The organism is Streptomyces sp. JJ38 (assembly GCF_019303475.1).
Taxonomy (GTDB): Bacteria; Actinomycetota; Actinomycetes; order Streptomycetales; family Streptomycetaceae; genus Streptomyces.
The window spans coordinates 1-47,615 of sequence record NZ_JABLSI010000058.1 but is presented as its reverse complement, the minus strand read 5'-3'; the positions used below and the strand labels follow the sequence as shown (position 1 = coordinate 47,615).

Annotated in this window: 47 protein-coding genes, 1 tRNA gene, 1 pseudogene and 1 riboswitch; of the genes and pseudogenes, 16 read left to right on the top strand and 33 right to left on the bottom strand. The window is 72.3% G+C overall.

Annotation, left to right across the window (positions count from 1 at the left end):
- A partial coding sequence (locus HPT28_RS23785; RefSeq protein ID WP_219093422.1) for an AfsR/SARP family transcriptional regulator occupies positions 1–1,082 on the bottom strand: 1,082 nt, incomplete at its 3' end.
- Positions 1,083–1,222: 140 nt separating this feature from the next.
- Between HPT28_RS23785 and HPT28_RS23780 the strand changes: the two genes are divergently transcribed.
- The gene (locus tag HPT28_RS23780) at positions 1,223–1,636 is read left to right on the top strand and encodes a PaaI family thioesterase (RefSeq protein WP_219093420.1); all 414 of its coding nucleotides are present in this window, start codon (positions 1,223–1,225) and stop codon (positions 1,634–1,636) included.
- A 146-nt stretch (positions 1,637–1,782) separates the two neighbouring features.
- Here HPT28_RS23780 and lpdA read toward each other — a convergent pair whose 3' ends face one another.
- The 6 genes from lpdA to HPT28_RS27225 form a co-directional block, all read right to left on the bottom strand.
- Positions 1,783–3,186: a dihydrolipoyl dehydrogenase gene (lpdA, locus tag HPT28_RS23775; protein WP_219093418.1), complete on the bottom strand. Its 1,404-nt coding sequence runs from the start codon at positions 3,184–3,186 to the stop codon at positions 1,783–1,785.
- A 109-nt stretch (positions 3,187–3,295) separates the two neighbouring features.
- Positions 3,296–3,892 carry an HhH-GPD-type base excision DNA repair protein gene (locus HPT28_RS23770; RefSeq protein ID WP_219093416.1) on the bottom strand — a complete coding sequence of 199 codons (597 nt, stop codon included), beginning with the start codon at positions 3,890–3,892 and terminating at the stop codon, positions 3,296–3,298.
- Positions 3,893–3,966: 74 nt separating this feature from the next.
- Positions 3,967–5,163, bottom strand: a complete 1,197-nt coding sequence (locus tag HPT28_RS23765; RefSeq protein ID WP_308119476.1) for an FAD-dependent monooxygenase — start codon at positions 5,161–5,163, stop codon at positions 3,967–3,969.
- A 54-nt stretch (positions 5,164–5,217) separates the two neighbouring features.
- Complete coding sequence (locus HPT28_RS23760; protein ID WP_219093414.1) at positions 5,218–5,784, bottom strand: TetR/AcrR family transcriptional regulator; 567 nt, start codon at positions 5,782–5,784, stop codon at positions 5,218–5,220.
- A 301-nt stretch (positions 5,785–6,085) separates the two neighbouring features.
- A complete protein-coding gene (locus HPT28_RS23755) occupies positions 6,086–7,369 on the bottom strand; it encodes a CdaR family transcriptional regulator (protein WP_219093412.1) in 1,284 nt (427 codons plus the stop codon).
- A 182-nt stretch (positions 7,370–7,551) separates the two neighbouring features.
- Positions 7,552–8,187 carry a hypothetical protein gene (locus HPT28_RS27225; RefSeq protein ID WP_257579318.1) on the bottom strand — a complete coding sequence of 212 codons (636 nt, stop codon included), beginning with the start codon at positions 8,185–8,187 and terminating at the stop codon, positions 7,552–7,554.
- A 168-nt stretch (positions 8,188–8,355) separates the two neighbouring features.
- Here HPT28_RS27225 and HPT28_RS23745 point away from each other — a divergent pair, with 168 nt between their 5' ends.
- Positions 8,356–9,921 (top strand): helix-turn-helix domain-containing protein, encoded by a 1,566-nt coding sequence (locus HPT28_RS23745; protein WP_308119475.1) that lies wholly within the window; start codon positions 8,356–8,358, stop codon positions 9,919–9,921.
- Positions 9,922–10,037: 116 nt separating this feature from the next.
- Here the strand turns inward: HPT28_RS23745 and HPT28_RS23740 are convergent, their stop codons facing one another.
- Positions 10,038–10,457: a subtilase-type protease inhibitor gene (locus HPT28_RS23740; RefSeq protein WP_219093405.1), complete on the bottom strand. Its 420-nt coding sequence runs from the start codon at positions 10,455–10,457 to the stop codon at positions 10,038–10,040.
- A gap of 652 nt (positions 10,458–11,109) precedes the next feature.
- Between HPT28_RS23740 and HPT28_RS23735 the strand changes: the two genes are divergently transcribed.
- Positions 11,110–11,946: an amidohydrolase family protein gene (locus tag HPT28_RS23735; protein ID WP_257579326.1), complete on the top strand. Its 837-nt coding sequence runs from the start codon at positions 11,110–11,112 to the stop codon at positions 11,944–11,946.
- 73 nt (positions 11,947–12,019) lie between these two features.
- Here the strand turns inward: HPT28_RS23735 and HPT28_RS23730 are convergent, their stop codons facing one another.
- Entirely contained in the window at positions 12,020–13,804 is a 1,785-nt protein-coding gene (locus HPT28_RS23730) for an MDR family MFS transporter (protein WP_374227008.1), read from the bottom strand.
- 165 nt (positions 13,805–13,969) lie between these two features.
- Between HPT28_RS23730 and HPT28_RS23725 the strand changes: the two genes are divergently transcribed.
- A complete protein-coding gene (locus HPT28_RS23725) occupies positions 13,970–14,182 on the top strand; it encodes a hypothetical protein (RefSeq protein WP_219093403.1) in 213 nt (70 codons plus the stop codon).
- A gap of 234 nt (positions 14,183–14,416) precedes the next feature.
- Here the strand turns inward: HPT28_RS23725 and HPT28_RS23720 are convergent, their stop codons facing one another.
- The 7 genes from HPT28_RS23720 to HPT28_RS23690 form a co-directional block, all read right to left on the bottom strand.
- Entirely contained in the window at positions 14,417–15,325 is a 909-nt protein-coding gene (locus tag HPT28_RS23720) for an RNA polymerase sigma factor SigF (protein ID WP_219093400.1), read from the bottom strand.
- 200 nt (positions 15,326–15,525) lie between these two features.
- The gene (locus HPT28_RS23715) at positions 15,526–16,317 is read right to left on the bottom strand and encodes an RNA polymerase sigma factor SigF (RefSeq protein WP_308119474.1); all 792 of its coding nucleotides are present in this window, start codon (positions 16,315–16,317) and stop codon (positions 15,526–15,528) included.
- 160 nt (positions 16,318–16,477) lie between these two features.
- A complete protein-coding gene (locus tag HPT28_RS23710; RefSeq protein ID WP_219093395.1) occupies positions 16,478–16,639 on the bottom strand; it encodes a hypothetical protein in 162 nt (53 codons plus the stop codon).
- Positions 16,640–16,892: 253 nt separating this feature from the next.
- Positions 16,893–16,979 (bottom strand) — tRNA-Ser (locus HPT28_RS23705).
- A 10-nt stretch (positions 16,980–16,989) separates the two neighbouring features.
- Positions 16,990–17,505: a tRNA adenosine(34) deaminase TadA gene (gene tadA / locus HPT28_RS23700; RefSeq protein WP_219093392.1), complete on the bottom strand. Its 516-nt coding sequence runs from the start codon at positions 17,503–17,505 to the stop codon at positions 16,990–16,992.
- A 156-nt stretch (positions 17,506–17,661) separates the two neighbouring features.
- The gene (locus tag HPT28_RS23695) at positions 17,662–18,192 is read right to left on the bottom strand and encodes a hypothetical protein (protein WP_219093390.1); all 531 of its coding nucleotides are present in this window, start codon (positions 18,190–18,192) and stop codon (positions 17,662–17,664) included.
- A gap of 199 nt (positions 18,193–18,391) precedes the next feature.
- Complete coding sequence (locus HPT28_RS23690; protein ID WP_219093441.1) at positions 18,392–18,640, bottom strand: hypothetical protein; 249 nt, start codon at positions 18,638–18,640, stop codon at positions 18,392–18,394.
- 73 nt (positions 18,641–18,713) lie between these two features.
- Between HPT28_RS23690 and upp the strand changes: the two genes are divergently transcribed.
- Complete coding sequence (upp, locus tag HPT28_RS23685) at positions 18,714–19,349, top strand: uracil phosphoribosyltransferase (RefSeq protein WP_219093388.1); 636 nt, start codon at positions 18,714–18,716, stop codon at positions 19,347–19,349.
- Between the two features lie 137 nt (positions 19,350–19,486).
- On the opposite strand, the gene HPT28_RS23680 is transcribed toward upp, so the two are convergent.
- From HPT28_RS23680 to HPT28_RS23670, 3 genes are all read right to left on the bottom strand, one after another.
- On the bottom strand, positions 19,487–20,152 hold the full coding sequence (locus HPT28_RS23680) for a LytR C-terminal domain-containing protein (protein WP_219093386.1): 666 nt from the start codon (positions 20,150–20,152) through the stop codon (positions 19,487–19,489).
- Positions 20,153–20,250: 98 nt separating this feature from the next.
- The gene (locus HPT28_RS23675; RefSeq protein ID WP_219093383.1) at positions 20,251–20,553 is read right to left on the bottom strand and encodes a type II toxin-antitoxin system VapB family antitoxin; all 303 of its coding nucleotides are present in this window, start codon (positions 20,551–20,553) and stop codon (positions 20,251–20,253) included.
- 230 nt (positions 20,554–20,783) lie between these two features.
- On the bottom strand, positions 20,784–22,379 hold the full coding sequence (locus HPT28_RS23670) for a M28 family metallopeptidase (protein WP_374227009.1): 1,596 nt from the start codon (positions 22,377–22,379) through the stop codon (positions 20,784–20,786).
- Between the two features lie 418 nt (positions 22,380–22,797).
- Here HPT28_RS23670 and HPT28_RS23665 point away from each other — a divergent pair, with 418 nt between their 5' ends.
- Complete coding sequence (locus HPT28_RS23665; RefSeq protein ID WP_219093381.1) at positions 22,798–23,604, top strand: DedA family protein; 807 nt, start codon at positions 22,798–22,800, stop codon at positions 23,602–23,604.
- A 69-nt stretch (positions 23,605–23,673) separates the two neighbouring features.
- On the opposite strand, the gene HPT28_RS23660 is transcribed toward HPT28_RS23665, so the two are convergent.
- Both HPT28_RS23660 and HPT28_RS23655 read right to left on the bottom strand, forming a co-directional pair.
- Entirely contained in the window at positions 23,674–24,483 is an 810-nt protein-coding gene (locus HPT28_RS23660; RefSeq protein ID WP_219093378.1) for an ABC transporter permease, read from the bottom strand.
- On the bottom strand, positions 24,480–25,493 hold the full coding sequence (locus tag HPT28_RS23655) for an ATP-binding cassette domain-containing protein (protein ID WP_219093376.1): 1,014 nt from the start codon (positions 25,491–25,493) through the stop codon (positions 24,480–24,482). The genes HPT28_RS23660 and HPT28_RS23655 overlap by 4 nt, the downstream gene beginning before the upstream one ends.
- A gap of 126 nt (positions 25,494–25,619) precedes the next feature.
- Between HPT28_RS23655 and HPT28_RS23650 the strand changes: the two genes are divergently transcribed.
- From HPT28_RS23650 to HPT28_RS23640, 3 genes are all read left to right on the top strand, one after another.
- On the top strand, positions 25,620–26,882 hold the full coding sequence (locus HPT28_RS23650; RefSeq protein WP_219093373.1) for a PP2C family protein-serine/threonine phosphatase: 1,263 nt from the start codon (positions 25,620–25,622) through the stop codon (positions 26,880–26,882).
- 255 nt (positions 26,883–27,137) lie between these two features.
- A riboswitch (cyclic di-AMP (ydaO/yuaA leader) is annotated at positions 27,138–27,269 on the top strand.
- Positions 27,270–27,280: 11 nt separating this feature from the next.
- Positions 27,281–28,330 carry a M23 family metallopeptidase gene (locus tag HPT28_RS23645; RefSeq protein WP_374227007.1) on the top strand — a complete coding sequence of 350 codons (1,050 nt, stop codon included), beginning with the start codon at positions 27,281–27,283 and terminating at the stop codon, positions 28,328–28,330.
- A 176-nt stretch (positions 28,331–28,506) separates the two neighbouring features.
- Positions 28,507–28,887 carry a dihydrofolate reductase family protein gene (locus HPT28_RS23640; protein WP_219093369.1) on the top strand — a complete coding sequence of 127 codons (381 nt, stop codon included), beginning with the start codon at positions 28,507–28,509 and terminating at the stop codon, positions 28,885–28,887.
- A 57-nt stretch (positions 28,888–28,944) separates the two neighbouring features.
- On the opposite strand, the gene HPT28_RS23635 is transcribed toward HPT28_RS23640, so the two are convergent.
- The 4 genes and pseudogenes from HPT28_RS23635 to HPT28_RS23620 all read right to left on the bottom strand — a co-directional run.
- Positions 28,945–29,508 carry a DM13 domain-containing protein gene (locus tag HPT28_RS23635; RefSeq protein ID WP_219093368.1) on the bottom strand — a complete coding sequence of 188 codons (564 nt, stop codon included), beginning with the start codon at positions 29,506–29,508 and terminating at the stop codon, positions 28,945–28,947.
- Between the two features lie 64 nt (positions 29,509–29,572).
- Positions 29,573–30,259, bottom strand: coding sequence for a hypothetical protein (locus HPT28_RS27515; RefSeq protein WP_219093366.1), 687 nt, complete (start codon positions 30,257–30,259; stop codon positions 29,573–29,575).
- 106 nt (positions 30,260–30,365) lie between these two features.
- Positions 30,366–30,464, bottom strand: coding sequence for a DUF397 domain-containing protein (locus HPT28_RS27215; protein WP_308119471.1), 99 nt, complete (start codon positions 30,462–30,464; stop codon positions 30,366–30,368).
- A 17-nt stretch (positions 30,465–30,481) separates the two neighbouring features.
- Positions 30,482–30,648 (bottom strand): annotated as a pseudogene (locus tag HPT28_RS23620) (helix-turn-helix domain-containing protein); the annotation flags it as partial.
- Positions 30,649–31,569: 921 nt separating this feature from the next.
- On the opposite strand from HPT28_RS23620, the gene HPT28_RS23615 reads away from it, so the two are divergent.
- The gene (locus tag HPT28_RS23615) at positions 31,570–32,754 is read left to right on the top strand and encodes a DNA cytosine methyltransferase (RefSeq protein WP_219093362.1); all 1,185 of its coding nucleotides are present in this window, start codon (positions 31,570–31,572) and stop codon (positions 32,752–32,754) included.
- Here HPT28_RS23615 and HPT28_RS23610 read toward each other — a convergent pair.
- Positions 32,689–33,159 carry a very short patch repair endonuclease gene (locus tag HPT28_RS23610; protein WP_219093360.1) on the bottom strand — a complete coding sequence of 157 codons (471 nt, stop codon included), beginning with the start codon at positions 33,157–33,159 and terminating at the stop codon, positions 32,689–32,691. The two genes, HPT28_RS23615 and HPT28_RS23610, sit on opposite strands and share 66 nt — an antisense overlap.
- Positions 33,160–33,270: 111 nt before the next feature.
- The gene (locus HPT28_RS23605) at positions 33,271–34,257 is read right to left on the bottom strand and encodes a NaeI family type II restriction endonuclease (protein WP_219093358.1); all 987 of its coding nucleotides are present in this window, start codon (positions 34,255–34,257) and stop codon (positions 33,271–33,273) included.
- A gap of 184 nt (positions 34,258–34,441) precedes the next feature.
- On the opposite strand from HPT28_RS23605, the gene HPT28_RS23600 reads away from it, so the two are divergent.
- Both HPT28_RS23600 and HPT28_RS23595 read left to right on the top strand, forming a co-directional pair.
- On the top strand, positions 34,442–35,155 hold the full coding sequence (locus HPT28_RS23600) for an HNH endonuclease (RefSeq protein WP_219093356.1): 714 nt from the start codon (positions 34,442–34,444) through the stop codon (positions 35,153–35,155).
- A 77-nt stretch (positions 35,156–35,232) separates the two neighbouring features.
- Positions 35,233–36,042: a hypothetical protein gene (locus tag HPT28_RS23595; protein WP_219093354.1), complete on the top strand. Its 810-nt coding sequence runs from the start codon at positions 35,233–35,235 to the stop codon at positions 36,040–36,042.
- Between the two features lie 27 nt (positions 36,043–36,069).
- Here the strand turns inward: HPT28_RS23595 and HPT28_RS23590 are convergent, their stop codons facing one another.
- The gene (locus tag HPT28_RS23590) at positions 36,070–37,290 is read right to left on the bottom strand and encodes a PrsW family intramembrane metalloprotease (RefSeq protein WP_219093352.1); all 1,221 of its coding nucleotides are present in this window, start codon (positions 37,288–37,290) and stop codon (positions 36,070–36,072) included.
- A 154-nt stretch (positions 37,291–37,444) separates the two neighbouring features.
- Positions 37,445–37,912, bottom strand: a complete 468-nt coding sequence (locus HPT28_RS23585; protein ID WP_219093350.1) for a hypothetical protein — start codon at positions 37,910–37,912, stop codon at positions 37,445–37,447.
- A gap of 192 nt (positions 37,913–38,104) precedes the next feature.
- Between HPT28_RS23585 and HPT28_RS23580 the strand changes: the two genes are divergently transcribed.
- From HPT28_RS23580 to HPT28_RS27210, 3 genes are all read left to right on the top strand, one after another.
- Positions 38,105–38,560: a hypothetical protein gene (locus HPT28_RS23580; RefSeq protein WP_219093347.1), complete on the top strand. Its 456-nt coding sequence runs from the start codon at positions 38,105–38,107 to the stop codon at positions 38,558–38,560.
- 423 nt (positions 38,561–38,983) lie between these two features.
- Positions 38,984–39,436: a hypothetical protein gene (locus HPT28_RS23575; RefSeq protein ID WP_219093345.1), complete on the top strand. Its 453-nt coding sequence runs from the start codon at positions 38,984–38,986 to the stop codon at positions 39,434–39,436.
- Positions 39,437–39,556: 120 nt separating this feature from the next.
- Complete coding sequence (locus HPT28_RS27210) at positions 39,557–39,685, top strand: hypothetical protein (protein WP_257579315.1); 129 nt, start codon at positions 39,557–39,559, stop codon at positions 39,683–39,685.
- Between the two features lie 141 nt (positions 39,686–39,826).
- On the opposite strand, the gene trmB is transcribed toward HPT28_RS27210, so the two are convergent.
- The 3 genes from trmB to HPT28_RS23560 all read right to left on the bottom strand — a co-directional run bounded on the left by trmB (position 39,827) and on the right by HPT28_RS23560 (position 43,602).
- Positions 39,827–40,558: a tRNA (guanosine(46)-N7)-methyltransferase TrmB gene (gene trmB, locus HPT28_RS23570; RefSeq protein ID WP_219093427.1), complete on the bottom strand. Its 732-nt coding sequence runs from the start codon at positions 40,556–40,558 to the stop codon at positions 39,827–39,829.
- Positions 40,559–40,712: 154 nt separating this feature from the next.
- Positions 40,713–41,948 carry an L-2-hydroxyglutarate oxidase gene (gene lhgO / locus HPT28_RS23565; protein WP_308119478.1) on the bottom strand — a complete coding sequence of 412 codons (1,236 nt, stop codon included), beginning with the start codon at positions 41,946–41,948 and terminating at the stop codon, positions 40,713–40,715.
- 196 nt (positions 41,949–42,144) lie between these two features.
- Positions 42,145–43,602 (bottom strand): MFS transporter, encoded by a 1,458-nt coding sequence (locus HPT28_RS23560; protein WP_219093343.1) that lies wholly within the window; start codon positions 43,600–43,602, stop codon positions 42,145–42,147.
- 825 nt (positions 43,603–44,427) lie between these two features.
- Between HPT28_RS23560 and HPT28_RS23555 the strand changes: the two genes are divergently transcribed.
- Entirely contained in the window at positions 44,428–46,761 is a 2,334-nt protein-coding gene (locus HPT28_RS23555; RefSeq protein ID WP_219093341.1) for an asparagine synthase-related protein, read from the top strand.
- A gap of 78 nt (positions 46,762–46,839) precedes the next feature.
- Here the strand turns inward: HPT28_RS23555 and HPT28_RS23550 are convergent.
- The coding region (locus HPT28_RS23550) for an NPCBM/NEW2 domain-containing protein (RefSeq protein ID WP_219093339.1) at positions 46,840–47,615 on the bottom strand (776 nt) is incomplete at its 5' end.

The window sequence follows — 47,615 nt, the reverse complement described above, 5'->3', positions numbered from 1 at the left end:
CCGAGGGTGGGGGCTGTGTCGGGGGCGGGGGCCGTGTCGGGGGTGGGGGCCGTGTCGGGGGCCGCGTCCGTGCCGGGGCCGGGGGCCGCGTCCGTGCCGGGGGCCGTGTCCGTGCCGGGGTCCGGGGCCGTGTCGGGCGTGCCGCCGGTCCGGCGGGTGGTGCCGTGTCCGGCCGCCGAGTCGGGGCGGTCCGCCGCGGCCTGGGGCGGGGCGTCGTCGTCCCGGCCGCCGTGTTCCGGCTCCCCGTCGGGGTGGCCGGTGGCGGAACGGTTCGCCCGGGGTGGGCGGCGCCGTCCCGCCGTCGCTTCCGCCGCCAGCGGAGGGACCGGCGGCACGGCACCGCGCAGGATCTGCTCGTGCAGCTCGCGCAGCGGCGGGCCGGGTTCGACGCCGAGGTCCTCACCGAGCCGTCGGTAGGCGTGCCGGTAGCAGGCCAGGGCGTCGGCACGGCGACCCTGGGCGGCCAGGGCGAGCATCTGGCGCCGGTAGAGGTCCTCCCGGTATGGCTGCTGCTCCAGCCACGGCCCCACCTCGGCGAGGACCCGTTCGTGGCGTCCCAGGGCCAGGTGGACGTCGAGCAGCGCCTCGACGGCTCGCCGGCGCTCGTCCTCCAGGGTCTGCCGGACGGCGGCGGCGAAGGGGGCGGCGCAGCCGCTCAGGGCCTCGCCCCGCCAGCAGTCGAGGGCCTGGGAGAGCAGCGTGGCGGCCCGGTGCCCGGCGCCCTGCTCCATCGCCTCGCGCCCCCGTGCGGCGGCCGTCCGGAAGGCGCCGAGGTCGGTGCGGTGCCGGGCGGGCTCCAGCCGGTAGCCGCCGTCGGCCGTGACGAGGACGTCCCCGGCGCCGTCGCGGTCGAACGCGGCGCTGTGCAGCCGACGGCGTAATCCGCTGACCAGGTTGTAGACCTGGGCGCGGGCGCTGTCGGGCGGCTTCTCCCACAGGAGCGTCACGACGCGGTCGGCCGTGAGCAGGTAGCCCGAGTTGAGCACGAGCAGGGCCAGCAGTGACCGTTCACGGCCCGGCCGCAGCCCGATGCGCACACCGCCGCACCGGGCCTCGACCTGGCCCAGTATTCCGAACTGCACTCGGTACGTCCCTCCGTGCGTCAACGCCGCCACACCGTTGCAGTGTTCGATTCCGCATGCTTTCCCGGGAGGGCGGCGACCATGCGAACACGAGGTGTCGGCCTCTTGCAGCGGCCGGGGCGGGGCCGGAGACTTCCCCCGTGACGCTGACACTCGTTGAGGCGAACAAGGTTTTGGCCGACCATTTCGCGCCCTGGGTGACCGACCTCGGGCTGACCGTCGTGGACACGGGGGAGCGCCGCGCCGTGCTGCGGCTCCCGTGGTCCGAGCGGCTGGCGCGGGACGGCGGCGGGCTGTCGGGGCAGGCGCTCATGGCCGCCGCGGACACCGCCACGGTCGTCGCCGTCTCGGTGGCGCGCGGCGAGTACGGCCCGATGACGACGGTGCAGCAGTCGACGTCGTTCCAGCGGGCGGTGACGGGCGCGGACGTGCTGGTCGAGGCGGTGGTGACCAAGCTCGGCCGGCGGATGGCCTTCGCGGACGTGGCGATGACGGCCGAGGGCGCGGCGGAGGTCGCCGCCCGCGCGTCCACGGTGTACGCGCTGCTCGGCTGACCCCGCCGCGCCCGTCGGGCCCGGGTGCCGGGGAACCCGTGCGGCCCCGGCGCCCTTCAGGCCCGGTAGTCCGTGCGGCCCGGGAGCCGTCAGGCCCGGTAGCCCGTGCGGCCCGGGAGCCGTCTGCCATCAGGGCCCGGCGCGCGTCAGAAGTTGATCATGTGACCCGCGAGTCCGTGCACGGCCTCCTTCACGGCCTCGCCCAGCGTCGGGTGCGCGTGGACGTTGCGGGCCACCTCGTGGACGGTGAGGTCCCACTGCTGGGCCAGCGTCAGCTCGGGCAGCAGCTCGGTGACGTCCGGGCCGATGAGATGCGCGCCGAGCAGCTCGCCGTACCTGCCGTCGGAGATGACCTTGACGAAGCCCGCCGTCTCGCCGAGCCCGTGCGCCTTGCCGTTCGCGGTGAAGGGGAACTTGGCGACCTTGACGTCGAAGCCCCGCTCCCGGGCCTGCTCCTCCGTCCAGCCGAAGCTGGCGACCTGCGGCCGGCAGTAGGTGGCGCGGGGGATCATCACGTAGTCGAGTTCCATCGTCTCGGCGTCCGCGAGGGTCTCCGCCGCCACGACGCCCATGGCCTCGGCGGTGTGCGCGAGCATCAGCTTCGCCGTCACGTCGCCGATCGCGTAGATGTGCGGCTGCGAGGTGCGGCAGCGCCCGTCGACCTCGATCGCACCGCGCTCGGTCAGGGCGACCCCGGTGTTCTCCAGTCCGTAGCCGGTGACGTTGGGGGCGAAGCCGATGGCCTGGAGCACCCTGTCGGCCTCCAGCACCTGCTGCGAGCCGTCCTTCGCCGTGACGGTGACCCGCACCTGGGGCCCGGACTCGTCGATGGCGTCCACCCGGGTCGACGTCATCACCTCGATGCCGAGGCGGCGGTACTGCTTGGCCAGCTCGGCGGAGACGTCGGCGTCCTCCAGCGGCAGCATCCGGTCGAGGAACTCCACGACGGTGACCTTCACGCCGTAGTGGTGCAGCACGTACGCGAACTCCACGCCGATCGCCCCGGCCCCCGCGATGACCACGGACGACGGCAGCTCCTCGGTGAGGATCTGCTCCTCGTACGTCACCACGCGCTCGCTGCGGCGGGTGCCGGGCAGCAGCCGCGGCGTCGCGCCGGTGGCGATGACGCAGTGGTCGAACCGGAGCGTGCTGCTGTCACCGCCGGGCCGCTCGACCCGCAGCGTGTGCGCGTCCACGAAGACGCCGCGGCCGTCGAACTCGGCGATGCCGTTCTTCTTCATCAGGTAGTGGACACCCTTGGCACGGCCGTCCGCGACCTTGCGGCTGCGCTGGAAGGCCTGCCCGTAGTCCATCGTGATCGGGCCGGACGCCTGGATTCCGTAAGCCTTGGCCTCCTTGGTCACGATGTGGGCCAGCTCGGCGTTGCGCAGGAGCGCCTTGGTGGGGATGCAGCCCACGTTCAGGCAGACGCCGCCCCAGTACTTCTCCTCCACGACGGCTACGCGCTTGCCGAGCTGTGCCGCCCGGATCGCGGCGACGTAGCCGCCGGGCCCTGCGCCGAGCACGACGACGTCGAAGCGCTCTTCCATCGGAAGTCCTCTCTGCGGTGCGGATAGCCGGATACGCCGATCATGCACCCTCGGAGCCCGCCCCGGAGCGGCCACCCCGGGGCCGGTACCGGGAAGGGGAGGTTCTGGGCTACGGCGCGGACTTCTTCGCGGACTTCTTCGCCGCCTGCTTCATCTCCTGCTTGTAGGCGCGCACCCGTTGCAGGGACTCGGGGCCGGTGATGTCGGCCGCCGAGCGGTAGGCGCCCTCCTCGCCGTACGGCCCGGCCGCCTCCCGCCACCCCTCGGGGGTGACGCCGAGCTGCTTGCCGAGCAGGGCCAGGAAGATCTGGGCCTTCTGCCTGCCGAACCCGGGGAGGTCGTTGAGCCGCTTCAGCAGCTCCTTCCCGCTGTCGACGTCCCGCCAGATCCCGGTGACGTCGCCGTCGTAGTGCTCGACGAGGTACTGGCACAGCTTCTGCACCCGTCCCGCCATCGAGCCGGGGTAGCGGTGCACGGCGGGTTTGGCCGCGAGCAGGTCGGCGAAGGACTCCGGCTCGTGTGCGGCGATGCGGTGGGGGTCGAGGTCGTCCTCGCCGAGCCGCTGGGCGATCGTCCACGGTCCGCTGAACGCCCACTCCATGGGCACTTGCTGGTCGAGCAGCATGCCGACGAGGGCGGCGAGCGGGCTGCGGCTGAGCAGGGCGTCGGCGTCGGGCTGCTGGGCGAGGTGAAGGGACACGTCCATCCCCCGATCATCGCCCGACCCTCCGGCGCCGCGCACGTCAGACGCCTCGTGGCGGCCGCCAGGCCCGTCGGGGCCTAGCCGCGCGGCGGCTCCCCGGGCGTGGTGCCGAGGCGGATGGGCTTCCCGACGAGGCTGGTGGAGATCGCCCGGTCGACGCCGGGGAGGGCGGCGGCCCTGACCAGCAGCCGACGCAGCCTGAGCCGGGTCGGCGAGGCGGGGAGGAACCAGTGGGCCGTGCTCCGGGCGCGCCGCTGCTTCTCGGCGACGACGGGGCGCCACGCCTCCTCGTAGCGGGCCAGCGCGGACTCGACGCTCGCCGCCCGGCTCAGCTCCTCGGCGAGGAGGTAGCCCCCGGCGATGCCCAGGGACGCGCCCTGCCCGGCGAGGAGGGAGACGGCGTGGCAGGCGTCGCCGACGAGGACGACGCGGCCCTCGGACCAGCGTGCGGTCTCGATCTGCGCGACCTGGTCGTAGTAGATCTCGGCCGACGGCGGGCAGCGGTCGAGGGCGCGCGGGACGGCCCAGCCCAGCGTCCCGTAGATGTGGCGCAGAGCAGCGCGCGGGTCGTCGGGCAGGGCGGGGTCGGGGGAGCGGTGGACGGCGAAGACGGCGACGCGGCCGTCGCGCAGCCCGTAGAAGGCCATCTGCCGATCGCAGGTGTCGGTGACGGCGATCCGGTCGCCGATCTCGGCGCGCAGCTCCGGGTCGGTGAAGCGGAACGCGGCGGTGTGGAAGCCGAGATAGCGCAGGTGCGCGCGTTCGGGCCCGAAGACGAGGGCGCGGACGGTGGAGTGGATGCCGTCGGCGCCGACGAGGAGGTCCGCGTCGAGCGTGCTGCCGTCGGTGAGGGTGAGCCGCACGCCGTCGGCCTGCTGGGCGACGGCCGCCGGCCCGGTGCCGTATCGCAGCCTGACGCCCGGCGAGAGGTGCTCGCGCAGGGCACGCTCCAGGTCGGGGCGCATGATGCTGAGGAGCCGTCCGTCGACCGCGCGGGCGAAGCGCTCGTAGTCGAGCCCCGCCCGGCGGCGCCCCTTCGCGTCGAGATAGGCGGCCTCCTGGACGCGGTAGCCGAGCTCGTGGAGGCGGGGCAGGACACCCGTGGCCTCCGCGGCGTCGTAGCCGGGGCCGAAGAAGTCGATCATGTAGCCCTGGGCGCGCGGCGCGGAGGCCTTCTCCAGGACGACGACGTCCCAGCCGTGGGCCTCCAGGCGCCCGGCGAGGGCCAGCCCGGATATGCCCGCTCCGCAGATGACGGCTCTCACTCGGCTCACCGTTCCTTTCGCCGTGACCGGCGGGGTGCCGGAGGTGTGTCGTGCGTGGGTGGGTCAGGGGCGCAGAAGCCTGCGCAGGACGGGCCCGACGTGTGCGGACGTCAGCCCGGGGTTGAGGGGGCGGTGCAGCATGACGCCGTCGAGCGCGGCGGCGAGGACGGCCGCGGTGGCCTCGGGAGCCGGGGCGCCGTTCTCGGCCAGCCAGCGGGTGAAGCGCTCCCGGGCCTCGGCCAGCAGCCCGGCGAGCCGGTCGCACAGCTCGGGGTCCCGGGTGGCGGCGAGGTACGCCTCCCCGCAGAGCAGCGAGGTCGCGTCCCGGCCGCTGTAGTGGTCGAGGGCGACGAGCAGGGCGTCCAGCCCCTCGTCGACGTCGCGGGCCTGGTCGAGCAGCGCCCCCAGCTGTTCGACCAGGTCGCGCAGAGCGGACAGGGCCGCTTCCGACAGCAGCGTCTGGAGGGAGGAGAAGTGGTAGTGGACGAGCCCGGGCCCGACGCCGGCCCGCTCGGCGAGCGCACGGGTGCGGACGGCGGTCCATCCGCGCTCGGCGATCAGCTCAGCGGCGGCGGCCAGCAAGCGGGAGCGGACCTCGCGGCCCTGTTCCACCGACCCCGTCGTGCCCATGCGACGCCTCCCCTTCCCCTCGGTCTCGGACATGCCCTCGGCTTCGGCGGCCCATTGGATTGGGCAGATGCCTTGGGCAGTTGCCCAAAATACTAGGCGCCGAGCGACGTCACGGCAAGGGAGCGGTGGGGGAAGGGCACACGACGTCTCCGCGACGGCCCACTACGCGACGGTGAACCGCACCCGGCCGCGCGGACGGCGGGGCCGCGCGCATGCCGCGCCGGGGGACGGCGGAGCGTGCGCGCTGCGGGCCGTGGGGACGGCGGAGCGTGCGCGCGGCGGGCCGGGGGCGCGCGGACGTCTAGCCGTACCGGGTTGCCCGGTCCGCGTCGTAGGCCGCGAGGGCCGCCTGCACCCGGGCCAGGTCGGCCGGCCGGGCGGCGTCCAGACCGGTCAGCGCGGTGACCCGGCGCAGCCGGTAGTCGAGGGTGTTCGGGTGGATGCTCAGCCGCTCCGCGGTCCCGCGCCGGTCCATCCCGCCGGAGAGGTACGCCCGCAGCGTCGCCAGCAGCTCCGGCTTCCCGGCCAGCGGCGCCAGCAGCGCCGAGAGCTGGTCCAGCGCCGGGCCGGGCCGGGTGAGCTGGTACTCCAGCAGCACGTCCGACAGCCGGTACAACCCCGGCGGCCTGCCCGCCGCCTGCGCGACCTTCCGCACCTCCGCCGCCAGCCGCGCCCCCTCCCGGACGCCGTCGGGGGGCGTCACGGTGACGCCCGCCGTGATCGCCGCGCCCGAGACCCGGGTCATGTGGGCGAGCACCCCGGCCGCCCACTCCCGTACCCCGTCGGGCACGGCCCCGAGCCCCTCGTCCGCCGTCCCGCCGGGTGTCTCCTCCCGCACGGGCAGCAGGGCCGTGCCGCCGTCCACCGAGAGCGCCGACAGCACCACGTCCCGGACGTGGCGCTCCAACTCCACCCGCAGTCGCCTTAGCTTGCGCCGCCCGGCGATCAGCGGGTCCACGCCCGGGGTCCGCTCGTCCGCGTGCGCGCCGACGTCCAGGCTCAGCACGAGGAAGCGGCCCGGCAGCCGGATGCCGGCCCGGTCGGCCGCCTCCTGCGCGGGTGCCCCGGCGAGCAGCGCCTCCAGCAGCGCCTGCTGCGCCGCGTGCTCGACCCCGAAGGCCGCCTGACGCTCCTGGAAGTAGCCGCCGACCCCGGCGGCGGTCACCCGCTGCAGATACGCGACCACCATCCGGCTGAGCCGCAGCACGCTCTCGACGTCCTGCGGCCTGGCCCGGGGTGCCACGCTGTCCATGCACACCTGCGCGCCGAGGTGGTAGGCACTGATCACCGAGTCGAGGCGCAGTCCCTCCTCGGCCCGGCGGGCGGCGGACTCGCGGATCACCGCGAGCTCCTCGGGGCCGGGCAGCTCGCCGCTGCGCAGGACGCCCACGAAGCCGTGGATGGTCTGGTGGGCGATCCGGGTGATCTCGGTGCGCAGCTCCTCGGGTGGCAGCGACGCGTAGGCGGGCAGGCGGCCGACGAGCTCGTCCACGACCCGCGAGGCCAGGTCGTGCGCGTTCGCCGCGAGGTGCCGGTGTACGGGCACCCCGCCCAGGCATATGTCCGCGGTCTCGGGATCGGTCACGTCAGCACTGTGGCACGCGGTGCCGCTGCGGCGGGAGGGGCCAGGAGCTGAGTCCGGCTCCGTCCCGGCCTTCGGGACGCCGCGGAACGCCCCGCCCGTGGAGGCCCGTGGAGGCCCGTGGAGGCCGGTGGACTCCTCCCCTCCCGCGTGGGGTCCACCGGCCTCCACCGGCCGTCGGCGGTTCAGCGCAGTCCGTGCACGGCCGTGCGCAGCGTCTCGCGGAAGTCACGCACGGGGGCGTCGTCCAGCGTCCCCATCTGCCCCCACTGCACGACGGTCACGCGCGTTCCGCTGCGGGCGACGCCGAGCAGATGGACGCTCACGCTGGACCCGGGCAGCGACACCTGCACGGCGTGCACGCGCCCCAGCTCACGCTCGTACGACGTGCCCTCCGGGTACCGCTCGGCGAACCGCTCGGCGCAGTTCGCGACGGCGGCGCGCAGCTCGGTCGTGAGCTGCGCGGCCTCGCGGACGCTCGCCGCCTCGTGCACGATCTGCACTCCCTCGGTGTCCAGCTCGGTGGAGAAGTCGCGGTGCACCGAGCCGTTGTCGGGAACGAGATCGTCCACGCAGGCCTGCTCGCCCCCGGCGCCGTCGGTGACGGGCCCGGCCTTCCAGGGGGTGGAGGCGGGCGGCATGTCCGCGGCGTCGAGCAGCTCGAAGGGCCCCGACGAGACGGCCTGGCGCGACGGCGCCTCCGTCACGCGGACGCCGGTGGGGTCCGCCTGTGCCGAGCCCACCGCGGTGAAGGCCAGGACGGCCGCGCCGGCCACGGCGACGGCTCCGGCGATACGGGTGGAACGGGTCTTGCGGTTCATCCGGGTCTCCTCGGTTCTCGCTGGTCATCGGTGGGGCCCGGCATCAGTCTGGGGCCGTTCCCGTCCCGGCCCGCGCGTTCTCCGCCGCATCCGGGACGGTGGAACGCCGACAGGTACTCTCATCAGGGGAAACGAAAGCGTTCCGGAAGGGTCGACGGGGGTGTTTCGGTGGCCGGAGGGCAGGGGGAAGCGGCGGGGTTCGCGGCGTTGCTCCGTGAGCTGAAGGAACGGTCGGGGCACAGCTACGGCTTCCTCGCCAAGCGGTGCCATCTGGGGACGTCCACCCTGCACCGCTACTGCCACGGCGTCGCCGTGCCCGGGGACTACGCGCCCGTGGAGCGGCTGGCGCGGCTCTGCGGGGCGACGACCGACGAGCTGGCCGAGTTGCACCGACGCTGGCTCGTGGCGCATGCGGCGAAGACGGCGGCCACGGCCGCGGCGGCCGCCCTGCGAAACCCGCCGCCACCCGAGGAGCCGACGGCGGAGGGGCCCGCGGCACCGGGGCCGGACGAGCCCGAGCCCACCCCGGGCCCCGCCCCCGCCTCCGGAACCGCCCCCGCCCCCGGAACCGGGCCTGGCGCCGCACCGCCTGCGAAACCCGCTCCGGCGCAGGCCGAGACCGTGCCGTCCGACGGCCCGGTGCCCGAGGAGGGCAGGCCGAGCACCGGCGTACCGGCGGGCGCACCCGGCTGGCCGCCCGGGGGCGTGTCCGCGCCCGTGGCCGGCCCGACCGGCGCGGCTTCCGTCACCCGTGCCGCGCGGGTGCGCGGTGCTCTGCGGCGCCGTCCCGTACCCGTGGCCGTGGCGGTGGCGCTCGCCGTCCTGATGGCCGCGGTGCTGGTGGCCGTCGGACGTGGGGTGGAGCCGGGAGGGTCCGAACAGGCGGCACCCGGTGCCTCTGCGGACCCGGGTCCGGAGCCGGGTCCGAAGGGCGGCGGCCCGTCGGGAGCCATGGAGCCGGACGGACGGGGAGCCTCCGCCGAACCCTCCGACGGCGGGGCCACCGACTCGGGCGCACCCGAACCCTCCCCTTCCGGCGCCGGTGACCGGGGCGCTCGGCAGGACGGTGGCACGGCCCAGGGCCCGGGCTCTCCGGTACCGCTGACCATCACCACCCGCTCCCACGTGTGGCAGGCGCACTGTGATCACCGGTACCTCGTGGACCCGGGGGTCACCGGGCCCGAGGACGTGCCGGCGCCGCCGGTGGAGCAGGACGCCCCGGCCTGGGCCGGCAAGCTGGACGCGGTGCACGCGGGCCGCACCAACGTGGAGGTCACGGTCCAGGGAGTGGGCGACACGGCCGTCGTCCTGCAGGATCTCCACGTCCGGATGGTGGAGCGCCGCACCCCGCTGCCGTGGACGTCGTACGCGATGGAGCACGGCTGTGGTGGAGCCCTCACACCGGCCCGCTTCACCGTGAACCTCGACGCCGAGCGGCCGGTTGCCGTGCCCGAGGACGGCCTCCTCATCGAGGGCGGCAGCACAGAGCACGTGCTGCCCGTGCCGCGGATGCCTTTCCGGGTCTCGGCCGGTGAGCCGCAGGTGCTGCGGATCGAGGCGTCGGCGGTCAGGTGCGACTGCGACTGGTACCTGGAGCTGGCGTGGTCGGCCGGGGGCCGCTCGGGGACGCTCCGCATCGACGACAACGGGCGCCCCTTCCGCACGAGCGGTGCGGAGGGACGCCCGGAGCTCTTCCACTGGCCGGAGAAGGGCTGGCGGCCGCTGGAGGGCTGAGGCCCCCACCCATGCGAAACCGGGGGCGGCCACGGAGAGCGGGGGAGTCTCCGGGCCGCCCCCGGCAGGCGTCCCGCCGCGGGGAGGCAGAGCGGGACGGACCAGGGGGAACGGGCTCAGAAGGCGAACACCGAGTGGGCTTCGGCGCCCAGTTGGCAGGCGTTGCCGTAGGTGCGCTCGTAGGAGACGCGCTGGCCGTTCCAGACACCGACGGCCGTGACGACGACCGGGTCGTAGTACAGGGGGCAGAACCGCTCGGGATCGGCGGCGAGGCTGCCGAAGTCCCCGTCCACCCGCGCGAGGTCGGCGCAGGCGGCGGCCGGGTCCGGGTGTGTGCCGGTGGTCGAGGGTGTGCAGGAGAGGGTGACGGCCCGTTCGGGCGTCGCGGTGGCGGCGGTGTCGCCCGAGGCGACGGTCAGCGCCAGGGCCGAGGGTGCGTAGAGCGAGGCGGGGGCGGCGTGGGCGGTGCCGCCGAAAGGTACGAGCGCGGCTGCTGTTATCAGCGCGCCCACCGCCAGCTTCGCGGTCTTCCGCATGGTGTGCTTCCTTCCGCAGAAACGGTTCGGTCCGGTCCCGGTTCGGTTCCCGGGCGCCGGGTGACGGATTGCGTTCCGGAGTCTGCCGATTACTCCTCGAAAGCGCACACTGACCCGTCATTTTTGGAAACGTTGCGTACTCAATCAGTGGCTTGTTGTGACGGGATGGGCGCGGGTGCCGACCAGGTGCGGGGCGGGGAATCGTTTCCGCGGTGTGCGAGAAGGGCGATTTGCGACTGTTTGACAATCGGCCGGAAAGCGTCGCCGGGGCCGATTCCGCGCTGCCTGCGCGTCACCGCTCGGCCGTCCGGCCGTCGTCGGACCGACGTCGGGCCCCGGGCCCACCGCGAAGTCGGCCCGCTTCCACCGCGAGGTCAGCGCGGCAGACCGAGCCATCAGCGGAACCCCACCGAACCCCCATCGCGAACCCAACGCACCACCACCGTGCCGCCAGCCGACACCGCTCGGCCCCGGCACGGCTCCGGTGGCCGTTGACGTACCGGTGACGGTCGGTGCGGCGCGGGGGAGTCGTAGGCTCGGAGCCGTGTGTGAGACCCGCGAACCGTCGACGGCCCCCGCCGAACGATCGGGTGGCGAGTGCCCCGCCCCCGGTGAGGAGCGCCGCGTCCAGGCGTTCTGGCGGGGCCTCGGGCTGCCCGGACTCGTCGACGTGCACACGCACTTCATGCCGCAGCGGGTGCTGGACAAGGTGTGGGCGTACTTCGACGCCGTCGGGCCGAAGACCTCCGTCGAGTGGCCGATCACCTACCGCTACGCGGAGGAGGAGCGGCTGGCCGTGCTGCGGGGCTTCGGGGTCCGGGCCTTCACGGCGATGATCTACCCGCACAAACCGGGGATGGCGGCCTGGCTCAACGACTGGAGCGCGGGGTTCGCCGCCCGGCACCCGGACTGCCTGCACACCGCGACGTTCTTCCCGGAGCCGGAGGCCCCGGCGTACCTGGAGCGCGCGATCTCCGCGGGGGCGCGGGTGTGCAAGGCCCACGTCCAGGTCGGCGACTACGATCCGGCCGATCCGCTGCTCGACCCCGTCTGGGGGCTGCTGGCCGAGTCCGGGGTGCCGACGGTGATCCACTGCGGTTCGGGCCCCGCGCCCGGCAAGCACACCGGCCCCGGGCCGATCGCCGACGTCCTGGCCCGTCACCCCCGGCTGCGGCTGATCGTCGCGCACATGGGCATGCCCGAGTACCGCGAGTTCCTGGAACTGGCCGAGGTCCACCCCGGGGTCCACCTGGACACCACCATGGCCTTCACCGACTTCTCCGAGTCGCTCCTGCCCTTCCCGTCCGGGCTGCGCCCCCGGCTGGCCGAGCACCGGGACCGCATCCTCTTCGGCAGCGACTTCCCCAACATCCCCTACGGCTACGCGCACGCCCTGGAGTCGCTCACCCGGCTCGGGCAGGACGACGACTGGCTGCGCGCCGTCGTCCACGACAACGCCGCGCGGCTCTTCGCCCTGCCCGCCGTCTGACGCCCCGCCGCACGACGCCCCGCCGCACGACGCCCCGGTGTACGACGCCCCGGCGTACGGCCCGCCCGTCGCGTCAGGGGGTCGTCTTCAGCGGGACCTCGCGCACGCAGACCACCAGCGCCAGCGCGAGCAGGGCGAACGGGGTGGCGTAGAGGTAGATGTCGGCGATGCCGTGGCCGTACGCGCTCTCGATGATCGCGCGCACCGGCCCGGGCAGTGTGTCGAGGTCGGGGATGGCGCTGCCGGAGCCACCGGTCGGGCCGTCGTGCGTCATGCCCGCCCGTGCCATGCCGTCGCGTACGTAGACCGAGATGCGCTCGGAGAGCACCGCGCCCAGCGCGGACACGCCCACCGCACCGCCGAGCGAGCGGAAGAACGTGATCGTCGAGCTGGCGGAGCCCAGATCGGCCAGGGACACCTGATTCTGCGTCGCCAGCACCAGGTTCTGCATCATCATGCCGATGCCGAGCCCCAGCAGGGCCATGAAGACGGCCACGTGCCAGTACGGGGTGTCGTGGCGCATGCCGCCGAGCAGCCCGAGGCCGGCGCTCATGAGGACGGCGCCCGCCACGAGCCAGCCCTTCCAGCGCCCGGTGCGGGAGATGACCTGTCCGGAGAGCGTCGAGGACAGGAACAGGCCGCCGATCATCGGAATGGTCAGCACTCCCGACATCGTGGGGGACTCGCCCCGGGCCAGCTGGAAGTACTGGCTGAGGAACACCGTCGCCCCGAACATCGCGATGCCGACGCAGAGCGAGGCGAACGAGGTCAGCGCGATCGTGCGGTTGCGGAACAGCCGCAGCGGGATGACGGGTTCGGCGGCGCGGGACTCCACGGCGACGAAGGCCAGGCCCAACAGGACCGAGCCGCTGGTCATGGCCAGGGTCTGCCAGGACTTCCACGGGTAGCTCTGACCCGCGAGCGTCACCCAGACGAGCAGCAGCGAGACGGCGGCGCTGACGAGCACCGCGCCGAGCCAGTCGATGCGCACGCCCTCCCGGCGGACGACCGGCAGCCGCAACGTCCTCTGGAGCACGGCGAGCGCCAGGACGGCGAAGGGCACGCTGACGTAGAAGCACCACCGCCAGCCGAGCCCCGGGGCGTCGGTGATGACGCCGCCGAGCAGGGGGCCGCCGACGGTGGCGACGGCGAACGTCGCGCCGAAGTACCCGCTGTAACGGCCGCGTTCGCGTGGCGAGACCATGGCGGCGAGGATCGTCTGGGCCAAGGCGACCAGCCCGCCCATGCCCAGGCCCTGAACCGCCCGGAACGCGATGAGCTGCCCGGTGGTCTGCGCGAGTCCCGCCCCGGCGGAGGCGAGCACGAAGACGACGATCGCGCTCTGCACGAGGGCTTTCTTGCTCGCGAGGTCGGCGAGCTTGCCCCACAGCGGGGTGGAGGCCGTCATGGTGAGCAGGGAGGCGGTGACGACCCAGGTGTAGGCGCTCTGGCCGCCGCCGAGATCGGAGACGATCCGCGGCAGGGCGTTGGAGACGACGGTCGAGGAGAGGATGGCGACGAACATGCCGAGCAGGAGCCCGGAGAGGGCCTCCATGACCTGCCGGTGTGTCATGGCCGGCGCGCCGGGGTCGGAGCTCCCGGCGTGGGAGCTCCCGGCGTGGGAGCCCCCGCCGTCGGAGCCCCCGGCGGTCGATATTCCGGTGTCGGCTACGGGCCCGCGGACCTCGGCCGCCGTGCCCGGGGCACGGTCCGTCCCGGACGCGGCCGCGATACCGAGGTCGGTGCCGGTGTTGACCTCGGCCGCGCCGCGGGGCGAGGTCGCGCTGCCGGTCGTGGGCCCGGGCGGGGCCGATGGCCCGCCCGGTATGTCTTCCTCGGCTGTGTCCGGCCTCGCCATACCCGCCTCCGTACTTCGTTGCTCTAAGCAACCATAAGCGCGGAGCTGGACGCCGCCAAACGAAATCCGGGCAGGCTGGGCAAACAATCCTTAAAGCTCCGGCCAACGCGATGCGGCGCGGGCCACCGGGTGCGCGGCCGGCCACGCTTTCGCTAGGGTCCGCCTATGGCTCATCACCCGCAGGTGCCCCACGGACCCGAGGGCAACCAGGACCCGGCCGGCAGCACGCAGATGTTCCGCGCCTTCGTGGACGAGGGCGGCCCCCGCCGGGCCGCCGCAGCCGCACCGGCCCCCGCCGGCCCGCGCGTCGGGCTGATCGTGGGCGTCGTCGTCGCGGTGGCCGTACTCGCCGCCGTCGTCTGGTTCGCCGTCTCCTGAGCTCTGCCGAGCTCCCTCGGACGTTCCCGGACTCTCCCGACGCGTTCCCGGACGCCCGGGCCGCTTCCGCGGCTCAGGGCTTCCGGGGCGTGTTCACGGGTGCGTATTCACCCGCCCGGGCAGGCCCGGGCCGCAGCAGGACCGGCCGCCGCCGCGCCGTGCGCACCAGCGGACCGTCCCTCCCTCCGGCTCCTCCGCCTCGCGGCGCCGCGCGTCCGCGGCGCCCCGGGGTGATCACTCCTCCGCGATGAGCCCGTCCCTGAGCTGGGCCAGCGTCCTCGTCAGCAGCCGGGAGACGTGCATCTGGGAGATGCCGACCTCCTCGCCGATCTGGGACTGCGTCATGTTGCCGAAGAACCGCAGCATGATGATCTGCCGTTCCCTGGCCGGCAGGCGGGCCAGGAGCGGCTTCAGCGACTCCCGGTACTCGACGCCCTCCAGCGCGGCGTCCTCGTAGCCCAGACGGTCCGCGAGGGAGCCCTCGCCGCCGTCCTCCTCCAGGGCGGGGGAGTCCAGCGAGCTGGCCGTGTAGGCGTTGCCGACCGCCAGCCCGTCGACGACGTCCTCCTCCGACACCCCGAGGCAGGAGGCGAGTTCGGCGACGGTGGGCGATCTGTCGAGCTGCTGGGAGAGTTCGTCGCTCGCCTTCGTCAGCGCGAGGCGCAGCTCCTGGAGCCGCCGCGGCACCCGCACGGACCAGGAGGTGTCACGGAAGAAGCGCTTGATCTCCCCGACGACCGTCGGCATCGCGAAGGTCGGGAACTCCACGCCGCGTTCGCTGTCGAACCGGTCGATCGCCTTGATCAGGCCGATGGTGCCGACCTGGACGATGTCCTCCATCGGCTCGTTCCGGCTGCGGAACCGGGCCGCGGCGTAGCGCACCAGCGGCAGGTTCAGCTCGATCAGCGTGTCCCGCACGTAGGCGCGCTCCGGGCTGTCCTGGGGGAGCGAGGCCAGCCGCAGGAACAGGGAGCGGGACAGGGTGCGGGTGTCGAGCGCCGCGACGTCGGGCGGCTGAGGCCCGGCCGCGCCGGGCGTATCGGACAGGTCGGCGGGCACGCTCTGCACGCTGTGCCCCGCATCGGTGCCGAGCTCTTCGGTGCTCTCGGTGAGCACCTTGGAGCTGCCCAGTTCTACGGACATGCCACCCCCTTGGGTCGCGGACGGGTCGCAGCGGCTCCCTCGCACGCGAGGGGCGCACCTTCAGCTCAATACCGGCGGTGCCGCCACGGCAAACGCGGTTCTTGCAGAATGTCACAAGTCAGCAACACGACGTAGCGCCATGTCGATAAAACAGCACACCGCCATCCCGGCGCAACCCACGCGTGTGTCCCTCGAACTGATTAAGCGTCGATGGTGTTTGCGGCGCGCAGACGGGCGAAGCTCCGGGAGAGCAGCCGGGACACGTGCATCTGCGACACCCCCAGCTCGGCGCTGATCTGTGACTGGGTCAGATTGCTGTAGTAGCGCAACAGCAGGATGCGCTGTTCCCGCTCGGGCAACTGCACGAGCAGGTGACGGACGAGGTCGCGATGCTCGACGCCCGCCAGCGCCGGGTCCTCGTACCCGAGCCGGTCGATCAGCCCGGGCAGCCCGTCGTCCCGCTCCTGGGCGGCCTCCAGTGACGTCGCCCGGTAGGCGCGGCCCGCCTCCATGCAGGCGAGCACCTCCTCCTCGGTGACGCCGAGCCGTTCGGCGATCTCGGCGATCGTCGGATTGCGGCCGTGAAGGACCGTCAGGTCCTCACCGACCGCGCTCACCTGTGCCCACATCTCGTGCAGCCGGCGCGGGACGTGGACGGTGCGCACGTTGTCCCGGAAGTACCGCCGGATCTCGCCGACGATCGTCGGCATCGCGAAGGTGGGGAACTGTACGCCGCGCTCCGGGTCGAACCGGTCGATCGCGTTGATCAGGCCGATGGTGCCGACCTGGACGACGTCCTCCATCGGCTCGTTGCGGTGCCGGAACCGCGAGGCGACGTAGCGGACGAGCGGGATGTTGGTCTCGATCAGCGCCGCCCGCACCCGGTCGTGCTCGGGCGTGCCCGGTTCCTGTGCGGCCAGCCGCTCGAAGAGCACCTGAGTCAGCGCTCGGGTCCGAGCGCTGCGGCTCTCGCCGGCCTGAGTCGCCGTCACCTTTCGACCACACCCCTTCACGGTCTCTCATCCGGCAAAAGCGGTCATAGCATCACAATCAGAGTCATCTCTGTGCAAGCACCACAAAAAACCGTGTTGGTGACCGTGCAACCGAACGGACCGCGCCGTCCGGTTCACCACAGGGCCGTTCGGCCGAGCGTCAGTTGACAAGCTCCGTCATGAACTCGCCGATCCCCTTGGCGGCGTTCGATATGCCCTCGAACCCGACGCCCACCAGCTCCGCCGAGCGGTCGGGCGACGTGATGATCGTGTAGGCCACGAAAATGGAGAGAGAAACCAGGATGACCTTCTTGATATCCACGCGTCTCGCCCCTCCCAGGCCCCAGGACCGCACCGCCGCGAGTCGTCCGCGTCCCCTGAGCGCAGTCGCGAGAGTCTAACCGTCTGTCCGTTCGAGGGCCTCCCCCTGCCCACCCCTTCCTCGGTCGGCACACGAGGCCCGCGGCCGGGTCGGCTCCCGCGGCGGGGACGGTCCTTCGTCGGCGAAGCCCAGGCACGACGAAGCCCAGGCACGACGAAGGGCCGGACCCAGAGGCCCGGCCCTTCGCGGAGAGCGGTAGCGGTGGGATTTGAACCCACGGAGGAGTTGCCCCCTCACTCGCTTTCGAGGCGAGCTCCTTCGGCCGCTCGGACACGCTACCGAGAGAGAGCTTAGCCCACGGCCGGGCCGGGACCGAAATCGGTTCCCGGCCGCTCCCGGAAGAACGCCGTCAGCAGGGCGCCGCACTCGGATGCGAGGACCCCGGGGACGACCTCGGGGCGGTGGTTGAGCCGTCGGTCGCGGACGACGTCCCACAGGGAGCCGGCCGCGCCCGCCTTGGCGTCCCGCGCCCCGTAGACGACGCGGTCCACCCGGGCCAGGACGAGCGCGCCCGCGCACATGGTGCACGGCTCCAGCGTCACGACCAGCGTGCAGCCCGTCAGCCGCCAGGCGCCGACCTCCCGGGCCGCGGCCCGCAGGGCGAGGACCTCCGCGTGGGCGGTCGGGTCGCCCGTCGCCTCCCGCTCGTTGTGACCGCGCCCCAGCACCGTCGTCCCGTCCGGGCCGAGGACGACGGCGCCCACGGGGACGTCGCCGATGGCCGGGGCGCGGCCCGCCTCGGCCAGGGCGAGCCGCATCGCGGGGAGCCAGGGGTCACGGACGGGGTCTGCGGCGGGGACGGGCATGCCCTCAGTGTCCCCGCCCACCGCGGCCGCCACCGCACGGGTTCGGCATGCGCGTCCCCGGCGCGCACGGCGCCGGTCACCGTGCCGGTCACCGCGCGGCCCCGGTCGTCACCCGGGCACGCGGGCAGAACGCCCCCGCCCGGTGGACGGCCTCGGCTACCGCACGGCCTCCAGGACGTCCGCGCAGCCCAGCGACTCGGCGATCTGGGCCATCGCCTCGTCGGCGGAGAGCAGGACGACGTCCTCGGCGCTCAGGCCCAGGTCCGCCAGCAGCTCCGCATCGCCGACGGGGCCCTCCGGGAGGGCGTCGTCCGCCGCCTCGGGCTCGGCGCCGTCGTCCTCCGGCTCGCCCTCCTCCGTGCCGTCGAGGTCGGTGAGGCGGTCGAGGTCCTCGGCGGCGCGCGGCTCCCGGCCGAGTAGTTCGTCGGTGAGCAGGATCTCCCCGTAGGCGCTGCGTGCGGCGGCGGCGGCGCTGGAGACGAAGATCCGCGGATCGTCCTCGTCGTCCACCCGGACGACGCCGAACCAGACGCCCTCCTGCTCGATGCAGATCAGGACCGTGTCGTCGTCGACGGACGCCCCGCGGGCGACGTCGGCGAGGTCGGCCAGGGTTTCCACATTGTCGAGTTCCGTGTCGCTCGCGTCCCAACCCTCTTCGGTACGAGCGAGCAGTGCGGCGAAGTACACCGTGACTCTCCCACTGGTTTCAGCGTTCCCGAGTGCTCAAGTGGGGCGACGCCCCGCTCACTCGGAATCGTGACAGAAACCACGCCCCTGGGAGGAGTCTTCTGCCGTGCGTCGGACCACGCGTTCGTCGATCGCCCGAGTGCCCGACGCCCGTGTGGGGCGGCGACACGCGTCCGGCGCCGTGGCGCCCGCTCCGAAGTCACCAGCGGAACGTGCGCATCCGCATCTGCTCGCGCATCCGGGCCGCCCGGGCGCGCCGCGGCTGGACGCGGTCCCGCAGGGCCTTGGCCTCGCTCAGCTCACGGAGGAAGAGGGCACGCTTGCGCAGCCGCTCCGGGTCGGCCGAGAGCTCCTGAAGGCCGCCGTCCCCGGACTGGGGCCGCTGTCCGCCGGGCCGGCGCGCACGGGACCGGGCGCCGGCACGCTGCGTGTCGGATGAGTCGGACATGGGGCCTCACCTCCGGCGTATGCGTCCACTTTCCCCGGAACACCTGTTTCATGCCACCGGTAAGGTCGGGGGCATGCGGACCCACGTCGTCGACCACCCCCTCGTCGCACACAAACTCACCACCCTGCGTGACCAGCGCACGGACTCCCCGACCTTCCGTCGCCTCGCCGACGAGCTGGTCACGCTGCTGGCCTACGAGGCCACCCGGGACGTGCGCACCGAGCAGGTGGACATCACCACCCCGGTCACCGCCACCACGGGCGTGCGGCTCTCCCGCCCGCGGCCGCTGGTCGTGCCGATCCTGCGCGCCGGGCTGGGCATGCTCGAAGGCATGGTCCGGCTGCTCCCGACCGCCGAGGTGGGCTTCCTCGGCATGATCCGGGACGAGGAGACCCTGCAGGCGTCCACCTACGCGACGCGGATGCCGGACGAGCTCTCCGGGCGTCAGGTCTACGTGCTCGACCCGATGCTCGCGACCGGCGGCACGCTCGTCGCGGCCATCAAGGAGCTGATCTCGCGCGGAGCCGACGACGTCACCGCCCTCTGCCTGCTCGCCGCTCCGGAGGGCGTGGAGCTGATGGAGCGCGAGCTGGCCGGTACACCGGTGACGGTGGTGACGGCCGCCGTCGACGAGCGGCTCAACGAGAACGGCTACATCGTGCCCGGGCTCGGTGACGCGGGCGACCGCATGTACGGCTCGGCGGACTGACGGCGCCGGAGGGCTGACCCCGGGCCCTCGGGGCCGGGGTCAGCCCTCCGGGAGCAACCCTGAAAGCCTCCGGGAGCAACCCCTGGAAGGCCGGGCAGCCCGGAGCCGGCGGCCCCGGAGCCTGGCGGCCTCCGGAGTCAGCAGTCGGTCTGCGAGGGCTTCGGGGCCGGCTCGGTGAGCGCGGTGAGGGCCTTGGCGGCAGCCTTCGGCGCGGCCAGCCCGTTGAAGGCGTCGCCGAGGATGAGGTCGACGCTGGTCGCGGCGTCGCCGGCGCGGGCGGCGTCCGTCCGGGTGTCGGCCTTCGCGACGTGGGCGCTCAGCAGGGCGAACGCGCCGTCCTTCTCGGCCTGCTCGGTGCCGATGAGCAGCCCCGTCGCCTTCACCTTGCCGTCCAGCTCCGGGGGCGCGTTGTCGACGGCGCCGATCGTGAAGCCACGTTTCTCCAACGCGTCCGCCGTGTCCTGGGCCAGCCCGGTGCGCGTGGTGGCGTTGAGGACGTTGACCGTGACGGCCTTCGGCTCCGCCACCTTCGCCACGGCGACCGGCTCGGTGTCCCGCCCCCCGGCGGAGGCCGTCGGGGTCGGGGCGCAGCCAGCCGCGTGCGCCGCGCCGAGCGGGGTCGAGTTCCCGGAGAAGACGGAGATGAGCTCCAGCGTGCCCCAGGACGCCAACCCGAGTGCGGTGACGGCGGCGAGGCTGCCCAGCACGATCCGGTGCCGGCCGCGACGGCGCCGCATGCGCGGGTAGCGGTCACCCGTGATGCGGTACTCCCCGCCCAGTTCAGGGGGCGTCAGCATGCTCATGGCCGAAGGGTATCGCCGCCGGGCCGATGTGAGTACAGGATGACTTACGCATCGTTCACGGGACACCCCGAAAGGGGCATCGCGCTACGGGAAAAGGGTCAGTGCTCGTCCAACTCGAGCACCCGGGCGTGCAGCACCTGGCGCTGCTGGAGCGCCGCGCGTACCGCGCGGTGCAGCCCGTCCTCCAGGTAGAGGTCACCCCGCCACTTCACGACGTGGGCGAACAGGTCGCCGTAGAACGTCGAGTCCTCCGCGAGGAGCGTCTCCAGATCGAGCTGGCCCTTGGTGGTGACGAGCTGATCCAGGCGCACCGGGCGCGGGGCCACGTCCGCCCACTGCCGGGTGCTGTCCCGGCCATGATCGGGATACGGCCGACCGTTTCCGATTCGCTTGAAGATCACACGGAAAGCCTACCGGGCGGGTGGCGCGCGGCGCAGCCTCGCGCCACCCGGGAAATCCGGCGCCCGGGTGAGTGCGCCGTCACGGGCGCCGCCGCGTGCGCCGGTGACGTGACGTCACCCGCGAGCCCCGGCGGGTCGCGCAGGGCGCCCACGCGGGGCGACGCGCACGGCGCGGGCACCGGAAGTGAGGAATCGTTCCAGCGCCCACGCCGTGGGAGAGGCGAGCGGGATCAGCTCAGCACCTCGTGGTCGTGGTCGTGCAGGCCGCCGCCCTCGTCGGAGCCGTCACCGGTCGGGACGGAGGGCACCGGCTCGCTGAGCGAGGAGGTGTCCCAGGCGTACCGGCCGACCGCGTCCGCGATCACTCCAACGTTGACGTCGAACGCGTGCGTGTTGACGTTCTCGATGGTGTCGCAGGCCGCGTGGTAGCACTCGTCGTAGGCCTTGCCGGCCTCGCCGCCCCACAGAGCCGCCTGCTCCTCGGTCTTCACGCCCTCGGCACCGGTGAAGGTACCGCCGGAGGGGATGCCCTCCGCGATGAACGGGCCGTAGTCCGAGCGGCCGGAGAAGTCGGTCCCACGCGGCTCCTCGCCCTGGGACCTGATGAACTCGTTGATCCCGTGCTCGATCTGCGCCGACCCCTCGGGGCCCGCCGGAGCGCCGATGCCGTCCGAGTCGTCACCGTCGTAGACGAACAGGCCGTAGTTCGGCGAGGCGATCATGTCGAAGTTGAGGTAGAGGGCGATGCCCTCGCGCTCTTCCTCGGACAGGTCCGCGACGTAGTGCTCGGACCCCAGCAGACCCAGCTCCTCGGCGCCCCACAGCACGAAGCGCACCTTGTTCTTCGGCTGCTTGGGGTGGTCCGTGCGGTGGTGCCACTGCTTGGTCACCTTGGCGTACTGGAGGGCCGCCTCCAACACACCGGCCGAGCCGGAGCCGTTGTCGTTGATGCCCGGGCCGCCGGCGACGGAGTCCAGGTGCGCGCCCACCATGACGACGTTGTCCTCGTCGCCGCCGCGGGTCTCGGCGATGACGTTGGTGGTGCTCCGCTCGTCCTGGTACTCGATGATCTCCAGGATGACGGTCACCTCCCCCGCCGCGACCGCGTCGGACAGGGCCTCGCCGTCCGCCTTGGTGATCCCGCCGGTCGGGACGACGCCGACGTTCGGGTCCCCGAGGGTGCCGTTCAGCGCGCCGTCGGAGTGGTTGTAGATGATCGCGCCGATCGCGCCGGCCTCCGCGGCGTACTTCTGCTTGTCGGCGAAGGTGCAGCCACCGCGCCGGATGAGGGCGATCTTGCCGGTGAAGTCGCCGGCCGCGTAGTCGTCGAGCGTGCAGCCGGTGGTGCCGTCCTCGTCGACCGGGACCTCGGCGACGGAACCCTCGATGCCCCCCTCGGGCGTGCTGCGGGTGTACGTCATCAGGCTGATCGGGATGTCACGCTGCTCGGGCGAGAGCATCGTGAGCTTCTCCGCGACCGTCTCGCGGTAGGTGAAGTCGAACTCCTGGTAGGTGACGTCGTAGCCGGCCGCCCTGAGCAGCGTTCCCGCGTACTTGGCCGACTGGTCGTAGCCCTTGCTGCCGGCCGCACGGTTGTCGCCGTTCCGGTCGGCGATGGCCTGGAAGACCTCCATGTGCCGGAAGGCGTTCTCGCCCGTGGTCTCCTCCACCAGCTTGCGGGCGAGCCGGTCGCCCTGGTCCGACGTGTCCGGCTTCGCCGAGGCGGAGGTGGCGGTGGCGGTGAGCAGCAGCGGGGTGGCCACGGTGGCCGCGGCGATCGCCGCGATGGTGCGTCGTCTGATCTTGGGCGAAGCGGGCACAGACAGGTCCTTCCGACGGGTACGGCGGGTGGCTGTTCGACGGCGGGGGATTGTTGTCCGCGTTACGGACGCGCGCTGCGAGGCAACGTAGCCGCCGAACGCGCGGAGGGGAACGGTTGTCACACAATTCCCCCACACGAGCCCCGCCCATTACGGACACCCGGTCCGAATCCCCGAAAAGCGGCAGCGCGGATGGGGGATGAGACCGGCACGCACGGGCCGGGCGGCCACACGACCGGGGCGGGAGCCCCCGGTCGGCGCGTACGGTGAGAGAAGGCGCGGCCCCGGACCGCCACTGGCCCGGCCGCCGGGCGCGTAGGGTTGCGGACGCCGAGATTCCGGCGCCCGGTGACCCGGCGCGTATTCTCGGTGCCCTCCCTCTCCCGCCCCCGCGCGCGAAGCGCCCCGACCGAGGACTTGCCCCGTGACCTCACTCGCGCTCGGACCGAGCTGGCTCGACCCGGACTACCTGATCGCCACCTTCGGTCTCATCGGCATCCTCGTCATCGTCTTCGCGGAGTCCGGGCTGCTGATCGGCTTCTTCCTCCCCGGGGACTCGCTGCTCTTCACCACCGGGCTGCTGGTGGCCACCGACCAGTACCTGCACTACCCGCTGTGGCTGGTGTGCACGCTGATCGTCATCGCCGCCGTGGCGGGCGACCAGGTGGGCTACCTCTTCGGGCGCAAGGTGGGGCCCGCGCTCTTCCGCCGCCCGGACTCGCGTCTGTTCAAGCAGGAGAACGTGACGAAGGCGCACGCGTTCTTCGAGAAGCACGGCCCCAAGTCGATCGTCCTGGCCCGCTTCGTGCCCATCGTGCGGACGTTCACGCCGATCATCGCCGGGGTCAGCCGGATGAACTACCGCACCTTCGTCACGTTCAACGTCGTGGGCGGCGTGCTGTGGGGGGCCGGCGTCACCGTGCTCGGGGCGATGCTCGGCCAGATCGCGTTCGTGCGCGACAACATCGAGCCCATCCTGCTCGGCATCGTCTTCCTGTCGGTGATCCCGATCATCGTCGAGCTCTGGCGGGCGCGCCGCGAGAACGGCCGTGCCGCCGCCGGAGCCGCCAGTGCTGCCGCCGCCGGAACCGCGAGTGCTGCCGTCACCGCAGCCGCCGGTCCGGCCGCCGCCGGTGGTGCCGTCGTCGCGGAGGCCACTCCGACGGAAGCCCCGTCGGCTGCCACGGCACAGCCCACGCCCGGTACGCGCGGGCGGCGCGCGCAGCCCTGACCCGCTGCCGCCCCTCCGCCGCCCCGCCTCGCCGCCCCGCACCCGCCGCCTCGCCGGCCGCCCCCGCCGTCAGGCCCGGGCCCGGTAGGCGCGCATGGCGAGCGGGATGAACAGCGCGGCTATCCCCGCGGCCCAGACGAGGGACCACATCACCGGGCCCGCCACGTCCCCGCCGACGAGAAGCCCGCGGAAGGCGTCGGACAGATGGGTGACCGGGTTGATGTCCACCCAGGCCTGCAGCCAGCCCGGCATCGTCTCGACGCGGACGAACGCGCTGCTGGTGAAGGTGATCGGGAAGATCAGGGTGAAGGCGAAGACCTGCACCTTCTCCGGGTCGCCCGCGAGCATGCCGATGAGGACCGCGGCCCAGGAGACGGCCAGGGCGAAGACCAGGAGCAGCAGGGCCGCGCCGAGGAAGCCCCCGATGCCGTTGGTGACGCGGAAGCCCAGCACGGCGCCGAGCCCGAGCATGAGCAGCATCGCCCAGAGCTGCTTGGCCATGTCCGCCGAGATCCGCCCGAACAGCGGGGCGGAGCGGGCTATCGGCAGGCTCCGCAGCCGGTCGAAGACGCCCTTCGTCAGGTCGCTGTTGAGGGACATGGCCGTGTACATGGTCATGAACAGGGTGTTCTGCACGATGATGCCGGGCAGCGCGTACTGCAGGTACGCCTCCGGGCTTCCGGCCATCTGACCGCCGAAGACGTAGGTGAACAGGAACACGAACATGATCGGCGTGATGCTGTAGTCGACCAGCTCGAGCGGGTTGTGCTTGACGGACACCAGGCTTCGCCAGGCCATCGTGCCCGTCTGCCGCAGACCCGCTCCGGGGCGCACCCGCCCGCTCTTGGAGAGCGGCGCGGTGATCGTCGTCGCCGTCATGACGCACCTCCCGCACTGCCCACGCGCTCGAACGCGCCCTCGTCCGGCTCGGCGGCCTCGTCCTCGGGCCGCTGCTCCGGCTCCGCGCGGTGACCGGTGAGGGCGAGGAACACCTCGTCCAGCGAGGAGCGGCGCAGGGCCAGCTCGCCGATCGCGATGCCCGCGCCGTCCAGCCGCCGCACGACGGCCGGCATCAGCTCCGGCTCCTTCACCGGCGCGATGACGAGATCGCCCTCGATGTGCGTCTGCTCGCCCGCGGCCTCGGTGACGAGGGCGTGCACCGCCGGGAGGTCCTCGGCGTGCACGGGACGCAGCTGCAGCACCTGTCCGCCGACCTCCGACTTCAGCCCGTCCGGCGTGCCCTCGGCGATGACGTGCCCCTTGTCGATGACCACGATCTCGTCGGCCAGCTTGTCGGCCTCCTCCAGGTACTGCGTCGTCAGCAGGGCCGTCATCCCCTCGGCGACCAGGCCGCGCAGCATGTCCCACACCTCGCCCCGGCTACGGGGGTCGAGGCCCGTCGTCGGTTCGTCGAGAAAGAGGATGCTGGGGCGGCCGACCAGGCTCGCCGCCAGGTCCAGCCGACGGCGCATGCCGCCGGAGAACGTCTTGACGGCCCGCCCCGCGGCCTCCGCGAGCTGGAAGTGCTCCAGCAGCTCCGCGGCGCGGGCCCGCGCCTCCTTCCGGCGGATGCCCAGCAGGCGGCCGATGAGCAGCAGGTTCTCCGTGCCCGTCAGGTTCTCGTCCACCGCCGCGTACTGGCCCGTCAGACCGACGGCCGCCCGGACGTGGCCCGGCTCCCGCACGACGTCGTGGCCGGCGACGAAGGCCCGCCCCGCATCCGGCCGGATCAGTGTCGCGAAGATCCGCACCGCCGTCGTCTTCCCGGCGCCGTTGGGCCCGAGCAGCCCCAGGACCGTGCCCGTACGGGCGGCGAGATCGACCCCGGCGAGGGCCTGGGTCTCCTTGAATCGTTTGGCCAGGCCTTCTGCCTGGATCGCGTAGGTCATGGCAAAGGTCCCTCCGTCCCTCTCGACAACTGTGACCCACGACACCGACATTCCGCCTGAGATGCCGGAAACCGGGATACTCCTTAGATTTGACGAAAGGATGACGAATCGTTGAGGGGCCTCCGGATGCCGCCAGACGACCGGCAGCGCGCGCTCGGAGCAGATCCCGGCGGTCACGATGAGCCCAACGGCGGGCGTCGCCGAGAGGCGGACGCGACCGAGGGCCGGCGAGGGCCGACGGCCGGTGCTCACCTGCCCCCCGATCCGCTGCGCGAGCTGATCGGGCCCCGCCCGAACGCCTTCCTCCGGCGGGCTGCCCTCCTGCTCCCGCCGCTCCTCATCGTCATCGGCGTCATCGCCCAGAGCCTCACACCGCCGGACATCGTCTTCTCGGCCGTCTTCGCCGCCGCCCCGCTCGTGGCCGCGCCGCTCTACTCCCCCCGCGCCACCGCCGTCACCGGGCTCGTCGCCGTCGTCACCCTGGTCTGGCTCATGCACCTCATGGACGGGGTGACCCTGTTCGAAGGCGCCCTCAAGGCCGCGACCGTCACCACCGTCTCCCTGCTCGCCCTCGTGCTCAACCGGGTGGTGCGGCGCGGCGCCCAGCGGCTGGCCACGGCCCGGGACATCGCCGAGGCCGCCCAGCTCGCCCTACTGCCACCCCCGGAGCAGTGGCTGGGCCACCTGGAGATCGCCGCCCGCTACCAGGCCGCCCACCAGGAGGCCAGCATCGGCGGCGACCTCTACGCCGTGCAGGACACCCCGCACGGCGTACGGCTGCTCGTCGGCGACGTCCGGGGCAAGGGGCTGGAAGCCGTGGGCGCCGTCGTCATCGTGCTCGGAGCCTTCCGGGAGGCGGCGGAGGAGGAGGCGGACCTGGCGGTGGTCGCCCTCCGGCTGGACCGGGCCCTGCGCAGGGAGGGCGGGCGCCGCACCGACACCGTGGACTCCTTCGAGGGCTTCACCACGGCCGTCCTGGCCGAGATCACCCCGGCCGGGCGACTGCGCGTCGTCAACTGCGGCCACCCCGCGCCCTGGCTCCTGCTCCCGGGCGGGCGGCTGGAGAGCCTGGATCCCGCCGGGTACGCGCTCCCCCTCGGGCTCGCCGCGCTCCCGGGCGAGGCCGCCGAGAAGCCGCCGGTGGACGAGGTGGCGTTCCCGGTCGGCGCCACCCTGCTGATGAACACCGACGGCCTGACCGAGGCCCGGGGCAGGGACGGCCTCTTCTACGAGCCGGCCCTGCGGATCAAGGAGGAGTGGGCGCGGTACGGGCCGGAGGCGCTGCTCGACGAGATCGTCGCCGACGTCGCCGAGTACACCGGCGGTCCGCCGGCCGACGACCTGGCCCTCCTCGCCGTGACCCACCGTGACCGGGCGGACCGTCTCTGATGACGACTTGGCTACGATCCCCGAATGAAGGGCAACCCTCAACGCGGTGAATATGCCCGATTCCGTCCTGTCGTGAGGCGAACGTCCAGGCGAGAGCCGTCTCTTGTTACCGAGAAGGCTTGGAATATGAGCCGCGGGTCTATTAACGTTCGATAACGCAGCGCGGTCGTCACCGCCGCCACAAGAGGCGGCACCGTGCGCCTTGGCCGAATCCTGACAGTGCATCGACTGGCAGCACCACCGCACCACAACTGCACCACCGCACCACCAGATGCGCCCAGGGAACCGGGGAACCACTTCTTGGGGTGAATCGGGCGCCCATGCCCGTAGGAGACCTTCCTGCTCCGAACCCGTCAGCTAACCCGGTAGGCGAGAAGGAAGGAAAGGAGAGCGCCTCCGTGGCGTCGAGCAGGCAGGCCGCCGAAACCGCGTACGCGGGCGAGGAGTCGGACTCCTACCCGGTGTACGGCCCGTCCGTCGAGGACGGCGCGACGTTCGCCGAGTGGAACCCGACCGCGGACACCGTCCGTCCCGTCCGCGGCCGTCACCGCGTCGCCAAGCAGCGCTCCGGCATGGCCCGCAGCAGCGCCGTCCTGGGCGTCGGCATGGTCGCGGCCATCGGCGCCGGTGGCATGGCCACCGCCAGCCCCAAGGCCAGCGTCCCGCTGAGCATGCCCGACATGGACCTGCCCGGCCTGGACGGACTCGCCGACGGCATATCCATCGGAGGCGCGGACGACGAGGCGGCCCCGCTGGCCGCCCCCCTCACCCAGGCCGGTCTCACCGACTCCGATCTCGCCGACGGCACCACCGACGCCGGCGAGGCCCTGCGCAACCGCATCCTCGCCCAGGCCGACCAGCAGCGCGCCGCCGCCGACGTCGAATCCCGCCGCCAGGCCGCCACGGAGGCCGCCAAGTCGGCGGCCTCCGAAGCCGCGGAGAAAGCCGAGGCCGAAGCCGCCGCCGAGGCCGCCGCGGAAGCCGAGCGCAAGCGCAAGGCCGAGGAGGAGCGCCGGCGCAAGGCGGAGGAGGAGCGGCTGCGCAAGCTCGCCGCCAGCTACACCCTCCCGCTGGCCAACTTCCAACTCACCTCCGGCTACGGCGAGTCCGGCAACATGTGGTCCAGCGACCACACCGGACAGGACTTCGCCGCGCCCACCGGCACCCCGGTCAAGGCCGTGCACTCCGGCACCATCAAGGAGGCCGGCTGGGCCGGAGCCTACGGCTACCGCATCGTTCTGGAGCTGGAAGACGGCACCGAGATCTGGTACTGCCACCTCTCCTCGATGACCCGCACCAGCGGCACCGTGACCACCGGCGACACCATCGGCCGCGTCGGCTCCACCGGCAACTCCACCGGCCCCCACCTCCACCTGGAGGTCCGGCCGGGCGGCACCGACACCGTCGACCCGCTCGCCTGGCTGCGCGGCAAGGGCCTCGGCATCTAGCGTTCCGCCCGCACCCCACAAGCCGCCTGCGGCCCCGACGTCCATCCCCCCGACGCCGGGGCCGCCGGTGTTCGCCACCCCGCCACCGCCCGGGGCGCCCCGAGCCGGCGCCGCGCCACACGACCCCGCCCCAGCTCGGCGGGGCCGACGAACCGAACCGCGTCTTCGACACCGTCGTGACGGGCCGCGCCACCTATGACCCCGCCCTGCGCGTGGGCATGACCAACCCCTACGCCCACCCGCGCGCCTACGTCCTGAGCCGCAGCCTCACCGCGTCCCCCGACCCGGCCGTCACCGTCACCGACGAGGACCCGCTCACCCTGGTGCGCAAGCTCAAGGCCGAGGACGGGCCGCTGGACGTCTACCTCGTCGGCGGCGGCAAGCTCGCCGGACCCCTGCTCCCCGAGATCGACCGGCTCATCCTCAAGAAGTACCCCGTCGTCGCCGGGGCCGGCCTCCCCGCCTTCGACACGGCCTTCCAGCCCACGCAGTTCACCCTCACCGACAGCCGCACCTTCGTAGGCGGCGGTGTCGTTCTCACCCTCGACCGGGCCTGACCGCACGCCGGTTGGGTGGACGGGGCATCCACGCCCACCGAACCGGCGCGCCGGCCGTCACACCCGGGCCAGCTCCGCCGCCCCGAACGAGACGTCGAACCGGTCACACCAGATGCTCACGCTGCTGTAGAGGTCCAGCTCGGCGTCCTCGGGAAGCGTGTAGTTCTGACTCCCCTTGTTCCCCTTCAGCTTGCCCAGGTTCAGATACTCGCCGTCGTCGAAGACCTTCCAGCCGTCCTTGCCGGGCAGCACCTCGGCGTCCGAGAGCCACACCTTCAGGTCCGGGCCGTTGCTCGTGTCCAGCCCCTCGATCCGCAGAATCCGCTCGCCGTCGGCCAGCTCCACGATCCGCACCGTCCCACTCGTGGCGTGCTCGTGGGTGATGAAATCCCCCTGCGCCAACGTCAACGGCCCGGCGGGAGCCTCCTGCTCGGGCTCCCCCTCCGCGTCCGGGCTCCCCTCCGCCGACGCCTCCGGCTGCGGACTCGCCGAGGGCAGCGCCTCGTTCACCGTCTCGTCCGTCCACAGCTTCCACGGCTGGAACAGATACAGCACCACGCCCGCCGCGACCAGCCCCAAGGCCAGTGCTCCCGCCACGATCGGTCTCGTCAACCGCCCCATCGCCAACCTCCCGGCACAGACCATCCAGTGCCCCGACAACGCCGCCGCCCCCCGCCGAGTTCCCTCAGCCCGAGCGCGCCAGCGGGTTGGGCAGCGTGAGCCCCTCGTCCCGGAGCACCCGAGAGGCCTCAGCACCCAGCCGGTGATCGGCGGCCACCCGCCGCACCCACTCCTCCGGCGACGCCCCCAGCACCGCCCGAAGCCGCGCCGACCCCCGCAGCAGCTCACCCATCACCTCACGCTGCCCGCCGGCCGGCCGCACCCCGCCCCCACGCCCCGCCAGCAGGCCCCGCTCGGACACGTAGACGTCGACGTCCCCGGGCCCGCCGTCCACCGGGAACCGCTCCCCGGCCAACCGCAGCCGCCGGTAGTTGGCCCGCTCCGAGGCGTCGACGACCCGGAGCTGCTCACCGTCCAGCCACAGCAGCACCAGCTCCGCCCACCGCCCCGGAGCCGCGTACGGCGTGTACGCCACGTACCCGGCGACGCTGACATGCCCCGAGTGCCCCACCGCGAGCCCACCCACCCGAACCGGCACCATCGGCACCGTTCCGGACACCCCGCCCACCGCGAACTTGTGCCGCACCTGCGCCGGTGCCGCGTTCGACCCCACCGCCAGCACCGGTATCCGCCCCTCAGCGCGCAGCTCCGCCACCGTCACCGGTGCCAGCGGCCGCAACACGTCCCCGACGAGCAGGCTCGGCTCCGCCACCGCCCGCCCCGGGTACAGCAGCGGATCCAGCAACGGCACACCCCCGAACCCCAGCTCCTCCAACGACCCCCCGCCGCCGCTCACCGCCGCGGCTGCCCGTACACCCGGCCCACCCGCACGCGGAGGTGTGCTACGGCGTCCGCGCTCACGCAAGCCCTTCTGCCCGGAGAGCGGCCACAAACCAGCCCCAGGACGCCTCCCTGAACTCCAGCGACCTGCCCGCAGGTACCTTGCTGTCCCGCACCCCGGTCACGGCATGGGCAAAGAAGGCCACTTGACGGTTCCTTCCTTCGTCTCGTACCGGCTGAGCGTTGCCTTGGAGATGCCGACTCGTGCACCAGCCTCCTCAAGCGTGAGGCCGCACCGTTCACGCAGGCGCCGCAGGTCTGCCCCAGCTGGCGGCGTCGGGGCATGGATCCAGCAGCCATGGTCATGGGCCTCTCTGTCGATCTTCCTGGACTGCCTTGGCGTACGGCTCGGGACAAGCCACGGCGCACGCGGGGGCGTGTGGCCATTGCTCACTCCTGCCGGCGTGACATGAGAGCTCCATTGTGAAACGAGAGTTTCACTCTGAGAATCCGTCCGCCACTCGGCGGAAGGATCTTCCGCGAGAGGCCGATCGGCATGGTTGATCGCTACGACTTGAACTCAACGGCTCTCACTGTCTGTTCCTCGCGCGGCCGACAGCAGTCCCCGATCTCCGCTGGACGGCCCGCTCGCACCTCGTCCGTTGGGGACACTCCGGTCTGGCAGACGCTGCGGAGTTGTGCGTGAGCGAACTGGTGACCAACGTCAAATTTCTGCCCCTGACACAGCGGCGCTGCCCAGGCTTTCCGCTCCGAGTGCCGACCACGGGTGCGGTTGAGGCCTCGCCCTGATGGAGGCCATGCTCACGATGGCGCGTCGTCGTCGGTCGTGACGGTAAGACGGTCTGGTGCAAGATCCAGGCGAACCAGGTAGCGGACGGTAAGGCGGAGCAACTGGATGAGGCAGGGAGAGCGAACGCCGTCCGCACCCTTTACGGTGCGCGAGGCACCGCGACCTCACTCCTCGCTCAGCGTGAGGCCTCGGAAGCTGCCGTCACCGTGATTGCGGACGTCCTGTCCTGGCTGTGCGCCTGTGGGCACGACCCGGACACTCTCCTCCTGGGCAATGCTCCGGCCCGCTTCGAGGCGTGACGCAGTGGTGGGAGTGAGTCACGAGAGAGGGCGGTTCGGTGATATCCAGAGGGCGGAGCGAGTGCCGTGAAGCTGTGCCGCACACTAGTGAGGTCGTGATGTCAGTGGGGAGTGTCACTCTCTGTGATGGCGGGCGTGCGCAAGGTCCGTCGCTGCGTGAAAGGAGTGTGCATGACCAGCACTGAGCCGGGGTTCACCTCGGTGGAGATCTGTGCGGGAGCCGGCGGCCAAGCCCTGGGTCTGCACCAAGCGGGCTTCAAGCATCTCGCGCTGATCGAGATCGATCGTCATGCGTGCGAAACCCTGAAGCTGAACGTGACGGAGGAGGCTGGCTGGGGCCAGTGCGAGGTTCTCGGTAGGGACCTCACCAAGTTCAAGCCAGAGGAGCTGGGGCTAGCTGAGGGTCAGCTCGACCTGCTGGCCGGGGGAGTCCCCTGCCCGCCGTTTTCTGCCGCTGGTCGCCAGCTTGGCCGGGACGACGAGCGTGATCTGTTCCCGAACATGCTTGACCTCGTTGACTTCCTGAAGCCCAGAGCCGTCCTGATCGAGAACGTCCGGGGCCTCCTGGACGAGAAGTTCGCGGACTACAGGGAGAACGAAATCCTGCCGCGACTGCGGGAGTCAGGGTACGAGATCTGCGGTTGGGAACTCCTGGAAGCGCGTGACTACGGAGTTCCTCAACTGCGTCCGCGTGCGATCCTTGTGGCGATGCAGCCACAGTTCGCGGGATATTTCGCATGGCCGGATCCCCGTGAAGTGAGGATCAGGACACTTGCTGAAGCGCTGGCGCCTTCCATGGCGGCTCGTTTCGGGGAGACCGAGCGCGGCAAGGCGGCTTACCAGCGGTGGCTGCGTAAGGCGGAAGGCGGTATCGCCCCCACGCTTGTCGGCGGGTCGAAGAAGCACGGAGGGGCCGACCTCGGGCCGACGAGGGCGAAGAAGGCGTGGCGGAAGCTCGGAGTGGACGCCATGGGTGTTGCGAATGAGCCGGACAAGATGGTGGACCCCGAGCGGGATCTGTACCCCAGGGACAAAGAGGGCCAGGAGATCGGGCCCAAGCTCACCGTCACTCAGGCCGCCATCGTCCAGGGATTCCCCGAGCACTGGAAGTTCTCCGGCGGCAAGACGGCTGCTTATCGGCAGGTCGGCAATGCGTTCCCGCCGCCGGTCGCGCGAGTCATTGGTGAGCACATTATCACTGCACTGGAAAAGGGCAGGGTGAATCCGAGTCCGGGTATGCAGCAATCCCGCTGGCCGGAGAGCGCCGCACTTTTCGACCTGCCAACTGCCTCAGAGCTTCCGGGGGCGAAGCTCGGTCACGGTGTCGAAGACCTTGAGAGCGCAAGCGTCCGGTGACTCGTGCTCCCAGAAACGCAGGACGGTCCAGCCCGCCTCGGTGAGCAACATGTCCGTTTCGCGGTCCCGGGCTACGTTCCTGGCGACCTTCTCGGACCAATACCCCGAGTTCGTCCTTGGGGGAATGTAGTGCTCCGGGCAGCCGTGCCAGTAACAGCCGTCCACGAACACGGCCACTTTGGCAGGCCGGAAGACCATGTCCGCGGTGCGTCGCAGCCCCGGCAGTGGCCGGGCTGCGACGCGATACCGCAGGCCTTGGGCATGGACCAGCTGCCGGATCACCCGCTCAGGCTTGGTATCGCGGCTGCGGATCGCCTGCATGTTGCGTCGCCGGGCGGCCGAGGAGGCCCATGAACCGGCAGGCAGACTCTCCCGGGAGCTCGCCGCGTTCTCGGCTTGGTTCATACTGACGACTACCTGCTCAGGCCACCCGGCGCCGCGGCTGGCGTGTTTCCTGCAACGAGTGCGGCTCGCCGAGAGGCGGCTACAGGCAACAGCTTAGGACCTCCCCTGGGGCTACTTCTTGTGGGACGGCAGGGAGGGCGCCGGCACGACTGGGTCCTCCGGCCTGGCCCGCACCCAGGCGTGACCATCCAAAGTGACGCTGGGCGCACGGCCGTGAAGCTCGGCGGCAGGCACGACCCGGGCACTGACGAACTCACCTTCCTTTGGCACGTAGATGCCAAGCGACCGAGCGACATCCTGGTGGCTCGCGTAGTCCCCCATGATCAGGATTCCCTCGGACCGCAGCTGGGACCGAGCACCCCCGTTGTACCGGACGCGCTTCATGTAGTCCTTCTGCTGTGCGACAGTGCGGACGACGTTGCGGCTGACCGGGCGGTTCTGCGCCCGTCGGAACAGCTCGTTGACCCGGGCCTGGCCCGAGAGAGACGGCGAGAGCACGGCCTCTCGGTCCGCAGGGAGCATGTGCAGCAGGACGTTCTCGGGAAGCGGCTGATCCTTCCACAGCCAGTGGATGCTGTCCCGGTGTGCTGCCTTCACCGTGAGTTTGTGGTCGCGGTTGTTGCCCTTGTTCAGCACTTCGCGACGTACGCGCAGAAGCCCGGCGCTCCACCGGCTCGTGCGGTCTTCAGCCCAGAGCAGCAAGCAGATGTGCCCCATGGCCTCCGGCGGTATCATCCAGCCGCCGAACTGCTGGGAGTACTTGCAGTCGACGTCGACGCCGCAGATGGAGTAGTCCATCTCCTGGCCGTCCGCGAGCTGGAACTCGCGCTGAACGTTGATCTCCACCAGGGTGCCGGCGTGGGTCTTCTCGGTCTTGAAGAGCTGCTGCCAGTCGTAGCGTCCTGTGGCCTCGCCGTTCAGCAACTGGTCGATCGTGTCGCGCAGGACTGCGGCGAATCTGCTGCCGGCCGGGTCAAGCCCCTTCAGATGGGTTGCAACCGCAGCCAGCTCCGCGTCGCCGAGCGGCGTTGTGGCGATGGCCGTTGCTGCCGCGACGTCCGGGAGCTGTTGCGGAATGTAGGCGTTCGTCTCCGTCATCAAACCGTCCTCTGGTGGGCTTCCGTTCGAAACTGGGCAAGTGACCGGTGGGCTGAGTTGCCGTCCGGCAACGATCGTGCTGCGCCGGACGATGCCGGACGCTGCGCCGGATGGACTTTAGACCAGGGCCGGTTCGTATGACAATATGTGCCTGGCGTTGAACGTGTAGCAGGATGGAGCAGTCATGGCTGGGAGCGGTGAAGCCCGCCAGTCCTCGATCAGGCTGGTGGCGGAGTTCATTGCCGGAGTTGGTCCGGGCGGGACGTTCACAAAGCTCGATCTGTTCCGTGCCGTTCCGGACGTAGCCCAGGCCGATCGCCGGATGCGCCAGCTTCGTGAGATGGGCTGGCGCATCGACAACTACAAGATCAACCCGAATCTTCGGCCCAACGAATACCGGGTCGTCGAGTTGGGAGTGCGCATCGACCTCGGGGAGCCTGCTCCCAAGACCGTGCGGAAGAACATCACGGGGCCCAAGCGTCGGCGCATCCTTGAGCGCGATGGGCACACGTGTCAGGTTTGCGGCATCCAGGCCGGTGCAGCGTTTCCCGACGCCCCCGAACGCCGCGCCACGCTGACCGTGGGGCACGTGATTCCCGTGAACCGCGCGGGTTCGAACGACGATGAGAACCTCCGCGCGGAGTGTCAGCGGTGCGGTGACGAGGCCCGTGACGTCACGACTGACCCGCCGACGAAGGAACAGGTCCTGGCACACCTTTCCCATCTGGGCGGTCTGAAGGAGAAGCGGCGGCTGTATGGGTGGATGCAGGCAGGCCGACGAACCTTGGACGACACGGAGAAGCTCTTCATCGACTGGGCGCGGCTCTCTCCGGCCGACCGCCTGACAGTGATGGCAGAGCTGGCTGACCAAGTCATCAGGGACCTGGACCGGCGCTGAGCGATTCACCTCGCGATGTCAGTGACTGCCCCTACGCTGAGGTGAGGGAAGGCACCATGCGTTGGGGGTCGGGCTCCATGACAACACGTTTAGAAGACGTGCTCCTGGTGTTCTGCGTGTCGCAGAACACCAGGCAGCTCTACGACACCTGGCGCAATGATCCGAGGCGACGGGCTGTGGCTCCCGTGGTCCAGGCGCATGAGACCCGTGTCGTCTATGACCTAACGTCCCAGGACATCTGGGACGTGTGCCGTCGCACGGAGCATGCGCTTGGCGAGGTGAAACGGCGCGACGCAGAGTCGGTACGGCGCATCGTGGACTGGCACCCTGATTTCGCTTTCACTCACGCACTCCATATCTGCATGGAACGCACGGGCAGGCTTCCTGCCTTCGGCGAAGTGCGCGACTACGCCATGACGGATGAACTGGGACGGGAGATGCTGGGCGAGCCGGCGCGGCGCGCCATTGCTGCGGAAGTGGACAGGGGTACACCGGAGTGGCTGGTGAAGGCGGCCATGCGCTGGCGAGTCGGCAACGCGTACTACAGCTTCCTGCGCGAGACCTACACGATCGTGGAACTTCGCAGCCGGGGCATCCCACTGGAGGTACACCCGCTCGCTGACGCACTGTTCCGAGTGGACGCTTGGGTTGGCCGGACAGCGTTGAGCCTGCGTGTCGGCAACAAGAAGTTCCGGCATGGAGAGCACGACGGGCGAAAGGTGCCCCCAGAGCGGCTTCTCGCAGATGTGGTACCGGCGCTGGGCTTCCACACGATCGAGCTGGGAGCGGCCAGCGAGTTCGGTGTGGTGCATCTGCCATCGTCCGGGCAGCTGGACGCCGCTGCTGACGGGCTGCGGCGTGCGATGGCATCGGCCAGCTGGGGCTGATCGGGCGTGACCGGGACCGGCCGCCGCCTACCGCCAGGGTCTGTATGGCAGCGGCTGGGGCCGGGGGGAGGCTTGTTGGGTTGGGGGGCTGGCTTGGGGGCGGAGGGCCAGGAGGTGGTTGAGCAGCTCCTGCTCGCGGGCCGCGAAGTCGGGCGGCGGAGCCGTGCGTTCGGCGCGGGCGCGGAGGAGGGCGAGGGACGTGGCCGCCGCGTGGTACTCGGAGACGGTGCGAGCGGCGATGGGGCCGTGGGCGCGGCGCGCGAGTCGGCGGGCCTGGGCGCGGGCGTACATCGAGCCCAGGGTCCAGGGCTCGGCGGGGGCGAGCCAGCCCTGCGCGGCGTAGGTGTGGAGGGTGTCCCGGACGGTGCGCAGGTCCCGGCCGCGGTACCAGACGGCGAGCCAGATGAGGGTGCCCAGCACGGGGAGCATGAAGAGGGCGTAGACGAGAAGGAAGTGGAGGCCGTCGGTGGAGGCGGAGCCGTTCCACAGGGCGTGGAGCACCATCGAGGTGAGCAGCCCGACGGCCGGGAGCAGCGCGCGCAGGGCGCGGCGGTGGGCGGCGAGGGCCGCGGCGACGCCGAAGCCGATGCCGGTCATGGCGGTGAAGAGCGGGTGGGCGAAGGGCGACATGACGATGCGCACGACGAAGGTCTGGGCGGTGGTCGCCGCGAACTCGTCGGAGGCGTAGAGCTGGTCGCCGGCGTAGGCCGTGCCGAGGTAGAGGATGTTCTCGGTGAAGGCGAAGCCGGTGGCGGTGACTCCGGCGGTGACGATGCCGTCCACGACGCCGCTGAAGAATCGGCGGCGGTGGAGGAAGAGCAGCAGCACGGCGGCGGCCTTGGCCAGCTCCTCGACGACGGGGGCGACGACGGTCGCGCCGAGGGTGTCGACGTCGCCGTCGGCGATGACGCTGGTGGCCAGCCACTCGGCGGTGAAGGTGTTGGCGATGACGGCGACGAGGGTCGCGGCGCAGGCGCCCCAGGCGAAGGCGAAGGCCACGTTCCGCCAGGGGGCGGGCTCGACGCTGTCGACCCAGCGGAACGCGGCTATGAGCAGCGGCACCGGAAGGGTGGACAGGAGCAGGCCGATGAGGAAGCCCTCGGTGCCGGTCTGCTCGCGGACGATCGCGATGATGGTGAGGCCGCACAGGGCGAGCAGGATCGCGATGGCCACGGCGCGCAGGGCGCGGCTGTGCCACCAGGGGGCTCGGCGCGGGGTGTAGTGCCACTGCGCTTGGCCCGCGGGCATCGCCGGGACTGCGGCGGTGGTGCTCGCGGGTGCCGGGGGCGTGTTCGGGGGTGCCGGGACGTCTCCGGGGGCGTGTGGATGCACTCGCTCGACCTTAACCGACGACGGCCAGGCACCGAACCCACCGGACAGATCACGAAACCAGGCTGGAGTATCAGGCGTGGGCGCCGTACCAGCCGGAGCATTTGATGATCTTGGAGCCCTTGGCTACGCACGCCTTGACGCGCAGACGTGTGCCTTCCTTGATGTTGTTGGTATCCGAGACCCTGACAGGCGCTTTCAGGCCGTGAGTGGTCGTGTGGTGGGTGCTGGTCCAGTTGCTGACGCGTTCCACGTAGCCGCGGATGGCGAATCCGTCGGTGCGCTTGTCCGACACGTAGAGGGTGTCACCCTTGTAGTAGGTGCCGTTGGTAGTCGTGTAGGGGTCGGAACTGAAGGTGACCCATCCGGCGTGGTCGCCGTCGATGCCTACGCTCAGGGCACGCGATCCGTCCTTGCCGAAGGGAACGCTGGCGAAGGTCACGCTCGTGGCGGAGGCGGGGGCCGCTGTAGCGGTGACGCCCCCGAGGGCGAGCGCAGTGGCGGCAGCGGCCAGGGCTGTGCGGCGTGTTGCGCGGTTCATGAGGTCCTTCCCGAGAAGATCATTTTGACGCTCGACCCTACCAACCTGCCGATACGCTCAGCCTCGAACAGCAGGGGGTGGCCCACGGGCCCAGGCACAGGGCGCTTCCCGGGATGGGCGGCAGGGTTCGGGACGCGGCGGAGGTGATCCCTCGGGCCGGGGACTCGCCTGATCGAGTGCGAACGAGGAGTCGTGGGCGACCAGGCCCGCGCAGATGAATTCTCCGGCGTCGCGCTCAGCGACGGCGAGGTGCTGCGCGTCCGCAACATCGTCGCCGACCTGGTCTACCCGCTGCTCACCTTCGACGTCCGGCAGATCGAGGACCTCAACCAGCCCGGCCGCGGGATGGTGGTGATCGTTGAACCCCGCAGGCCCTCCGCACCGCATGGAGTCCTGGTCAACGAGGGCCTGGGCTACCTTCGCCGCAACGGCGCCAGCCTCCGCCAACTGGACGAGTCGCCGCCGCCTACCAGGGCCGCCTCGCCCCGCCGCCAGGCCCGCCACGACGATCTGATCCGCTACGAACGCGACATGATCAGCCATCTGGATACGAGCGAGCAGGCGTTCGTCGTCTTCACCCTGGTTACGGACCTCAGCGGAGGCTTGACTCTCGACACCAAGAGCCTGCGCGCCTGCCACCAGGGATGATCGACAAGGACCTTCTCATCATCCCCCGGAATATCTGTCCGCCTCCGCTCGACCCCGTAGAAGACGAGCAGCGAGGGAAGCCGGGTGTTCCTGGTATCGATCAATTCACTGGCAGGGGTGAGCTTCTGAACGGGGCGGCCGAGTTCCAGGAGACGTAAGGCGCCATATGAATCGTTCTTTGGTTCTTCTCGGTTCCCAGCGCGCCGGAGAGTCGGGGCAGGGTCGACTTCGAGTGACGGGCATCGCGGGGTTTGGGCGTGGCATGCCTCTGTGGGACGTCCCACGCAACCCCAACGCCTCGTCCCACGGACAGCATCCATACAGGTCAGAGCCGTGTCTGTCTCTCTTTTTCCCAGCCCGCTACGGGACGGATAGCCGACCGGTAGTGTCCTTGCCGATCAACGTAACGCTGGGAGAAACACAGTGAAGATACGCTCCAAGTTCGGCGCAGCACTCACCGCAGGGGTCACTGCCGTCATCACACTGGCTATGGCCTCCCCGGCCAGCGCTGCCAACTCCTACAAACAAACGGACCTGAAGAACACCGACAGCGGCCTGATCACCCTCTATGAAAACCGCAAGCCCATGGGTCAAGTCAGGTGGAACTCTGACCCGTTTGATTGGAGTGGTCACATCTCCGGTGATCACATCTATGCCGAGGACACGCGCTCGGACGGCTATGGAATCTTGGGGGATGTCAGAAGGGTCAGCGACAACAAGCTCCTCGGCCGCGCCTCCACGTGGGGTCAGCCTGCTCCTTCGACTGTCAAAGACGGCGAGAACGTGGACGAAGGCACGCGCATCAAGTACCGAGCGTGCGTCGTCCATAACCACGTGATGCAGTATTGCTCGCAGTGGTTCTTCGACCGAGCCTGATCGTTCGTCTCGTTTTGCGCGGCTCACGCGTTACTGAGTTTGAACTCGTGGTGTCGTAGGGGCTTACGGCTCGTCGCTCGTGCGGTATCACCGGGGCATGCGGTACCCACAGGGGGTGGGATGACCGCCGAACGGCAGCAGTTCCGCGAGGGGTTACGGCCCCGGGCGGCCAAGCGGTTCGCCCGGGGTGAGGCGAGTTCCCTGTGGCTTGACGACCTCCACATCACCTGGACGCTCCCGGCCGCCTGACGCGTGCGGAGCGGAGGTTACGAAGGCTTACGGCTGCCGCGCTGCGCGGTGTGGGCCAGGTCGGTGTCCCGAGTGCGACGGCCTTGAGCATCAGGTTCAGAAACAAGCACCTCGTCGAACGCCCCCGCACCGCGTGGGGCGTCAGCGGCGGCGGAAGAGGAGGTCCCGGACGGCGTGTCCCTTGCCGAGGCCCTGCTGCTCGAAGCGGGTGAGGGGCCGGATCTCGGGGCGGGGGGCGTAGCCGCCGTCGGGCTGGGTGTTCTCGAAGGCCGGGTGCGCGGTGAGGACGTCGAGCATCTGCTCGGCGTAGGGCTCCCAGTCCGTCGCGCAGTGGAGCAGGGCGCCGGGGGCGAGGGGCACGGCGGCGAGGTCGAGGAAGTGGGGCTGGATGATGCGGCGCTTGTGGTGGCGCTTCTTCGGCCAGGGGTCGGGGAAGTAGACGCGGAGCCCGGCGAGGGAGCCGGGGGCGAGCATCTTCTCCAGCAGGATGACGGCGTCGCCGTTGGCCACCCGGATGTTGGTGAGGCCGTCCCGTTCGGCGAGCCGCAGCAGGTTGCCCTGGCCGGGGGTGTGGACGTCGGCGGCGAGGACGCCGGTGCCGGGTTCGGCGGCGGCCATCCGGGCGGTGGCCTCGCCCATGCCGAAGCCGATCTCGAGGACCACCGGTGCCGTCGGGGGCAGGGTGTCGAAGAGGGTCGGCAGGTCGAGGACGCGGCGGCCGTCGATGTCCAGGCCCCAGCGGGGCCAGAGCCTGGTCAGGGCGTCGCGCTGAGCCTGGGTGACGCGGCTGCGGCGGGGCTGGAAGCTGCGGATGCGCCGGTCGTGGTGGGAGCCCGCGGGGTCGGCGGCGGGGCCGGCTCCGGGCTCGAACATCGAGGAGCGGCGGCTTCCGGGGGGTGGCGGAACGTTCTCTGACACAGTGCTGCCAGTTTATGGGGCGTCCGCGACGTCACGGCACCGGGCGCTGTGACACCGGGCGCCCAGACGGCGGGTGCTGCCGCTCCGGGCGCCGGGGCCCGGAGCGGCTTCACGGGGTGAGGCCCGCCAGGACGCGGTCGGCGATCTCCCGGCCGATGGGCAGCGAGGCGGTGGCGGCGGGGGAGGGGGCGTTGAGCACGTGCACGGTGTGCGGGCCCTCGGTGATGAGGAAGTCGTCGACGAGCGTGCCGTCGCGCAGGACGGCCTGGGCGCGGACTCCGGCGGGAGCCGGCCGCAGGTCCTCCTCGGTGACGGCGGGCAGCAGGCGCTGGACGGCCGCGGTGAAGGCGCGCCGGGACAGGGAGCGGCGCAGCTCGCCGGAGCCGTAGCGCCAGTGGCGGCGGGCGAGCTGCCAGGAGCCGGGCCAGCCGAGGGTGCGGGCGAGCTCGCGCGGGTGGGCGGTGCGCCAGTCGTACCCTTCGCGGGCGAGGGCGGGCACGGCGTTCGGCCCGATGTGGACGCCGCCGTCGATGCCGCGGGTCAGGTGGACTCCGAGGAAGGGGAACGCCGGATCGGGGACGGGGTAGACGAGGCCGCGTACGAGCCCGGAGCGCTCCGGCGCCAGCTCGTAGTACTCGCCCCGGAACGGGATGATCCGGGCCGGGGGCCGGTCCCCGGCGAGACGGGCGATCTCGTCGCAGTGCAGGCCCGCGCAGTTGACCAGGGCGCGGGCGCGCAGGGTTGCACCGGACGCGGTGCGGACGGCGACTCCGAGGCCGGACCGCCGGTCGACGGCGGTCACCCGGGAGTCGTAGCGCACCCGGGCACCGGCGTCCTCGGCCAGGCGGGCGAGGGCGGCGGCGACGGCGCCGTAGTCGCAGATGCCCGTGGTGGTGACGTGGAGGGCGGCCAGCGCGGAGACGTTCGGCTCCAGCTCGGCGATCTGGGCGGGACCCAGCTCGTGCAGCGGAATGCCGTTCTCCCGGCCGCGCTGGGCGAGGGCGTGCAGCCGGGGCAGTTCGTCCCGGCCGGTGGCGACGATCAGTTTGCCCGTGACCTCGTGCGGTATGTCGTTCTCCGCGCAGAACTTCACCATCTCGGCGGCGCCCTGGGTGGCGAACCGGGCCTTGAGGGAGCCCGGCCGGTAGTAGACGCCGCTGTGGATCACGCCGCTGTTGCGCCCCGTCTGGTGCTGGGCCGGCTCCGCCTCCTTCTCGAGCACGAGGACGCGGACGCCGGGGCGGGCGCGTGTGAGAGCGAAGGCCGTGGACAGGCCGACGATCCCGCCGCCGACCACCAGGACGTCCGCGTCGTACCGGTGCGCAGGCGACCGTGGCGAGGGCACCGACGGCGCGGGCACGGACGGTGAGGGCTCGGACGGCGAGGGCACGGGCTCGTTCCGGGATACGGGCTCGTTCTGGGACACCACGTCTTCCATCATGCTGGTCGGCACCGACAGTGCACAGCGGCGTCCGTCACGTCGTCCGCTCCGTGGACGGCCGCACGGCGCCGGACGCGCGACCGGCCGGTGCCTGGACGCCTCACGCCGGGGCCGCGAGCAGCGGCCGGGCGCGCTCGCGGAACTCGGCCACCCGGGGGTTGTCGCCGTAGGGCTCCATGCGGTGCAGCAGATCCCGCACGTACTCGGTGGTGCGCGCCGAGGATATGCGGCCTGCGACCTCCACCGCCCGGGTGCCGGCCGCGCAGGCGGCGTCCAGGTTGCCCGACTCCAGCTCGGCGACGGCGGAGACCAGCAGCCGTAGCCCGTGCGAGCGGACGAACTCCTCGGTCGGTTTGGACAGGGCCTGCTCGGTGAAGCGCCGCACCTGGCGGGGGGCGCGCAGGTCGCGGTAGCACTCGGCGGCGTCGGCAGCGAGCCGGTCGGAGGAGTAGAAGTCCAGCCAGGACGGGTCCGGGTCGCCGTCGCGGGCGCGCTCCAGCCGGCTCTCGGCCGCCGCCAGCGCGGCCCCGCACGCGGGGGCGTCGTCCGCCTTGGCGTGGGCGCGGGCCTCGACCAGGTGGAAGAAGCTCATGACGCGGTCCGTCGCGATGGAACGGTTGCGCTCCAGCGCGGCCTGCGCGAGGTCCACGCCCTCGTCCGCGAAGCCTCGGTAGGTGGCCTGCAGGGACATCGACGCCAGGACGTAGCCGCCGAAGGGGACGTCCGCGGCGGCCCTGGCCAGGCGCAGGGCCTGGATGTAGTAGCGCTGCGCGGCCTCCTGTTGCCCGGTGTCGAAGGCCATCCACCCGGCCAGCCTGGTCAGCTCCGCCGTCGCGCCGAAGAGGGCGCGCCCGACCTCGTCGGAGTAGGCGCCCAGCAGCAGCGGTGTGGCGTCCACCCGCAGGCACTCGGGGACCATCGACGAGCGCCAGTCGCCACCGCCGTACTTGGAGTCCCAGCGGCGGGCCTCCTCGGCCGCCTCGCGCAGCTTGGCCACGTCGCTGTGGCCCACGCGCACCGGCTCGGAGCCGACGCCCGGGCCGGGGCCGCCGAAGGGCCGCGCCCCGGGTTCCTCAGCACGCGCCTCGCGGGCGACCGAGCTGTCGGCCGGGTTGATCAGCCAGCGGGAGGCCGGTGTGGCGTAGGCGCTGACGGCGAACGAACCGGCCAGTGACTGCCAGACGCTGCCGCTGCCCCGCCGTCCGGCGAGATCGAGCCGGTAGAGGTCCGTCGCCGACTTCACGGCGGCGCCGACGTCGCGCGGGAAGGCGAGGCCGATCTCGGGGGCCGGGTCGGCGTCGGCGAGCCCGATCTCGTGCAGCGGTACGGGCCGCCCCAGCTTGCTGCCGATCGCCGCGGCGATCAGATGGGGGGCCGCGCCCTGCGGCACCATCCCCTTCGACACCCACCTCGCCACCGAGGTCTTGTCGTACCTCAGCGACAGGCCGCGCTGCGCACCGAGGTCGTTGACCCGGCGTGCGAGTCCGGCGTTGCTGATTCCCGCGAGCGCGAGAACCGTTCCGAGCTTCTCGTTCGGTCCGCGTGGCTCCCTGGACATGCGCGCACCCCTGACACAACGACGCCCGCCCCACCCCATGTTGGAACATGCTCGGGGCATTCGTGAACCCAGAGTAGTTCGCCGCATCCTCACCGTTAAGGGGGAGGGCCCCTGTTGGCGGGATTCCTCCCCGTACAGGAGTGCGTCGGCGATGCCCCCCGTAGCGGGACGCAGTGGGCGACGGCGGTGGCGTCGGGACGTCGTGTGCGAGCCCCGACCGTGTGGCCGTGCGCCCGGTCGTGCGCTCTGTGCGGGGTCCGGCGGTGCCGTTTGGATGGGTTCCGCGTGGGTCGGCTCGCTGAGGACGAAACCAGTGGGCTGGGGGAATGCCGTCACCCTGCTCCCCGCGGGCGGCGGCGCGGTCCGGGAGGAATCCATGCCTCCCGGACCTTCGGCGTTTCCGGGCCCGCGCCGCCCCGGCCCGGGGAACCGCTGTGCGAGCGCTTCCCGCTGGTCCATGTACCTGGCATATACGTTGCCGTGCGTGAAGCGTAAAGGATGCGCCAAGTCTCTTCCGGCGAACATAAGTTGGCTGAAACTCACGGTTTGAAACCGCGTCGTCGCGGGATCAACCGAGCCGAACACGCCGACAGGAGGCCCTCCTTCACGCCGCTCCCGGGGCGGATACGTGGCAGCATGGGGCCAGGCGTCAGCCGAGACGGGAGATGCGGGCGGGCAGCCGCGTGCCCGCGGTACACCCGGACGGGAGCCGGTACGGGGCGGCGCGGAATCAGAGACCGCCCGGGGTACGGCTACGGCGTGCGCCTCGTGCAGATCAGGCGTGGACCCCGCGGGCAGGTGGCCAGCGGGCGAAAGGCGGCGACGATGCGCTGGTTGGTGGGGTGGTGCGGTACCGCGGCGGGCCGGGCACGCATGCCGGGCCTCTCCGGGCGCACGCTCTACCCCGTCGGCGGCCACGAACTCTGGGGCGGGGACGACCCGCTGTGGGCCGTCGGCGACTGGCGGCCCGACGAGGTCCGCGTCGTCGACGCCGGACCGGGCACAGCTCTCGCCGTCATCGGCTGCTGCGGGGCGCGTGACGACGAGCTGCGCGCCGGGCTCGTCGCGGCCCGCGGCGGAGCGTTGCGCCACCTCACCGCGTGGCCGGGCTCCTACACCGCGGTCGTTCGCACCGGGCGGCGCGTGGCCGTCACCACCGACCTGGCCGGGGCCCGTCCCGTCTTCCACACCCCCTTCGCGGGCGGCACCGCGTACGCCACCGCCGCCATCACCCTCGCCGACCTCGTCGAGGCCCAGCTCGACGTCGGCCACCTCGGCGCCCTGCTCGCCGCCCCCGACGCCCCGGAAGCCCTCGGCGACGGAACCCCCTACACCGGGGTCCGCCGCGTCCCGCCCGGGCACGCCCTGATCCTGCGCGAGGGCGGCAGCCGCGAGATCGCGGACTACGAACCCGCCACTCCCACCGTCGTCGCGGCCCCGCCCGTCGACGCGGACGAGGCCGTGAACGGCGTACGGGACGCGCTCGTCGAGGCCGTCCGCGTCCGTCTCGCCGCCCCGCGGCACGTGCCGACCACCGGGAACGGCGACGCCGGGCACTCCGACGGCAGCCCCTTCGTCCCCGGTCAGGACGCGTCCGGCGACGGCGCCTCCGCCGGGCCCCGGGAGAACGGGCACCACCGCAACGGGAACGGGCGGCGGAGCCACGACGGCCGCGACCCCGGCCCCGTCCCCGGCATGGGCCCCGGGGAGCGCCGCACCCGCCGCGGCAGCCCCGCGCCCGGGCTCGGCGCCGACCTCTCCGGCGGGGCCGCCTCCGCCACGCTCGCGCTCCTGGCCGCCGGGCTCCCCGGCGTCCCCGGCAGCATCGCCGGTGCCCCCGGCACCGCCGCCGGCCAGCGCCTCCTCGCCGTCACGTTCAACGACCTCACCGCCACCGGCGACTCCGCCCGCGCCGCCGAGCTGGAGCGGGCCCGTGCCGTGGCCGACGACCCCCGGCTGCACCACGTCGTCGTCACCGCCGAGGCGGAGGCCCTTCCCTACGCCGGTCTCTACGACGTCTTCGGGCTGCCGCTCCCCGACGAGCCGGGCCCCGCCCTCGTCGGCCTCAACCGGCACCGGACCCGCCTCGCCTCCGGCAGCGCCGACCAACTCACCGGCTACGGCGCGCGGCAGGTCCTCGACGCCCACCCCGCACGCCTGGCCGACCTCCTCCTCGACCGGCGCCGCCGCCACCTCCTGCGGCCCGCCGCCGCGCTCGCCGTCGCCGAGGGCGCGCCACGCGGCCGTTCGGTCCTGGTGCCGCTCGCGCTCTACCGCGCCGCCCGCCGGCTCGCCCGCACCCCGCAGCGCGACGGTGTGGCCACGGCCGCCCGGCGGCTGCGCGGGCGGGACTTCTCCGCCTCCGCGACGGCCTACGGCGCGGGGGACGCCCTCGCCGCGGGAGGGGAGGGCTCCGGCGCCCTGGACGCCTCGCTCGCGGCCCTCGCCTGGTGCCGACCGGGCCCCGCAGCGCGCTGGCTGACGGGGGAGGCGCTCGCTGACGTATCGGTTCGCCTGGAGACGGCGGCGGTCCGCGCGAGCGGCGCGGTCGGCGCCCGCCCCGGCGTCGTCCGCGCCCGCGACGCCCTCGCCCGGCAGGCCGCCGACTTCCGCGTGCTCGACCAGGTGGCCGCCGCCCCCGGTCAGCGCCTCCACGCCCCCTTCCTCGACAACCAGGTCGTCCGCGCCGCCCGCGCCCTCCCCGAGGCCCTCCGCGTTCGTCCCGGGGCCCGGGCCGCCGTGCTGCGCACCGTGCTCGCGGGCGCCGGGATCGCGGAGCTTCCCGCGGGCTGGGGCGCGACCACGCACGCGGCCCACCTCGGCGCCGTCCGACTCGGGCTGCGCACGTACGTCGACGAGCTGTCGGCCCTGTTCGACGACTCCTACCTCGCCCGCGCCGGGCTGGTCGACGCCCGTGTCGTCCGCGGCGCCCTGCACTCCGCGGCCCAGGGGGACACCCTGCCGCTCGACGGCCTCGCCGACCTGGTCTCCACCGAGCTGTGGCTCCAGCGGCTCATGGAGCGCCGCGGCACGACCTGGACGGGCAGCGTCGCTCCCCGCCGCCGCGCCGTCTCCGAGGGCGTGCCCTCCCGCCCCCTCGCGGTGACCGCGGCCGCGCCCGCGCCGGGCGGCGACGGCACCGCCCGGTCCGCCCCCTGACGTCCGGGGCGGAGACACCGAGCCCGCGCCGGGGCCCAGCGGCGTGCCGACGGGGGCGTGCCGGTCGGGAGCTGCCGGTCAGCCGCAGCGGATCACCGACTGCGCCCAGTCGGCCTGGGCCACCCAGCCGTAGGGGGAGGCCGGTTCGACGTCGAGGCGCAGCGTCTCCACGCCGTCGAGCGGAACCGACACCCGCTCCGGCGGCTCGCCGCCCTCCACGGCACCCGAGCGCCACAGCTCGCGCCCGTCGCCGAAGACGGAGAACGTCACCGCGCCGATCCCCATCGTCAGGTCGTCCACCCCGGCCAGCGCCTCGTACGAAGCGCACGCGCGGCCGAGGTCGATGAACACCGAGGACGGGCTCGGCACCGTGATGCCGTGGGCGTACTCCTGGCCGGCGATCCGTACTCCGGAGCGCTGCCACACCGGGCTGCTCTCCAGGACGCGGATGGCCGGGCCCTCACCGTCGTCCACGACGTCGAACGGGATGTCCGCCACGGGATAGCCGACCGGTGGCGGGGGAGGGGGCGGCGGTGTCGGGGTGGGCGTCGGGCTCGGCGGAGGCGGCTTTGGGGCGGGCGGCTTCGGCTGGGGCGACGGCGACGGCGGCGGAGACGGCTCGGGCTCCGGCGAGGGCGGCGGCGAGGGGGCCGAGACGGGCTCCGGCGCGGGAGCGGGTGGCGGCACCGGCTCGGGCTCCGGCTCCGGCTCGGGGGCGGGAGCCGGGGCGCTCGGCACGGCCGAGGGAGCCGCCTGCGGGGGCGGCGGCGCCTCGTGCCGCGGGCTGCCGGACAGGGCGAGGACGAGGGCCGTGGCGGCGGCCGTGGCGGCCAGGGCGCCCGCGACGATGCCCG

Bases quoted from the DNA above. Each gene is read 5' to 3' on its own strand.
- HPT28_RS23720 (WP_219093400.1), bottom strand. From the start codon at position 15,325: ATGTCCGTAGAACTGGGCAGCTCCAAGGTGCTCACCGAGAGCACCGAA.
- HPT28_RS23740 (WP_219093405.1), bottom strand. From the start codon at position 10,457: ATGCGGAAGACCGCGAAGCTGGCGGTGGGCGCGCTGATAACAGCAGCC.
- HPT28_RS27210 (WP_257579315.1), top strand. From the start codon at position 39,557: ATGACCGCCGAACGGCAGCAGTTCCGCGAGGGGTTACGGCCCCGGGCG.
- lpdA (WP_219093418.1), bottom strand. From the start codon at position 3,186: ATGGAAGAGCGCTTCGACGTCGTCGTGCTCGGCGCAGGGCCCGGCGGC.
- HPT28_RS23590 (WP_219093352.1), bottom strand. From the start codon at position 37,290: ATGCCCGCGGGCCAAGCGCAGTGGCACTACACCCCGCGCCGAGCCCCC.
- HPT28_RS23730 (WP_374227008.1), bottom strand. From the start codon at position 13,804: ATGGCGAGGCCGGACACAGCCGAGGAAGACATACCGGGCGGGCCATCG.
- HPT28_RS23615 (WP_219093362.1), top strand. From the start codon at position 31,570: ATGACCAGCACTGAGCCGGGGTTCACCTCGGTGGAGATCTGTGCGGGA.
- HPT28_RS27225 (WP_257579318.1), bottom strand. From the start codon at position 8,187: ATGAACCGCAAGACCCGTTCCACCCGTATCGCCGGAGCCGTCGCCGTG.
- trmB (WP_219093427.1), bottom strand. From the start codon at position 40,558: ATGTTCGAGCCCGGAGCCGGCCCCGCCGCCGACCCCGCGGGCTCCCAC.
- HPT28_RS23560 (WP_219093343.1), bottom strand. From the start codon at position 43,602: ATGTCCAGGGAGCCACGCGGACCGAACGAGAAGCTCGGAACGGTTCTC.
- HPT28_RS23650 (WP_219093373.1), top strand. From the start codon at position 25,620: ATGCCGCCAGACGACCGGCAGCGCGCGCTCGGAGCAGATCCCGGCGGT.
- HPT28_RS23600 (WP_219093356.1), top strand. From the start codon at position 34,442: ATGGCTGGGAGCGGTGAAGCCCGCCAGTCCTCGATCAGGCTGGTGGCG.
- HPT28_RS23595 (WP_219093354.1), top strand. From the start codon at position 35,233: ATGACAACACGTTTAGAAGACGTGCTCCTGGTGTTCTGCGTGTCGCAG.
- HPT28_RS23760 (WP_219093414.1), bottom strand. From the start codon at position 5,784: ATGGGCACGACGGGGTCGGTGGAACAGGGCCGCGAGGTCCGCTCCCGC.
- tadA (WP_219093392.1), bottom strand. From the start codon at position 17,505: ATGCCCGTCCCCGCCGCAGACCCCGTCCGTGACCCCTGGCTCCCCGCG.
- HPT28_RS23770 (WP_219093416.1), bottom strand. From the start codon at position 3,892: ATGGACGTGTCCCTTCACCTCGCCCAGCAGCCCGACGCCGACGCCCTG.
- HPT28_RS23725 (WP_219093403.1), top strand. From the start codon at position 13,970: ATGGCTCATCACCCGCAGGTGCCCCACGGACCCGAGGGCAACCAGGAC.
- HPT28_RS23555 (WP_219093341.1), top strand. From the start codon at position 44,428: ATGCGCTGGTTGGTGGGGTGGTGCGGTACCGCGGCGGGCCGGGCACGC.
- HPT28_RS23610 (WP_219093360.1), bottom strand. From the start codon at position 33,159: ATGAACCAAGCCGAGAACGCGGCGAGCTCCCGGGAGAGTCTGCCTGCC.
- upp (WP_219093388.1), top strand. From the start codon at position 18,714: ATGCGGACCCACGTCGTCGACCACCCCCTCGTCGCACACAAACTCACC.
- HPT28_RS23680 (WP_219093386.1), bottom strand. From the start codon at position 20,152: ATGAGCATGCTGACGCCCCCTGAACTGGGCGGGGAGTACCGCATCACG.
- HPT28_RS23655 (WP_219093376.1), bottom strand. From the start codon at position 25,493: ATGACCTACGCGATCCAGGCAGAAGGCCTGGCCAAACGATTCAAGGAG.
- HPT28_RS23585 (WP_219093350.1), bottom strand. From the start codon at position 37,912: ATGAACCGCGCAACACGCCGCACAGCCCTGGCCGCTGCCGCCACTGCG.
- HPT28_RS23605 (WP_219093358.1), bottom strand. From the start codon at position 34,257: ATGACGGAGACGAACGCCTACATTCCGCAACAGCTCCCGGACGTCGCG.
- HPT28_RS23660 (WP_219093378.1), bottom strand. From the start codon at position 24,483: ATGACGGCGACGACGATCACCGCGCCGCTCTCCAAGAGCGGGCGGGTG.
- HPT28_RS23635 (WP_219093368.1), bottom strand. From the start codon at position 29,508: ATGGGGCGGTTGACGAGACCGATCGTGGCGGGAGCACTGGCCTTGGGG.
- HPT28_RS23690 (WP_219093441.1), bottom strand. From the start codon at position 18,640: ATGTCCGACTCATCCGACACGCAGCGTGCCGGCGCCCGGTCCCGTGCG.